Here is a 57,671-nt window from a genome sequence, read left to right as displayed (position 1 = left end):
CTTTTCCACATGATCATAAAATCGATCCACCACCTCATCCACAATAGATTGGAACAAACCCTGATGGAGATGCAATAAAGCCAAATCATCATCCGTGATTCCAATATATTGAATCTGTTTTAATCTACTTTCAGCTACATCAATCATAAGGTTCCTCCAAATAAATAGTTTACATCCATTTAACATTACCATATTTATCGGCGCATTTTTGGAAAATGTTATAAATTAGTGGATTCATTGTGACTTTTCACATATCCATGATGGACAAGCATCTGAAATAACTTCTTCATGATAAAAAAAGAATCCGGTAGCAAGTACTTGAAACTCCCAGTGCTTGCTACCGGATTCCTCATAGGTTACGCAGCCGATTGATATATCTGTTCAGCTACAACGCCGTCCATCACAACTCATTACTCCAGCCTATTGCTTTTGCTTACCTTAAGCTTACCGATTTTTATCGATTCAACAGACTTCCTACATACCTGAGCAAGTCGTTGGCACTGGCACCTGTATAACCGTGTTCCTCAATCAATCGCTTAATCACCTCATTCATGCGTTTGAGCTGATTAGCATCGGGTGTTTTGGTCGAGGTCGTAATTTTCACAATATCCTTCAAATCAGCGAACAGCTTTTTCTCAATCGCTTCTTTCAGCCGATCATGATGATGATATTCGAACTTGCGTCCCTTGCGTGAGTAAGCGGAAATCCGGATGAGAATTTCTTCGCGGAACGCCTTTTTCGCATTTTCCGATACCCCAATCTGCTCTTCGATCGAACGCATCAGCCGCTCATCCGGGTCGAGTTCCTCATCCGTAAGCGGGTCGCGGATTTTCACCCAATTGCAGAAAGCTTCGATGTTATCCAGATAGTTATCGAACAGCGTCTTGGCTGATTCCTCGAACGAGTACACAAAGGCTTTCTGGACTTCTTTTTTCGCCAGCTCGTCATACTCCTTACGGGCTACGGAAATGAAATTCAGATAACGCTCCCTTTCTTCCTTCGTAATAGAAGCATGCTGATCCAGACCATCCTTGATAGCTCGTAAAATATCCAGTGCATTGATGGATTCTACATTTTGCTTAATGAGCGCACTGGAAATGCGATTGATGACGTACCTTGGGTCTACCCCAGACATACCTTCCTCCAGAAACTCATTTTGCATTTCCTTCAGATCGGCTGTCTTGTAGCCTTCCACCTCTTCGCCATCATACATGCGCATCTTTTTGACCAGATCCATGCCCTGCTTCTTCGTCTCCTTCAGGCGGGTAAGCACGGAGAAAATAGCAGCCGTCCGCAGCGCATGAGGGGCGATGTGAATATGCTTCATGTCGCTTTGTCCAATGAGCTTGGCGTAAATTTTTTCTTCTTCCGAGACTTTAAGGTTGTAAGGAATTGGCATCACGATCATCCGCGATTGGAGGGCCTCGTTCTTTTTGTTCGAGATAAAGCTTTTATACTCCGACTCATTGGTATGGGCAACGATCAGCTCATCTGCACTGATTAACGCAAAACGTCCCGCTTTAAAATTCCCCTCCTGAGTCAGAGACAGCAAATTCCATAAAAACTTCTCATCGCATTTCAGCATCTCCTGAAACTCCATCAGTCCACGGTTGGCTTTGTTCAGTTCTCCGTCAAAACGATACGCGCGCGGATCGGATTCCGAGCCATACTCCGTAATCGTAGAAAAGTCGATGCTGCCCGTCAAATCAGCAATATCCTGTGACTTCGGATCCGAAGGACTGAACGTACCGATGCCGATCCGATTTTCTTCCGATATAAACACCCGCTCCACGCGGACCTTTTCAATATCTCCATCGAATTCTGTACGCAATCTCATCTGGCAGGCTGGGCACAGATTGCCTTCAATCCGCACCCCCAGCTCCTTCTCAAAATCCGGACGCAGCTCATGAGGAATGAGATGAAGCGGATCTTCGTGCATGGGGCAGCCTTCAATGGCGTATACCGCTCCCTGATCCGTCCTCGAAAATTTCTCCAGACCGCGTTTGAGCAAGGTGACCAGCGTGGATTTACCTCCACTGACGGGTCCCATCAAAAGTAGAATACGCTTGCGCACATCGAGCCGACGGGCTGAGGAATGGAAGTATTCCTCCACCAGCTTTTCAAGCGCACGGTCCAGCCCAAAAATCTCCTGCTCGAAAAATTTATATCGCTTATGTCCCCCAACCTCTTCTACACCAAAAGATTCAATCATCTTGTAAACCCGTGCATGAGCGGTCATCGCCGGCGTCGGGTCTTTCTTGAGTATCTCGATATACTCTCTAAAAGTGCCGCTCCAGGCCAGACGGTTGTTTTCCGCCCGGTACTCCGCAACGCGTTCAAAAATATTCATGCTCGGTTCCTCCCATGACTGCGTAATGACTATCCTCCACTCCGGATGGTTAATGGCTACACTCGTCCACGCCTTTCAGGATATGATGCAATCCTCTTAAAAAAAGTGTAATACATACCTATGCAGATTGATTTCAGAATTGACCTTTTTTTTGCGACAGGTTCCCTTGCTTTTTCGAAAAACAGAGAGATACACTGTGCTAAAATATACAACAACGACGCGGACCTGACGCATTATGGTACAATATAAACTCGGAATAATGGGATAAAGGAGCGGGAGAAGCATGGCGGTTCGGCATGAGACGGAGCTGTACGCTCCGATCAAAGCCTTTTTTGAGAGCTTGGGATACGAAATCAAGGGAGAAGTGCGTAACTGCGATTTGGTGGGTATAAAGCCAGAACAGCAGGAGCCACTGATTGTGGAGATTAAAAAGACGTTTAATCTGGCGCTTGTGCTGCAGGGCATGCAGCGTCTGAAGCTAAGCAGCAATGTGTATGTGGCGGTGGAACGAAACCGTGCGAAAAAAGGGGCTGTCAATCAGCGCTGGAACGAGCTGGTCGGACTGTGCCGCCAGTTGGGGCTGGGCTTGCTCACCGTCACCCATTATAAGACCAAGCCGCCGCTCGTAGAGGTACTTTGCAAGCCTGCGAGTACGAACGGTGGTGACCGCAAAACGGCGACAGCCCGCACCGGCTCGCGCAAGGAAAGGCTGCTGCGAGAGTTTCACGCACGCAGCGGCGACCACAACACTGGCGGCAGTACCCGACGCAAGCTGGTCACGGCCTACCGGGAAAAAGCGCTGCGCGTGGCCGCAGCCTTGCAGGGCCTGGGGGAAGCCGCACCGGCGCAGCTCGCCCGTACAGTAGCCGTCAGCGGGGCTGCAGCCGTTCTCCAGCGCAACTACTACGGCTGGTTCGAGCGCGTAGCCCGTGGCCGCTACAAGCTGACCCCGTTTGGCGAGGTTGCCCTGAGCGAATATGCGGCGGTACTGCAAGAGCAAGGCGCCGAAACGGCCGCTGGCAAGGCTGTAGAGCCTGATGACGGCGGCGGACAACAGCGAATCGCGGAAGCGCCAGCCGCGTACTCTGCCACTACGAATGCGGAGGATCTCTGAATATCCTGCCGCCTACTTCAGGCGCTCCGAATGCAGACGATCACTGAAAAGCCTACAGCTTACTTCTGACGCCGCGACTGCCGGAAGCTATGCCACAGCAAGCAGAGCATTCAGCCACAGCTAGCTTCGCGCAGTGAATTCACTGATCGTCTCACCGATCAAATTCATGCCCATGAGTAGCTGCTCGCGGCCCGGATGGCTGAAGTTCAGGCGGATATGGGACGCGCCTTCGCTGCCAACCGCGCACAACTCTCCTGGCATAAAGGCTACACCCTTGGGTAAGGCCGCCTTTAGCAGCAGTGCGCTGTCCAGCCCATCGGGCAACTGAACCCACACATACATGCCGCCGGACGGAATATGGTACGTCACATCTTTCCAAAATGGACGCTTGAGCAGCTCCAGAATTAATTGCAGACGTGTCGAGTACTCTTTGTTCAGCATGGCTAAATGCTCGTGCCATTGAAACCGCGAGCTGGTCAGCAACTGGAACAGGAGTCGCTGGTTCATCGTACTGGACTGCATATCGGCCAACTGCTTCAAAGCGTACATACCTTCGATCAACGGAGCGGGGCCTGCCGCCCATCCGGTTCTCAGTGCGGGCGCAACCGTTTTGTTGAATGAACCGATATATAGCACCTGACCACCCTGCCCCGCATGATCCAGCGCAAATAGCGAAGGATAGGCTTCTGCAAATTTCCGACTTTGCCCATGCTGGCTCTTGTCGCCGGATTCATTTTTTTGTTTAAAATGTAGCTCTCCGTAAGAATCGTCCTCCACGATCAGCACCTGATGGAGCCTGCACAGCTCCAAAATCTCCTGACGTCTTGCCGCGCTCCATAAGGAACCGGTCGGATTCGTAAACGTGGGTGTGGCGAAAAAAAGCTTGGGATGGTGGTGAATGATTAAGGCTTCAAGCTGATCGGGACGCACACCTTCTCCATCAGATTCAACGGGAACGATCTGCGCACCTTGCATTGAGAGCACTTGCAGACATCCGGGAGATGTCGGATTTTCGACTAACACAGGGTCGCGTTCATCCACCATCAGCCTTACAATCAGGTCAATGGCCTGCTGACTGCCTGTTGTCAGGAGAATCTGTCCTGGTGGCACTCTAACTCCTTTGCGCTGTTCCCACTCTCCTGCAAGCCACGCCCGCAAAGGAAAATAGCCCTCCGGTTCACCATACTGGAGGGCGTCAGGGCCAGAACCAAATACATCATGAGCCGCTTCTTCCAGCAGCTTCACTGGAAAGAGCTCTTGTGCAGGCAATTCTTCAGCCAAAGATATAAAGGAGTGTCTTCTCGCATTTTCCCGGATATGACGCACTGGAGAAGCCAACATTGCAGCGGTTCGTGAAGCAAAGGAATATTGCATGAACATCCTCCTTCTCCTGAAAAATAGGCTCACGACCTCCGGGTTGGCGCGTCAGGCATACAGCTGCTTCGCTTGACGCGCGTACAAGGCATAACGTTCAATCGCCTGCGCCCGGCTGGACACGCCCAATTTAGCATAAATTTTACGTAGATAATTATCAATGGAGCGCCGACTGACTTCGATCTCGATAGCAATTTTGTCATATGTAATTCCTTGCACAATACGTTCCATAATGAAAATTTCGGTCTGTGTCAATTCGTCGAAAGGTTCAGAAGCCATGAGCGGCATAAAAGGCCAATTTCCACAACGAATCCAATCCATCGGTAACGAAGCAAATCCTTCGCGCAAACCGTTGATCAGATGGATCAACTGGCTTGGTGACGCCTGTTTGGATAGCATTCCATTCGCTCCCAGCGAAATCAGCTGTTGGAACAGCGTAATATTATCCTCATCCGTCATAATAACAATATGGCTGTCTGGAGACAAGGCCCGTATTTGTGTTAGGAACGGTTCCGCCGTTCCCTCAGGCAACCTGTAATCCATTAAAATGATTTCCGGCCGAATGGAGCAAGCCAATTCCAGACCTTCCGTCCCGGAGGAGGACATCCCTCTGACAAGCAAATCCTGCTGGTCTTCCAAAATAAGCTTTGTTCCCAGCATACTTGTAGGATGGATGTCTATGATGACCACCTGCCATACTTTTCTCATATCTAAACCTCCTGATTTCACAAAAAATACATAAAAATACATAGTTAGCGAAAATGAATCTATAATTTGGGGTTGCATATGTAGAAATTGCGCAAATATGAACATATAAGAAGCGAAAATCGCTTAAGGAAATTGTATCCTAGGACTTCCTTCCGTTGCAATCTCTTTTTCCAAATAATTTTATGCATCTATTTCGCTTTTGCGAAATAAATAGGCCCATGATAGAATTGGAACTGCAAAATAAAGACTGGAAATTTGATTTTACACGGGAGTTGAAAAATCGCATGCAAGCTTCACCTGAACACCCTCCTGCCGAATCCCGGCGGGGCACTTCAAGAAAGGAGATGCCCGTAAAGGCTTTTCTGCTATTTTGGTTCCTGCTTATTATACTAGGTGCTCTCGCAACCTATCTGTACAGCAATCATTTGAAGCAGGAAATGTTGAACGAAATGCAAACCCATACGAACCAGCAGATTCAAGCGCTCAAAACCGACTATGAAAAACAGTTGGCTGCGCTTTCCAAGGAAGTTAACGGATTAGAGGGCAAAGTGCAGTCCTTCAATGAGCTGCTGACCTTTACCAAGGATAATGCAAACAATAAAACCGACAACAGCAATAAGCTTTACACCCAACTGAACGAAGTTAAGCAGCAGCTCAATACACTTCAGAAAAAAATGGACCTGCTGAAATGAATATGGATACAAAACAGGTAAATCGTTTCTTCATGTTGGCCCTTGCTCCTTTTATCGGTTTGTTGGGGTGTGTTTTGTTAATTCATCCCACATTTAGTTTTTCGGGGTCTACCGTCCCGAGTCTGCAAAAAGCCGAGGTCGTTCTACAAACGCAATCAGTAGGCAAGCAGCTTGATGAAGCCAAACAAACGGCAACATACACCTTGTCTACTATTCGCCGAACATCGGAACTGTACAAGCAAACAACCCAAACGATGAACCAGCTTGTCCAAACGGCCTCCACTCAATCCAAGCGTCCCGAAAAAATCTATAATCGACGCATCACCGCCAAGCTCGGGGTTCCCTATGAGCGGGTAGACAGCAACCGGATTACTATTGAATTGTTTAAGGTGAACCCGGGGATTTATCATGGCTATGCCATGAAGGTCAAGCTTAAAGATCCTGCCGCTATGAAAATGTCTCTGGGGAGCGACAAACTGGGCGGCTCCGAAACGACCATGCGTGCTGTCCTGAGACACGGAGCTGTCGCTGGTATTAATGCAGGCGGCTTTGCGGATGGAGACGGCAAACGCTATCCATTAAGCACTACCGTCATGAACGGCCATTACCTGACCGGTTTTCAGTCCAGTTTTAAGGATTTGTCCTTCGTCGGATTGAGCAACACCGGCAAGCTCATCGGTGGCAAGTTTTACAGTCAGGGCGCTCTGGACAGCCTAAAGCCTGCCTTTGGAGCTACCTTCGTTCCCGTACTGCTGCAAAGCGGCCAAAAGATGCCTATTCCGGATAAATGGAAGGTATCGCCCAAACGAGCGCCACGTACAGCCATCGGCAACTATAAAGATGATCAACTGCTCATTATTGTCGTAGACGGCTACAATGAAAGCGGGGGTTCAGGTGCAACACTGGAAGAAATACAGGGAAAAATGTACAATCTCGGCGTTCAGAATGCTTATAATCTGGACGGGGGAGGCTCCTCCTCACTCATCCTGAACGATCAGATCGTGAACAAGCCGTCGGATGGCAATCTGCGTCCGGTCCCTACTCATTTTTTGTTCTATAAATAGGAGTTTATCGTTTACAAGCATGTAAACTACGCTTGCTCCCTTATACTCTATAAGAAAAAAAGCATCACGAACAAATGTCGTGATGCTTTTGCCCCATTTTAGGAGTACTGTGTCATTTCCGTCAAGCATTGAGCACAAATATAACGATCTTTAAAATTGTTCACTTGCTCAACTGATCCGCAAAATACACATTTCGGACGATAACGCTCCAAAATAATATGGTCACCCTGAACCAAAATTTCGACAGGGTCTCCCTCATTCATTTGATATCTTTTGCGCAGTGATTTGGGCAACACTATTCTTCCCAGTTGATCAACTTTACGCACCACACCGGCAGGTTTCATCGTGATCGTACACCTCTCCTATTTCATTATGAATTGCAATTTTTTCCCTGCGAAAAACTAGGTACAAAGACACTATTCTTTATGTAGTATTCGCTGTCTTTTTGTCGAATCCTGCTGATCACAGGAAATTTTATTACATTTTTTCATAAAATCATGAACCATATCAAAGTATGGCACAGAATGTCTGTAATATTTTTATCGACCGAAATGTCCATTATCATTAGCTTTCTCTGAGGATTTTACAAATTACTGATTATAACCTTATTTTCAAGCCCTACGTCGGGTTTGTCTGAACAACAGAGGCGCGAGGCTTGATTAGCAACTAAGGTCCTGGTTCTTTATTCGCACTTATACCCACTCACTTGATATTATTCACGATAAACCTGGAAATTCCATTTGCCGCAGCGCTTCATATACGATAATTGCAGCGGAATTCGACAAATTTAGCGATCTTACTTTATCTGACATAGGCATCTTGATGCATGTATCCGGGTTGGCAGCCAGAAGCTCGGGAGGCAGCCCCTTCGTTTCTTTGCCAAATACCAGAAAGTCTCCATCCTGAAATGCAATATCACTATAACGCTGATTCGCTTTCGTGGTGGCATAAAAAAAGCGACCTTCCTGATACTTCTCCTGCACCTCAGCAAAAGATTCATGGTATTCAATGTGGACCGCATACCAGTAATCAAGTCCAGCACGTTTTAACGTGGCATCGTCGGTACGGAAGCCCAGCGGCTTTACCAGATGCAGATGTGTTCCTGTAGCAGCACACGTTCTAGCAATATTCCCTGTATTAGCCGGAATTTCCGGCTCAACAAGCACAATATGTAATGGCATCACGTTTCGTTCCCTTCATTTTTGAACTGAAAAAATTTACACATTCTATTATTTTAACAAAATCGGTGAGATATGAACATCAAACCAAAAAAATAATCGCTCCACACCACTAAAAGCCTTCCCCTATACACGTTCAGGGAAGGCTTTACTTCGTTTTTTCGATTTCCAACATTCGTGTATCGAAATATATGTCCGTTACAATCAGCTATGACGCTGCTTAAAGCTATCCATAAACTCGGCCAACGCTTGACAGTTCTCCAGTGGAACAGCATTGTAGATCGAAGCGCGGAGCCCTCCTACACTACGATGTCCCTTCAGACCGATGAAACCGGCCTGCTCAGACTCCTTAATAAATTGCTTTTCCAAGTCCTCATTTGCGAGGCGGAAGGTCACATTCATAATGGATCGGTCAGCGACGTCTACACAACCACGGTAGAAGCCTTCACTGCTGTCAATACGGTCGTAGAGCAAAGCAGCTTTCTGCTGGTTGATGCGTTCAATACCTTCCAGGCCGCCTTCTTCCTGAATCCATTTCAGTACCTCATTCACCATGTATATAGCAAAGGATGGAGGTGTATTGTAGAGAGAATTATTCTTTTCATAAGTGCTGTAACGCAGCATCGTAGGAACGTTGTCCGGTGAAGATGTCAACAGTTCTTCACGGGCGATCACGACCGTTACGCCGGAAGGTCCCAGATTTTTTTGTGCTCCAGCATAGATCAGTCCGAATTGAGTAGCATCAAACGGCTTGCAAAAAATATCACTGGACATGTCCACAATCAACGGCACAGAACCGGTATCCGGGAATTGCTTGAACTGTGTACCTTCAATCGTCTCGTTGGAGGTAATATGCACATAAGCAGTATTGTCAGGCAAGTCCAAAGAATCCACATTCGGAAGACGCATATACTTTTCATCAGCAGAGGATGCAGCAATGTGGGCTTTGCCCAAAAGCTTGGCTTCCTTATAAGCCTTGTCTGACCAGCTTCCTGTCATGATATAGCTTCCTGTCTGCCCTTCGCTCAAGAAATTTAAGGGCAGCATAGCAAATTGCGTACTAGCGCCTCCTTGCAGAAATAACACCTTGTAGCCTTCTGGATTGCCTAGCAGAGATAACAGACGTTCCTGCGCTTCATTATGAACAGATTCATACACAGCTCCACGGTGAGACATTTCCATAATGGACATACCTGTTCCCTGAAAATCTACGAATTCAGCTTGTACACGTTCCAGCACTTTGAGCGGCAATGCCGCTGGTCCTGCATTAAAATTATAGGCTCTCTTACTCAACAAATTCCCATCCCTTCTCTACTCTGGTGCGGATATTATCGCTATGATAGCAGTAATCATAGGAGCGTTCAAGACTTGTTAAAAAAAGTTGCCGATTTCATTTACGATGTGACAAAGATGTGAATGTAAGTATATTTAACATCTTAATTTTGTGGTATTTAATTTAATGTTAAAAGGTCCCCGGCTTAAAAACCGGAGACCTATCTTGAATACCAACCGTTACCCATAGGCAAATGGTTAGTATTCAAGGCAGCTATGCTGCTTGTTTTATTAACTAATGATTGTTATTTAAGAGCAACCATGCAGCTCATTTATTAACTGCTATTAGCAGTCGAAATACAGGCTGTATTCGTGCGGATGAACACGGATGTTAACCGATTTAGCTTCAGAACGTTTGAGCTCTACATAGTTATCAATAAAGTCCTTCGTAAATACGTCGCCTTCTGTCAAGAACTCGTAGTCAGCTTCCAGAGCATCCAAAGCCTCATCCAGCGAAGCAGGAACACTGCGGATTTTACCAATTTCAGCGTCAGACAGCTCATAGATGTTCGTATCAAGTGGACCATATCCCAATTCGATCGGGTTCAGTTTGCGCTTGATGCCATCCAGACCCGCCATCAGCATTGCAGAGAAGGCCAGGTAAGGGTTAGCTGTGGAGTCTGGTGTACGGAACTCGATCCGACAGCCTTTAGGCGTAACAGCCGCTACTGGAATACGGACAGCCGCAGAACGGTTACCTTTGGAGAATACCAGGTTAACTGGAGCTTCATAGCCTGGAACGAGACGCTTGAACGAGTTCGTACTTGGGTTCGTCAAAGCGATCAGCGCTGGTGCATGGTACAGGATACCGCCAATGTAATGAAGGGCCAGTTCGCTCAGGTTAGCGTAAGCACCTTTTTCGTAGAACAAAGGAGTGTCTCCATCGAAAATGGATTGGTGAACGTGCATACCGCTTCCGTTGTCTCCAAAGAGTGGTTTTGGCATAAATGTTGCCACTTTACCGTATTGACGAGCTGTGTTGTGTACAATGTATTTATAAACAAGCAGATTATCAGCTGTTTTCTTGAGTGTATCAAAACGGAAGTTAATTTCCGCCTGGCCTGCCGTAGCAACCTCATGGTGATGGCGCTCAATTCTCAGACCTGCTTCTTCAAGCAAACGGCACATTTCACTACGGATGTCTTGTTGGGTGTCTACTGGCGCTACAGGCACATATCCGCCCTTCACTCCCACTTTAAAGCCCAGATTGCCGCCCTCTTCCTTGCGATTCGTATTCCAAGCTGCTTCTTCGGAATCTACAAAGAAGGAGGAGCTGTTCATACTGCTTCCATAGCGCACTTCGTCAAAAATGAAAAATTCGGATTCAGGTGCAAAGTTAACTTTTGTACCTACACCAGCAGTTTTCAGGAATTCTTCTGCTTTTCTTGCAATGCCGCGAGGATCGCGGTCGTATTTTTCGCCGTCTGGCGTAGCAATGTCACACAGAATATTCAGTGTAGGATGCTGAGTGAAAGGGTCGATAAAAACCGCTTCCGCATCGGGCAGCATAACCATGTCGGATTCCTCGATGCCACGATAGCCGGGAATGGAAGAACCGTCGAAAGCAACACCGTTAACAAATGTTTCTTCATCTACTTCGGAAGCTGGCAACGAAATATGGTGAGCACGGCCGGACAAATCTACAAAGCGAAAATCTACCCACTCAATATTATTTTCCTGAATTGTTTTTAATACATTTTCAACGGACATGTCTTCTTCCTCCCAATTTTCCGAACATTAAGTCTTATACAACCCTGAAATGTTCATGATCGAATGTTTTTTTCTGTCGTCATTATAAATCTCAAACATGACACGGGTCAATAGCTATGTAAGGTATTTTTTAAACTAATGTTAGATATGCTTACGCTCTTGATAACATTTGAATAGCACAAAAAGCCCGAAACATCGGGCTTTTGGGGCGATTTTAATCAAATGACTGCGTTGCGGCAAAACTTTTATGCATTAATGTTAAGTATTGGTTTTAAGAAATGGTACTAGGCGTATGAAATGTTTTTCCTACAGCTGGAGCCAGCAATTCCAAATCTTTCAGCAAATCTGAAAATTGATCCGGGAACAGGGATTGTACACCATCACCCGTCATCGAATTGTCGGGGTCCGTGTGCATTTCAATAATTAACCCGTCTGCTCCGGCAGCCACCGAAGCCTTCGTCATAGGAACAACCAGCTCACGGCGCCCTGTGCCATGGCTCGGGTCGGAAATAACCGGCAAATGGCTCAGTTGTTGCAGAACAGGAATAGCTGACAGGTCCAGCGTATTTCTAGTGTAGGTTTCAAATGTCCGGATTCCGCGCTCACACAGCATAACATTCGGGTTACCGCCCGCCAAAATATACTCGGCAGCATTCAGGAACTCATCGTAAGTCGAACTGAAACCACGTTTGAGCAGCACTGGTTTGCCGCAGGTTCCCAGCTTGCGCAACAGATCAAAATTTTGCATGTTACGTGTACCTACTTGCAAAATATCCGCATACTCCGCACAGATATCCACGTATTCGGGTGTCATAACCTCTGTGATGGTCAGCAGGTCATGCTTCTTGCCCGCCTCGGCCATCATGATCAAACCTTCTACACCCGTTCCTTGGAAGCTGTAAGGACCCGTACGCGGCTTAAAAGCACCTCCACGGAGAACTTGTGCGCCCGCAGCTTTAACCAATGCAGCGATTTCGTCAATCTGCGCAGCAGACTCAACGGCGCATGGTCCACCCATAATAACAAGCTCGCCTCCGCCGATATTCACACCTTTGATAGAGATGACGGTATTTTCGGGATGAAAATCACGGCTCGCCAATTTGTAAGACTTCGATATTTTGACTACATTCTCTACGCCCTTCATTTGGCGCAGGTGTTCAGCCAACTTGGGCTCTACACTGCCGATCAGCCCGATAATCGTACGATCCGATCCATGGGAAACATGAGCCTGCAAACCTTCTTTTTCAATAACTGCAACAATAGCCTGGATATGTTCTTCAGGTGTTTGGACACCAGCGATAACGATCATATTTTTCTTCCTCTCTATTAAACATATTTAATGGACCATTTACAGATGACATTATATCACTTAAACGCTTGTTCGCTTTTAAGCTTTTATTCGTTAAAGTAAATATACCTGTTTTGCCTGTACTCGTCAAGACTTAATTATCCTGAATACTGGCCTGCAATTTCGATCCTCGTGATGCCGATTTAGTCCGGGTGGGTCTAGCGTCCAATTCAAAAAAAGCTGCTATCCGGGAGTCCCTTTCCGAATAGCAGCCATGATCTGTTACAAATTATTTAGTCGTTTTTGACTTTTCACGCACAGGGGGTAGCAGCTTCTTCATATCAATCGTCCGCTGAATCTCCCATGTATCCGGGTTAGCCGGATCATATTGCTCCAGGTACAAAATAACCTCTTTCGTAATCAACGTAGGCGTAGAAGCTCCAGAGGTCACTGCTACCTTGTGAACGCCCTCCAGCCATTCCCGCTTCAGCTCTGTTACATCGGAAATACGGTAAGCTGTTGTACCCGCAATTTCCTCAGACACCTGAGCCAATCGGTTTGAATTGTTACTGCGCGGATCGCCAACGACAATCACCAGATCCGCCTGTCCGGCTTGCTCCGCTACCGCTTCCTGACGCACTTGAGTGGCCAGACAGATTTCATTGTGTATTTCGGCACCCGGGAACTTCTCCAGCAGCTTTTTCATAATGTGCTTGATGTCCCACTGACTCATAGTCGTCTGATTCGTGATCAGGATTTTGCCCGCAGACAATGTAAGGCTGTCGATCTCCTCTTCCTTCTCGATCAGATGAACATGGTCGGGAGCAATGCCGATAGCTCCCTCCGGCTCGGGATGATTCTTTTTGCCGATATAAATAATCTGATATCCCTCGGCAGACTTCTCCCGAATCAGATCATGGGTCTTCGTGACGTCCGGGCAAGTTGCATCAACCGTAGTCAGCCCCTTATCGCGAGCCAGCTTGCGAACCTCAGGGGATACACCATGGGCGGTGAAAATAACGGTACCACTCTCCACCTGGCTTAAAATCTCCATACGGTTAGGGCCGTCCAGTGTAATAATTCCCTCATCCTCGAAGGAATTTGTGACATGACTGTTATGCACAATCATGCCTAGTATATAAATAGGCCGAGGTAAATCCAAGTTTCTGGCCGCCTGACGAGCCAATACCATGGCATCGACTACGCCGTAGCAGTAACCCCGGGGCGAAATTCTGAGCACTTCCAAAAATAGCACCCGCTTTCTTCGACACAGTATACAGCTCCAAAAACTGGGTAGCTGCGGCATCCAAGCCTTTACCGGCCAATTCTATGATGTAGTTGCCTTCCTATTATAGCCTATTCCAAAGGCGCGGAAAAGCTGACCGGAAGCCAGATGATAAATGTCGTCCCTTCCCCTTGGCGTGTAACCACTTCCACGGACCCGTGATGCTCATCTATAATCCACTTGGCAATGGACAAACCCAAGCCAATTCCCTCCGTCACCCCGCGCGACTCATCCGCCCGATAAAAGCGGTCAAAAATAAAGGGAACCTCACTCTTGTCCATCCCGATGCCTGTATCACTAATCCGCAGACCTACCTGTCCCTGATAGACGATAGCATCAAACCGGACCATACCTTCAGGTGTATATTTGAACGCATTATCTATGAAAATGAACAGCATTTGCTGCAAATAATCCTTACTGCCATCCATATAAACGCCATTCAGTATCGAAAAGTCACCCACATTCCATTCGGACGTCCGCTCCAAAAATTGAGCACGCCGGGCAACCTCACTTACGAGTGGTTCCAGCGCCACCGGGGCCTTCTCGAAGGTTTTCCCTGTATCTGCTCTGGCGAGCGACAGCATATCGCCAACCAGACGGCTCATCCGTTTTCCTTCATCCGCCATATCACTCAGGGCCTCCATAGAGAGTTCACGAATCATCGCTTCATCCATATCGGGTCGGTCTCCCGGCTCGGTAGTCCACATTTTAAGCAAAAAATCAACGTTGCCTCGGATTGTCGTAAGCGGCGTACGCAGTTCATGGGAAGCATCGGCTACAAAGCGGCGCTGGGCTCCATAAGCATCCTCCAACTCCTTATAAAAAACCTCCGTACGCCCCAGCATCTTGTTAACCGTCGCGATCAGTTGCCCAATTTCATCTGGCGGTCCATCATATTCAATGCGAACACTCAAATCATTACTGGACTGAATCTGATTAGCCCCTTCGATCACCTTGACCAGCGGCTTCATGGACTTGCGGGCTAAAAAGAGGCCTGAGGTCGCAGCGGCGAGTAAAGCAAATAACGAACCGTATACAAGCACACTTTGCAGCCTGTTCATAAGCCGATCCTGAGAGCCTGTAAATTGCCCCACCTGTAACAGTCCAACCACTAATCCCAGTTCCTCAGATTTGATCGGTTGCTGATAAATCATAAAGGAATCCCCATCCACACTTACACGTCGAATTCCCTCATTTTGAACCGCTCCTGCCGCTGTGGATGGAACCGGAAAGGTAATATCGAGATTTTTCATATTTTGCGTCGTCTTGGTGACACCGGATGTATAATTATAAATTTGTACATATAGCTGTGATTCATCAATTCCACGACCCTGCACCAAGCCCAAATCCAGATTGGGGACCTCAAACAGTCCTCCTTTGACGGTAAGCAGTAACTGCTTGTTAATACGTGGCGTCTGGTTCATAAGCTGACTTTTCACTTCATTATATGTGTAATAATATACCAGTCCGTAAATAGCCAGTCCAAACATAACAAGTACTATAGCCAAGATGCTGGAATACCAAGCTGTCAGTCGCCAACGAATAGGCATAATTACACATCACCTCTTAAAATATAACCCGCTCCCCGAATCGTACGAATGAGCCGTTTGCCGCCATCCTGCTCCGTTTTTTGTCGGAGCATGGCAATATACACTTCTAGCACGTTTGACTCTCCGCTGTAGTCATAACCCCAAATTTTGTCCATAATCAGATCACGAGACAGAACGCGCTTCGGGTTTTGCATAAACAAGTGGAGCAGTTCAAATTCCTTTGCCGTCAGCTCCAGCCGCTTGCCGCCGCGAACCACTTCACGCGATTCGTTATCCAGCTGTAAATCTTCGAAGGTCAGTCGATGTCCATTATGATCCTGCTGCTCGGTTTTACGGCGCAGAAGCGCCCGCACACGAGCCAGTAGCTCCTCCAGAGCAAACGGCTTGACGAGATAGTCGTCTGCACCCAGATCCAGTCCCTTGACCCGGTTCTCCACCTCGTCCTTGGCTGTAAGCATCAGAACGGGCACCGTACTTCCTCCCTCCCGCATGCGACGGCATACCTCAAAACCATCCAGTTGAGGCATCATCACATCCAGCACGACAACGTCTGGCTCAGCTGTAAGCATTTTATTCAATCCCTCTGCGCCGTTGACAGCCGTCATCACTTCATAGCCCTCGAAGGCCAGCCCTCTGCGCAGCATGGACACAATTTTTTCATCGTCATCAATAATCAGAACGGTAGAACGCATACACCATCGAGCTCCTTTATTATCTTCTTTTCACTCTATTGTAGCAGGAGTAGACGCGTGTAGCATCTTGCTGCCGCATACAGCAAGAAACGGAAGGTAGCTTCCTTCCGCTTCTTTTCACATTTTTCACTTTTAAGAATGATTGAATTACTGTTGAAGAGTCGAGCTAAAGTCGTTCTTGTTACCCACTTTTAACTGGACATCCTTTTTCTGTCCTGCCCGTTCAATGTTAAGCGTCAGTGCTGTACCCACTTTTTGCTTTTGAATGAAATCGATCAGCTCCTGTGATGTGCTGTAAGGAGTACCATTAGCTCCGATAATCACATCATAAGGACGCAGATCCGCCTGATAAGCTGGTGATTTGTAGATAATATCCCGCACCACTGAGCCTTCAGTCAGGGTTGTCCCCAATTCCTTGGCTACTTCGGGACTCAGATTCAACAGACTTGCGCCAATGAAAGGAACGGGTTCTTTCGGAATAGGCTGATTGTTTTTCAGCTTGTCGACGACTTCCAAAATCGTATTGGACGGAATCGCAAACCCGATTCCCTGTGCGTCAGCACTGACAGCTACGTTCATGCCGATAACCTGTCCTTGCAGGTTCAACAGAGGGCCACCAGAGTTCCCCGGGTTAATGGACGCATCGGTCTGAATTAAATGTTTATATTGAGTAGGTTTTCCCGTAGACTCACTGTTAATGGTAATCGTACGTTCCTTCGCACTCAACACCCCGGCTGTTACCGAATGCTCGAAGCCTTCAGGGTTACCGATGGCTACCATCCACTCACCGACTTTAGCATTTTCGGAGTTGCCTAACGTTACCGTCGGGAAGTTATCCTTGCCTTCAATTTTCAGCACAGCCAGATCCAGGTCTGCATTTTTGCCCAGCACTTTGGCTTCATAAGGCTTATTGGTTCCCTCTACCGTGACCTGGACCACATTCGCGCCTTCAACAACGTGATTGTTCGTCAGGATGTAGCCCGTTTTATCGAAAATAAAGCCGGAACCAATACCAAGCGGAGTCAGTTGTCCGCTGTTGCTGCCTTCATTTTCATTGCTGCTGCCGTTGTTTCCGCTATTACCACTGTCTCCATACTGATTACCGAAAAAATATTGATATAGCGGGTCATTATAATAAGGACTGCTTTGTCTGCCACTGCTACTAGATTGCTTAGCCAGTGTTTCAATTTTGACGACTGCCGGACCCGCTTTGGCCACAACGGATTGAACGTCTGCAGTGCCGGAAGGCATCACAGCCGGAACTGCGTTAGGTAACTGACTCGTCGTTCCCGAATTAGTCGTTTCTCCGCTTTCAGCTGCCGCCGAAGTCAACGCCGTCTCAGGAGTGAACATATTCGTGCGGTCGGCCGTGTACATCAGAACCGTAATAACCAGCATCCCGGCCAAAAAGGATAGGAAAATCGTCTTTACCTGGGACTTGGGTTTATTTTGTTTAAATTGCCAGTTACCACCGTTCCGACCCGAGCCGTCTTGTTGTTGTTCAGCCCCGGCACGATGGTAAGAGGAAGGAAGAGGCCTTACCGCCTGCGGTGGCGTAATCTCAACGTCCTTCTCTACAAGCTTCCCATCCTTGCGTTGTCCATCTGATTGAACCGAAGAAAAGGGACCGTACGAATAGTAATATGAGGAACCGTTTGAATCATTTTGCCGGGTTGTTTTATCGGATTCAACCTGATCGTTGTCATCCCGGCGTCCGGAATTATTATTTTTAAATTCGTCCATTGTATATCTCCTCCCAAACCCTATGCTTCAAGGTGGTGTTGTTTAGCTGACTTTATTTTGCACTTTAAACCTTAATTCCACCTTAAAAACAATTAAAAAGGAGATAAAACCTTTTACTCCATGATAGCTTACGCCTTGTTCAAACACAAAATGCCCCGGATATGAATCCGGAGCATTGTCAATCGTATATGCTTTTTATTTCGTGTTAAAGTTTTCGTCGAATTTTTCGTTCGGTGTTTGAGCATTGTTTTGAACTTTGCTGCGGCTGGAGTTTTGTACCTTTTGTGCGACAGAGCTTGTGCCGCCTTGATCTGCTGCGAATTCTTCGCTATATTTCTCATTTGGTGTCTGGTAGTTGTCCTGAATTTTATTTTGCTCGGACTTTTTCACCTTTTGAGAAACGACACCTACCGAGTTGTCTTGGGCAAATTCCGCTTTGTACTGACTTCCTGCGTTTGCCTTGTTACCTTGATTTGTGTACGAACTTCCGCCTTGATTTGCCATAATTCTCAACCTCCCAGTATGTTTTCGGGATAAGCTTATCCCGCAACATAGTATGTGAAGTCAGGAAGGACAATATACACGAATTATATGGAATCATCCAGCGTAGCGGCCGGAATGGATTTGTGCGTCTCGATCACCCTTTGGAGCGAATTCAGCATCTTCTCCGTACATTTTCCGCTTCCTTTTCTAATAATTTGCACATCCACTTCTTTCTTGCCCCACTCGGAATACACCTGCCGGGTAGTTTTGAAATACAGGTCGATTTTATTGCCTTTGATCGCTGATCCCGTATCTGCCACAATGCCGTAGCCGTAACCTGGAATGTACAAAATGCTGCCCAAAGGAAATGTTTTGGGATCGGCCGCAATCGTGGACAGTGTGTTTTTGTCACGACGCACTTTAACACCGGAATACGTAATACCGTAACCCGGATGACTTGGCCGCTTGCCAGTGGATTCATAGCCTGCTGTATATCCTGTTGCCGTGACCGTCATGGTCGTAATCACCGGCTCCTTCCGTGGAGCCAAAACAGGCGTTGACTGCCCTTTTTTATGCTGGACCGGCTCTTTGTGACCATAAACCTCATTGCCGGGCAATACCAGACAAGTGGTGGTTAACACGGTTCCCAAAATCCGTTTCCATACCAACATGGATCTCATAAAAAACCTCCCCTTGAGGCAAAGGCTTTCCAGAAATCCGTTGGTTTATACGAGCACTTGATTATTTTTGAACATCCTGCCCGGGATAGAGCCTGCTGAGCTTCATTTTATCTTCAAAAATATGCAGGAGCGTCCGCACAATAGGGGTGTGCTCGTCGTCTGTGTGTAATATAATGGAAGCAGGCGAAATCGAAATGAGTGTACTGACGATCCTGTCCTCAACCTCCATTTCCAGTTCAACCCCTGGCATTTCCACAATAATGTCATCTCCTTCAGGTGTCGGTATCGGCACCATGGAGCTATCGAGGATGGTAAAATCATGCCCACCCTGATGAAGCACATGCACTAGTGGAACTTTACTTTCCTGGAAAAACACAAAATATTTGAGCAATCCCATAAATTCTTCATACTGCCGATCCGCCCAAAACTCTTCCATGGCATAGTCGACGATTTCCTCAAGCTCTTTTTTGTATGTGTTCAACCTGAATTGAATAAGCCCTTCCAGATTAATCACGCGCAGCTCCATAAAATCCTTTTCCAGTAAGGCCGCCAGTTTGCCGTGACGCTTCATACGCCCTCTTGAGCCATCATCCTTTAACAAAGAACGCACCATGCTGCGAATCTGCTCCGTATCCTCTTCCTCCAGTAGCGAACAGGCTTTAGCGAGGATCAGATTGAGCATCCCCCATTCCTTCACTTCGATAATATAATCCGCTATTGCGGAAGCCATGATGCTGTATACACAGGGGAGAAAGCTTTCAAACGCTGGATTGCTCTCTGTACCCTTGCAGGTCCATGCCACTTTGTTTTCCAGTTGTCTGAAAGTGAATCGAAATCCGCGCCGTGACATATGTAGTCCTTTGTTTCTACTCTTGACCACCTGATAAAAACGGTCGCTTTCCTGATTCCCGTCTGTATGGGTCCACACTGTAAACAGTTCCATTGGCTCACTCCTTTCGATCACTGATTACAGTATATGGCGGGCTGCAAAGGGTTATACGAAGTGAACGACTGGAAACAGGATACAGCGTAAAATGAGAAAAATCAGGTTTCAAAGAGCAGGTTTTGGTGTTATAAAGAATGGCTGCAACTCAATACGTTTGAATATTTAGGGTTGCGTATGTTAAGGTTATAGTAATATGAATTTTTCACAAGAGGGAGGGGATTAGATGTCAACGATGCTGAACATGCTGCGTACACTCATGATTGTCATATTGAGCCTCGTTCAGATTTTGTCCCTTCCTGTGACGTTTCACGCGGAAGATACTACTCAATCCCTCCAGTTTACTGCGGGATCTTCTCTCATGCCGATTGTTGAAGCTTCTTCGTTGGAAACGGATTCCCATGGGCTGGAGCATCACTCCAAACCAGCCATCCGCAAATCCTCTCCGGTCCTTCATCTGGTGATTGCTGCGGCCAAATCACTTCCCTTTGTCATTTTGGTGGCGTTGGTGCTACTATTGAGTATTCCAAAACTACGTCTGCCTTTTATTCCAGTCATCTGCAAGCTGAAAAAGCAATTGTACTTGTTCCCCATCAAATTCACCTCCAGTTATGTGGCTTAACCCCTCTTGCATGCACACCATATTTGCATGTCTTTTTGTAAACCTTTCCTAATAGTTTAATAAGTAAGTCTGTTCTCTGTCTGTTTTTATGCCAATTAATGTAATTTTATAATGTGAGAAAAAGTTCCATGTCACACCTAATGTATGTGATTTATTTCCCATACCAATTTTAAACAAATGTACAATACAGGAGGCATTACAAATGGATATTCGAGAATCTATTTTGCCAGGAATCGGGATTAAATATCGAATAGATGCGGAAAATGGCGATCGCCTTGTCATTATTATTCATGATGACGGCAGACGTGAGTTGTATCATTTTGATTATGAGGATTTGGAACAAAGTATTTCTATGACGACCCTAAGTGATCAGGAAGCGCGATTGGTGGCCTCCATTATCGGTGGCATGACGTATAAGCCCAAGCAGCTTGAAAGCGTAGAAATGACGTTCGACGATTTTATTATTGAATGGTACAGAGTGGAACCTCACTATGCTAGTGTTGGCAAGTCCATCGGTGAGCTGGATGTACGCCAAAATTCAGGAGCTACGGTTATTGCCATTGTTGAGAAAAAAGGGAACAAGTATGTAAATCCCGGCCCGGAAGTGATTATTAGCGAGGATGCTACTGTGGTCGTGGTCGGGGAACGTGATCAGCAAAAACGCTTTAAACAAATTCTTATGAACGGAAGCGGGTGATTGGATGGATCATCTGGTATTTGAGGTTGGATTGGCTATTGCTCTGATCGCCGCAGCCGGACTTATCTCCACCAAACTCCGCTTATCGGTCATCCCTTTTTATATCCTGATTGGAATGGCCGTCGGACCGCATGCGATGGAGCTGTGGCATTTTGATTTTCGATTTATCGAAAGCGCGCCTTTTATTGATTTTATGGGAAGAATCGGGGTGCTGTTTCTTCTCTTCTACCTGGGACTGGAGTTCTCGGTAGGCCGTTTGATTAAATCAGGCCGTTCCATCGCGGTGGGCGGCACCATATATATCGGCATTAATTTTACATTAGGACTGGCGCTCGGCTTTCTAACTGGTTTTCCCATCGCAGAGACACTCGTCATTGCCGGGATCACCACGATTTCCTCCAGCGCCATTGCTGCCAAGGTGTTGGTCGATCTGAAGCGAACCGCTAATGCTGAAACTGAAATGATTTTAGGCATTATTATGTTTGAGGATGTTTTCCTCGCCGTCTACATTTCTATCCTCTCCGGATTGGTTCTCAGCGATTCATCCTCGCTCGGGGGTGTGCTGTTATCGGCGCTAATCGCGCTTGGTTTTATGCTCGCAGTTATTATTATCGGTCGGAAGGCCGTCCCTCTGTTAAATCGAATTCTTCGTATTCGCTCCAATGAGGTATTCGGACTTGTTATTTTTGGCTCCCTGTTTCTTGTGGCAGGTTTTTCGGAAACGATTCATGTGGCGGAAGCCATCGGAGCCTTATTAATCGGACTCGTGCTAGCCGAAACAGAACATGCCAAACGGATCGAGCATTTAATTGTTCCTTTCCGCGATTTCTTTGGCGCCTTGTTCTTCTTCAGCTTCGGACTATCTATTGATCCACTGTCTCTGGGCGGAAACGCGATCTGGCTTGCGCTGGCAGCAGTCATTCTTACGTTAATCGGTAACATTTGGGCCGGAATGCTGGCTGGACGCACTGTCTCTCTGTCACCCAAGGCGTCGGCAAATATCGGTTTGACGATTGTGGCCCGCGGTGAGTTCTCGATCATTATGGCTAATTTGGGAAAAGAGGGCGGTTTGCTGGATATTGTTCAGCCCTTTGCAGCTATCTATGTACTTATATTGGCGATTATGGCTCCCTTACTGGCAAAACAGTCAAAACCTATTTTTAATATGATGAATAAGGTTTTCAAATTCAAGGACCCCCGCCTTCGAAAGGAAGAGAGGAACTCGGTGTAACTGAAATGTAAAAGCTGGATACGACAATCCAATAGGAGGGAAGGCTATGCCGCACGCTGTAAAACATGCCGAAGCTCTATGAGGCGGCTTGTGAAGCCCGCTTCGGGAGATGCGAGCAGGTTCCCTGTCTTTTATACGGTGATTGGCGGAATTACGGCATCCGTCGGTCTGGAATTGTTTTTGCATCCGCATGATATGATCGCTGGTGGCGTCACAGGCATTTCCAGACTCATGTCGCTTTATACACAAGAACATTTTGGATTACTGCTGTTCATTTTGAACTTGCCGCTCATGCTGCTATATTCTCTGTCGACCCACAAGCCCATGCTACTTCGGGCGCTTCCAGGTCTGTTTGCCTTTTCAGGCTCAGCCATTATTCTGTCCCCTTTCCCGGCAGTAAGTGGTCACCCGGTAGTATGCGCTCTGGGCGGAGGGATCTGCATCGGACTTGGCGCAGGGCTGGCGGCCCGTCACGGAGGTTTGCTCGATTCTCTGGGGCTGAACGAATCTGACGATGGCCGTCCGTCCAGTCTGTTTCTGACACAGCGGAAGATTCCGTTGATACAAATTGTGATGCTTTGTAATGGTTTGCTGTTAATTACGGCTGGCTTCGTGCTAGGCTGGGAACCAGCTCTGTATTCAGCCCTATCCTGCCTTGCTGCCTATGAAACGACCCGACTGATGTTTACCGGTCTGACTCGGATGATTTGCGTCGTCAGCAAGGATCAGCAAACCGTCCAAGAAGCCTTATACCGCAGGCTCCGTATTTACAGTACGCCTGTGGGAAATCCTGCACAGATAGAGGGCAAAAATAGAGGTGAACGGGCAGAGGAAAAAGATGAACAGGTCATCGTCTACAGCGTTCATCTATTGGATTTGCAGCGCTTTAAGGCGGTCATCCAAATGGCAGATCCGCAGGCTGAGATTATGTATGTGAAGCGATGGGAAGTGTAGCAAGGCCAAGTATATTTACTTCTATATTAATGCGATTTGAGAAAAAAGAATAATCAATAATTATAAACACATTAAAAAACGCTTATCTACACTAATCCCTCTTCACGGATTAATGATAGATAAGCGTTTTGTCGTGATTACGATATATTAACGGTTGTATTCCTAATTTCGCATAATAAAGTCATGTTCATTTGCTTAGCAAAAATATGGATTGCTTGATTTTTATATTATGGATGTACTAACTCAATCCAATCACTGATATACTAACGAAAACAATCCAACATTATAGGAGTGGTTGAAAATGGATAAGGTTCGTTACAAGATAAGAGAAGTAACAGACAGTGGCAAAATTGATTCTTTCTTGAATAAAGCGAGGATTGGGCATCTGGGTATGGTTGATGGTAAGTTGCCATACGTTGTTCCGCTCAATTATGTTTGGTCAAACGGAAAGCTTTATTTTCATGGAGCTACTGGCGGGAGACGAAATCAGGTGATGAGTACAAATCCAGAGGTTTGTTTTACAGTTTGCGAAGAATATGGAACTATTACTGATCCAGTACCAGCTAAGACAGACACCGCGTATATGAGTGTTATGATTTTCGGCAAGGCTGAGCCTATTGTCGATCTGGACGAAGTTACACATATGTTGCAGGAAATGATTCGAAAATATGTGCCTGATTATTATAACCGCCCATTAGCCAAACAGCACGTTGACAAATATAGGTCCGCTGTATTCGGAGGTCCAGTTCAGGTATACCGAATTGACCCCTATCATATAACGGCGAAAGAAAATCCAATCGAAGAAGAAAAAATGTATAGACCAGCAAAAACAGTCTAATAGCCGTCTCTAGTGAAACACTTATTTTTGCCAATTTGCATGTGTCTTTCTTTGTGATCTCCATTCCTGAACCAATATAGAGGTTACTTACATCTATAAAATAGGGTTTGGGATGAAAGTTAAACCAGCCAGGTCGAGCAATGACCAAAAGCCATGGATCCTAATCATAAGGACTGTGGCTCTTTACTGATGTTAGAACCAAAAATTTTGATAAGAAGGCATCAGAAATGCGAAAAGCTAAAATACTTGAACAAAATACATGGGTGAGAAGCAGAAAGAGGGTAAAACGAACATGGGCCATTTAGTCGAAGAAAATCTTGAATCCGTACGACAACGGATGGAATTGGCTTGCCAAGCTTCAGGGCGCAAGAAAGAAGATGTGAAATTGTTGTTAGCGACAAAAACCGTACCCCTTGAAAAATTAAAAATTGCCATTCAAGCGGGCGAAACTTTATTTGGTGAAAACAAAGCTCAAGAACTTTTGGGGAAATTACCACTTATGCAGCAGTACAACCAGGTGGAATGGCATTTTATCGGACATCTGCAAACGAATAAAGTAAAAGACGTTGTAAAATATGTCAAGCTCATTCATTCTGTGGACCGTTTGAGATTGGGGCAGGCATTGCATCATCAGCTCTTGAAAGAGAACAAGACCATGGATATTTTGGTACAAATCAATACGTCCTACGAAGAAAGCAAATTTGGCGCTCCGCCAGAAGCAGCACTGGAGTTAGTTGAACAATTGTCTCAGTTCGAAACGTTAAACATTAAAGGCTTGATGACTATTGGAAAACTGAATGCCTCAAATGACGAAACCAGACATTGCTTCCGATTGTTAAAACAAATTCAGGCACAGATTATGGTGGGAAAATTTCCACGTGTAGAAATGGACACTCTTTCGATGGGCATGTCAGGGGATTTCAAGGTTGCCATCGAAGAAGGAGCTACAATCATACGCGTAGGGACAAGCGTATTTGGCCAACGTTATTTGCCAGACACGTATTACTGGAACGAAAACGCGCGTCAGAACGATTAGGAGAGAGGCAGGAGAGAGCTTATGAACACAACATCAACTTCACTCCGCGGCCGCGATTTAATTTTACCCACTATAGCTGCTTTAATATCTGTCATTGTCAATTATGGGGGTACATTTATTCTCGTATTTCAGGCAGCAAAAGTAGCAGGTCTAAGCTCTGAAATGACCACTTCATGGATATGGTCGATTTCTATTGGTGTGGGTGTAACTGGTATATGGCTAAGTTACCGATACCGTGAACCGATTATTACCGCTTGGTCAACACCAGGCGTAGCTTTTCTTGTTTCGGCGTTAGCTGTAACCCCCTATCCAGAAGTGATTGGCGCCTATATTATCTCTGCTTTAGGATTTATTATTTTGGGGTTATCGGGGATGTTCGAACGTTTCGTCCGGCTAATCCCTCCAGGCATTGCTTCAGGGCTGCTGGCAGGTATTTTACTGCAGTTTGGCATTTCAGCCTTTGGTGGCGCGAAAGTTAACCCTCTGCTTGTAGTTGTCCTGTTTTCTGCGTATGTAGTATTAAGAAGGTTTACATCCCGTTACGCTATCGTGGGTATTTTGGCAATCGGACTTATTTATTTAATTAGTGTGGGGAAAGTAGATTTCAGTAATATCAAATTGGCAATTGCATCGCCGGTATTTGTCGTTCCAGAGTTTTCGTTTCATGCTTTATTGGGTGTTGCATTACCGCTGTTTATTATTACCTTGACAGGACAATATATGCCTGGAATGCTAGTGTTACGAAATGACGGATTTAAAACGAGCGCGAATCCGATTTTGACTGTAACGGGTTTAGGCTCGCTCTTAACAGCGCCTTTTGGTTCACACGCCTTTAATGTAGCAGCAATTACAGCCGCGATTTGTACAGGGAAAGACGCGCACGAGGATTCAACAAAACGTTACATTGCAGGTATTGCCTGTGGCATTTTTTACATTGTTGTCGGCATTTTTGGTGTGACGCTGTCTGCTCTGTTTCTGATTCTTCCTGCTACCTTTATCGCCACCTTAGCAGGATTGGCACTCCTGGGTACAATTGGCGGTAGCCTTGCCAACGCATTAACAGATCCCAAGGGACGTGAGACAGCATTAATTACTTTTTTAGCAACAGCCGCAAATGTTACATTACTTGGAGTTGGAGGTGCATTTTGGGGACTTATTACAGGTTTGGCGGCACATATTTTGATTTATGGACAATTTCGAAAAAAGCAATATAGTACGAATGTAATACAACAAGCTGAGCAGAACCAATAGAAGGCTTGAAATCAGTACAGATACAGATAAGGTCACATGAGAAGCTGCTTGGCGGTAAGCAACGAGTATTCACCTTTGCTGCAAAAGTGGTAGCTACGCCATCTCATGAAGCTTTAATGATGCATCTCGGCGTAGACGGCGCCTTATAAAAGCATCTCCGCAAGGCGATAAATACCGACTTCAATTGCCTCCTCATCTACTTTAGCAAAACCAAGTACCCATCCTTTTCGGTCGCTATTTAGACAATAATTGCTTAGGGGATAAACACGTATTCCTTCTTTGAGCGCTTGGTTAGTCACAGCTTCTTCGTCAAACGATTCCTCAGCTTCGAGAAGCATGTGCAATCCTGTTTCTACCCCACTGAGTTTAAAACGCTTGTCTAGACCAGTAGCAGCTATGGCCTTTGTCATGGCTGCATGTCTACGCCGATATACATTTCTGACTCTTCTCATATGGCGCATGAAATGCCCGTGTTCAATAAAATGAGCAAGCGTCAATTGTTCCATAATTGGAAGATGACGATAAGTGAGTGCATGGACTTGAGCAAGCTGTTGGATGGCCCCTTTTGGCCCAACAATCGCCGATATTCGTATTCCAGGAGCAACCATTTTGGAAAAGCTCATCATATATAACGTATTTTGGGGTTGATGGCTGAATAACGTAGGAAGTGGGTCCCCACGATATCGAAATTCACTATCATAATCGTCCTCAACAATCCAAAATTGATGTTGTGAAGCCTTACGTAACAATTGTTGCCTCCGTGGTTCCGACATTATGACTCCAACTGCACACTGATGCGAAGGCGTGACAAAAGTTAGCTTGGATTGTGGATGAATGTGATCTACCTGTAATCCGTATTCGTCAACAGGAACGGGCACAACATTCATACTCCTATATTTCATGGTCATCCAAGCGGCAGGAAAACCGGGATCTTCAACATAAACCGTGTCTCCTTCAGTTAATAGCGCTTGGGCGATCAAATCAAGGCTATGCTGCGCTCCTGAGGTTAACATAATTTGATCGATATGCACATGGATTCCTCGTTCAAGTGACAAATACCGTTGTATCTGTTCGCGCAGTGATACAAAACCGTAGGCGTTACCATAAGCCCAATTCGCCAAGTCCATTTCTGTGGAGGCTTGTAAAAATGATTGTCTCCATTTTCTTTGAAAATGTTGGTCCAAATAAGGTTCGTGGGGACAGAAATCAATCTCCACATTTTGCTCTTCTTTGCCTCTAAGCCAGCCGTGTAGATGATTGACTGCAGCCTTTAATACAGGTAATTCAGGGGTGACTGGCCCTTGAGGCATAACATCTTCAAAAGAGCCTGTTATATAGCTCCACTCACTTACCCTTGTTCCACCGCGCCGAGATGTCACGGTGTATCCACGGCTGAATAATTCCTCATAAACAATCTGTATGGTTGAACGCGAGACACCGACTAATAAAGCGAGCTCACGAGATGGGAGTAGCAATTCCCCTGGTGGCCATTTTCCTGTTCTAATATTATGAATCGCTTGGTCTAGAAGTTGCTGCCATAGGGGACGTTGGTCGTTTCGGTTAACTTTGAGCATAAGATTCACCTTCATATGTATTTGAATTCAACATGTGGATTGCTTAAATCACTTATTAATGTATGATTATAACACTCCATTAATTAATATACTATCATGACGATAGCTGCCTTTCAATACGATAGTATTTAGAAAAAGAGGACAACTAGAGCGTTTCTCCAAACTTTAAGCAGCCAAATCATGATGGAAACCAACGTCAAAAAAACTTGTCTATCATTAATCCTTACATTTGGATTAATGATAGACAAGTTTTGTGTTACTATCGCAAAATAACAGGTTATATGCTCCATTATGTGTTAATTTAGTTATGGTGTGTTTGTCTTAATTTTGCATAATAAAGTCATGTTCAATACTGCTGGCACCGTCAAAGGTTCGAATAATATCATAGCGGGTATTGCGTTGTGCCGGAACATGACCCGTTTCGCGGATCAGCTGTAAAATGGATTCGATGTTGACTTTGTACGTTGCGCCTGCGGCGGAAACGACGTTTTCCTCAATCATGGTACTACCGAAGTCGTCACAACCGTAATACAGTGATTTTTTACCGATCTCTGGTCCCATCGTTACCCATGAAGACTGAATATGTTTGATGTTATCCAGTACAAGGCGGCTGATTGCGACAGTCTTCAAATATTCCTCTGGCGTCTGGCGTTCCTTTTTCAGGTTCGTATTATCCGGTTGGAAGGTCCATGGAATAAAGGCCAGGAAGCCTTCGGAATCATATTTGTTTTCAATGCATTCGTCCTGAGCATCACGAACACGCAATAAATGCAGTGCACGCTCCTCCATCAACTCGCCAAAGCCGATAACCATCGTGGCCGTCGTGTTCATACCCACCTTGTGAGCGGTCTGCATCACGTCCATCCAATCACGCCAAGAGCCTTTGAGACGGCTGATTTTGCGGCGTGTGCGGTCATCTAAAATTTCTCCGCCCCCGCCTGGCAGGGAATCCAATCCTGCTTCATGAATGGCTCGAATCGTATCTTCCATGGACAAGCCGGATTTTTCCTTCATCTTATGAATTTCAGCTGGCGAGAAGGAGTGCATCGTAATATCGGGAAAACGCTCCTTGATCGCTTTGAGCAAATCGGTATAGTAACTGAACGGCAGATTAGGATTCACACCGCCTTGCATCAGAATCTCAGTGCCGCCTACATCCTGGGTTTCCTTGATTTTCTGGAAAATCACTTCATCGGGCAGGACATAGCCTTCATCTGAACCCGGTCTGCGGTAAAAAGCGCAAAAGCGGCAATATACGTCACAGACGTTCGTATAGTTAATATTTCGTCCGATGACGAAGGTTTTGATCGGATCAGGATGCATACGGTTCATCACTTTGTTCGCCGCGTGACCGATTTTTTCTACTTCGTCTGACTCGAACAAAGCAACGGTGTCCTCTAAATTCAGGCGTTCGCCGCGTAGGGCTTTATCTAAAATATGGTCGATTACACTCATGGTGTATCCTCCTTCGCTTTCACAGGGGGACGAAATGAAAGACAGGACTTATGAACGAGAATGATTTCACAAACCTGCGTTCGAACCCTGTCGTATTATATGTGTTCATGACTGGCTTTGTATTTGTCTGTGCTATATAGCATAGTAAAACCTAATGATAATACTAACATATCTTTAGGTAAGGAACCATACTTATTCCCGTTTCTTTCTGCTTTCTACCCAGGGGATGATGCGACGAACAAGCTATAATTCTACGGTACATTATCCCATGGAAAGGGAAGATGGGGTTGTGCAACAGCGTTCATATTGCCCTCCGCCATGTCGCGCCTACACAAAGCAGCAAGCTTCCCACTACACAGAAGCTTGCTGCTTTTTTAGATTTTATGTTTATTATGCCGTGTTTTTGTTTTAGCGAAGAGCCTCATTCAGATCATTGATCAGATCGTCAATATCTTCCAGGCCTACGGAGAAACGCAGCAGACCGTCCGTGATTCCCCGCTCCAGACGTACACTATGCGGCATTGCAGCATGTGACATCATTGCCGGATACGACAAAATACTTTCTACAGCTCCCAGGCTCACCGCCACAATCGGAATTTGTACGCGATTGAGTACCTCTTTTGCACGCTCACCGGAACCTACATCAAACGAGATAACCGCACCGTATCCACTGGATTGGCTTTCATGTACGGCACGCCCCGGATGATTTTCCAGACCCGGATAGTATACCGCCTCAATGTCACTTCGCTCGTTCAGCCAATTGGCCAGCTTCGCTGCACTCTTTTCGCTGTGAGCCATACGTGCTTCCAGTGTCTTCATCCCGCGCATAAGCAACCACGACTCCTGTGGGGCCAATACGGTTCCAAGTCCGTTTTGAAGCTGCTTGATTTGTCTGCCCAACGACTCCGTACGTGCTACCGCAAGACCTGCCAATACATCGCTGTGGCCGCCGAGAAATTTGGTTGCGCTGTGCAACACAATATCGACACCCTGCTCAATTGGACGTTGATAATATGGCGTCATAAAGGTGTTATCCAGCAGTGTCAGCAGCCCTTTATCCTGTGCCCAAGCTGTTATCCCTGCCACATCGGTGATTTTGAGCGTTGGATTGGAGGGCGTCTCCATGTACACTGCCTTCGTATTTTCCTGCAATGCTTCTTTCACAAGGTTGATGTCTGTCATATCGACGAAGGTGGTTTCGATATTCATCCGTTTTAAAATAGAAGTCAGCAGGCGGTAGGTCCCTCCATATACATCTTCCGAAACAATGACATGGTCCCCAGCGGACAACAGCATAAACGTACTGGATATAGCCGCCATGCCCGATGCAAAGGCAAAACCTCTCGCTCCACCTTCCAGTAAGGCGATGTAGTCCTCCAAAGCTTGCCGTGTCGGGTTGCCGGAACGGCTGTAGTCATGCAGCGGAGGATTGAAAATATCGTGATGGTGAAAGGTGGACGCCTGATAAATCGGTACGCTCGACGCACCCGTAACACTATCGATTTCAGAGCCAAAATGTAGCAGCTTGGTAGCAAATTTCCGTTCTTTTTCCGACTCTTGCCCGATTTTCCGCACGTCCTCAATCATTGCTGTTGTCCTCCTTCGATTTCCTGACGTGCCGCCTCCAACGCTGAACGCAAATCTTCAATTAAATCATCCGTATGTTCAATGCCGACGGAGAAGCGCAGCAACCGATCATCTACTCCCACTGCATCCCGAATCTCAGCCGGTATATCGGCATGTGTCTGCACAGCAGGATAAGTCATTAACGATTCCACACCGCCCAGACTTTCTGCAAAAGCAATAAGCTTAATGTTTCGAAGCAATGGCTCCACATAACGGGCATCTTTTACTTTAAAAGAGAAAATACCTGTGTTGCCGCTGGATTGTTTATTTTGAATTTCACGACCAGGATGACCCTCAAGCCCCGGATAAAACACCTCAGCCACCGCCGGATGCGTCAGCAGATAATTGGCCAGCACCGTCGCATTGTGCTCATGCCGATCCATACGCAGCGCCAATGTTTTCATGCCCTTCATCAACTGGTAGCTATCGCTCGGAGAAAGTACAGCACCAATGGAATTATGAAGGAAGGAAATTTCGGCTGACAGCTCCTTACCCTTGGTTACAATCAAGCCTGCCAGCACATCGTTGTGTCCGCCCAGATACTTGGTTGCGCTATGTACCACAATATCGGCACCCAGTTCCAAAGGACGCTGGAAATACGGTGTTAACAGCGTATTATCTACAATGGTAAGCAACTGACGTTGTGATGCCCATTCGGCTACAGCGCGAATATCCGTAATCATCATTAATGGATTCGTAGGCGTTTCAATGAATACCGCTTTGGTATTCGGTCGACATGACTGCTCGATGGCTTCAAGATCGTTCGTATCCACATAGCTCGCCGTCACGCCGAATCTGGATAAAATACGTTCCAGCAAACGATACGTGCCTCCATATAGATCCAGCGATACAATCAGATGATCTCCTTGTCCAAACAGGGCAAATACCGTTTGCAGCGCCGCCATACCTGAACTGCATGCAAAGCCTGCATCACCGGATTCCAGTGTAGCGGACGCCTCTTCCAGCACCTTACGTGTCGGATTGATCGTTCGAATGTAATCAAATCCTGTGCTTTGACCCAAACGGGGATGGCGAAACGCCGTAGATTGATAAATCGGAAAATTCACTGCTCCGGTTACCGGCTCTTCGATTGAACCAATTTGTGCTAATCTGCTTTCGATTTTCCACTGTTTCTCACTCATATGAATCCTCCTGTTCATTTCCACAATAGGTGCTGTAACATATGCTGCAAAATTGGATTATCACATCTATACTGCTGCGCTGCTGCAAGGTGGTACTGCGTAGATATAAACGTTAAGCCCCTTTTTTAAATCTGGGGCCCGATATCGAAAGGGGTTTCTTGGTATACATAATAGTTGAGCCAATTTGAAAATAATAAATTGGCATGCGCACGCCAGGTTGAGGGCGGTGTACGCTCAGGGTCATTGTTGGGAAAATAATTTTTCGGTACTTCAATATCCATCCCTTTGGCGACATCACGATCATATTCCCATTTCAGGGAAAGTGGATCGTATTCGGAATGCCCAGTCACAAAGATTTGTTTGCCATCACGCGTAGCTACCAGATACACTCCGGCTTCCTCAGATTCGGATAAAAGCTCCAGTTCGGCAATATGCTCAATATCTTCGCGCCGAACCTCTGTATGCCGGGAATGAGGTGCATAAAACAATTCATCAAAACCGCGTAGCAATTTCACTTTAGGTTTAATAACGCTATGTGAAAACACGCCAAAACATTTGTAATCAAGTCCGTATTTAGGAACATCGAAATGATGGTACAGACCCGCCTGTGAAGCCCAACAGATATGCATGGTCGAAGTTACATTCGTTTTCGTCCATTCAAAAATTTGCCGGATTTCCTCCCAGTAGTTCACATCTTCAAACTCAAGCTGTTCAACGGGTGCTCCCGTAATAACCATACCGTCAAAACGGCTGTTTCTGATCTCGTCAAAGGTTTTATAAAACATGTTCAAATATTCCTGCGATGTATTTTTAGATACATGCGACTTCATGTGCACCAGCGTAACGTCCACTTGAAGCGGGGTATTGCCGACCAGACGCAACAGTTGGGTTTCCGTTGTCTCTTTGGTAGGCATCAAATTCAAAATGGCGATGCGCAACGGACGAATATCCTGATGATAGGCCAGGCTTTCATCCATTACGAAAATATTTTCGCCCTCCAGCACTTCCTTGGCAGGTAGTGTATCCGGAATTTTAATCGGCATGTAAATTCACTCCTTGTTCGGTGAAGTTTTTTGCGAAAATCGTCATGTTGAGATGCCGGGCATATAATAAAAAGACCTTCCTCGGTTACGAGAAAGGTCATATTTGTATCCATATGCGCCTCTCTCATCTGTCAGGGCATCGCTCTTTGTAAAAAGCGCGCGTCCTGCAAGAATTAGCACCGTGCGATTAAAATCGCCGGTTGCCGGGTATCATCGGGCTAGTCCCTCCACCTGCTCTTGATAAGATTTCGCTATATTCATTTTGGGTTCATAAAAAGTTCTTGTTGTTCACTTTAATGCATCCGCTGGGCTTCGTCAAGATGGGACTTGTAATTTTCCACCCCTGCATTCACATTTCGTCTTACATTTCCATATGTTAAATCATACATTACCCCATCGCCGAAGCTCTTGTCACTCCTGTTGATTTAGCCCATGATTTTGCGCTTGAAAGGCTGTAGGCCGAGCGTTATACTATACAAGTGCTATAGGCGAAAATATAAAGCAGTGGTGCAGATTTAGAGTGCTTTCTGCGATACTGTGGCAACCTAAAAAGAACATTTGTGAGGTGAATCCGGAATGGAAGGCGACCCGAGTCCGAATAGGCGGCGATCCCTGAACAACAGCATAGGAATGACTTCAGCTTGCCGAAAGACGGGACGCCAGGCTCTGCATGCTCCAAAAGCCTCTGGCTTTTGATGGGATGCCGCTTACCCGATCCGGCTAACTGGCTAACTGAGTCCATTCCTTATGCTTGAGATACACGTATTTTCCGTTACGACGGAGCATAAGGAGTGACATATATGAAAATCCGTTTGGTAAACAATGGGGTTTTTACCCCTGTCGAAGAAATTGAAATGGCGCTTACTCCGCCAGCAGAAGGCTTTTATTGGATTGATGCCGATGTTGATGATCTGGCAGTGCTCCAGCCTTTGTTCTCCATGCATGATCTCGCGGTAGAGGACTGTTTGAGTGAAGAAGAGCAGCGTCCAAAGATTGAAATTTACGAGAGCCATTATTTTATCGTTGTAAACAGTATTCGTTTTGATGATGAAGAAATATTTTTACGTGCTTTGAACATTTTCCTAGGCCGCCATTTTATCATTACGGTGACGAAGCAGAAAATCAATGAGCTACGTACCCTCAAGCCTATGCTATGGGAGCAGGAGGTTAGCCAGCCTGACCGTTTTATGTATCTGTTGATCGATTTGATTGTTGACAACTATTTTCTGGTTGGTGACCGGATTGAGGTTCGCATTGAAAAGCTGGAAGAAGACATTCTGATGCATACGAAAAAATCGCATTTGAATGAAATTATCGGCTTACGCAGTGAGATCCTGTGGCTGAAAAAAGTGCTTGGTCCACAAAAAGAAGTCATCAATACGTTGAACAAACGGGATTTACGGCTGATTGACGATCAATTGCAAAAATATTTCAGCGACATTTATGAAAATGCCGTGAAAATTTCGGAGACTTTCGAAACTTACCGCGATCTAATGGGTAACCTTCGAGAGGCTTATCAATCCAGTATCGCTAACCGTGCGAATGAAATCATGCGCGTGTTTACAGCGATTACAACCGTGTTTATGCCGTTGACTGTTATTACCGGAATTTATGGTATGAACTTTGATAATATGCCTGAGCTTCATACACGTTATGGTTATTTTGTCGTCATTGGTATTATGGTGGCGCTGGGTGTAAGCATGTTTTGTATTTTCCGCAAGAAGGACTGGGTTTGAAAAGAATCAGCGGCAGCCGTATCCTCACAGGATATAGCTGCTGCTTTTTTTGTGTGGTTATTTTTATATTTGCGCTATGTTATCCCGCATGTCGTTCTGATGCTACCTGATGACGAAAACGGATACGAATCAGACGCAGCCGCTCATAAACTTGATCCAATCCCTTTTCCGCAGCCTGTTCCTCACCATATACCCGCAGCATGACGGGCTTGAGCAGCGTATCCCCCAGTTCTTCAAACGCAGACCAGATCGCCATCTGCTCTTCTTCAGATACGTTCACCAATTCCTGACGGATCAGTTTTTCCATATCGATTCCATCTCTATCCAAATGCTCTACTGCTTCAATCATTTCTCTACGATGTAACCCCGCCTTCAGTCCGATATGCTCCAATGTAAGACCGTCTGAAATACCTTCAATAATGGTTTTTGTCAGACTGAATTTATTCAGTTCCTGCTTATACTGGGTCTCTTTTTGCTTGTACAGCCATGATAAGAAAACTTCCTCATCCAGCGTCTCTGTTACCCAATTTAGCGGAAATGGCGTAGTCCGGTCATTTTGTGTCGTTATAGCCAGTAGCTCTGGCCCATATTGAGATATTTTACCTTGCCCCATCCCTGGTAGCTCCAGCAACTCCTCCTCGGTATGGGGAAGATAGACGCTAATCAACCGGAGCAGACGATTGGTAGCGATAAAATAAGGTGCCTTTCGCTCGGCAGCCGCCTTTTGCCGCCTCCACATCGTCAATTGCTCATACACATCATCACGCGGAAACAAATCACTATAGCAATACAGCTTTTGTAATGTTTGTCCACGTCCTGCTGCCCCTGCCCCTTCCTGCTCATGAAAAACACCATGGATTAAGGGTCTGTAGCCCTCTGCCATCTTCAGCGCCAGCTCATGGCGGTATACATGCAGCAACTCCTGCCACAAGCTGCCCTCATACCAAAGATCATCTGTACTTTCATCCAAGCTGTGTTGTGTGCTCCATCCTGCACTCCATACCCCATCATGTTGACCAATCCATACCTGGGCAAATAGCTCATGGCCCTGTTCATTCCGTTTGGACAAGCGGTTTAAAAATACAATTTCCATGCTTTTTTCCTCCATGCTTATAATTGGGTTACAGTCCGGTACAACGCCAAACGCAAAAAAAGCACCTATCCCGCGTATTCGCAAGAAAGGTGCTTCCCTTTTTGAGCCGTACTATACTGTTGCCTATATGATAACCGTACCTCGGATCGCCGTCAACCCAAAATTATCATTTGTTCAGCTTTTCCTTTGCCAAGGCAAGAGCACCGCACAATCCGGCATTGTCTCCCAAGCCTGGGGCCACGATATATTGATCAATTTCTGTAGTCAGACTCCGATGCTGTACGTATCCGTTCAACAGTTTTTGAAGCTCGGCGCGAACGAGTGGGAACAGTTGCTCCTGCTTCATCACTCCGCCGCCCATAATAATTTTTTGCGGTGAAAGAATCAATACATAGCTCATCAAAGCCTGTGCCAAATAATAAGCTTCCATCTCCCATGCCGGGTGATCCACAGAAAGCTCATGGCCTTTGACCTTCCATCTTTTTTCAAGTGCAGGACCCGCAGCCAGCCCTTCCAGACAATCTCCGTGATAAGGACATGTCCCTTCATAGGTATCTTCCGGATGACGACGCACCAGAATATGGCCCATTTCAGGATGGGACAGTCCATGAATCAGCTTTCCACCGACCTGAGCACCCGCTCCGATACCTGTACCTATCGTAATATAGAGACAGCTATCCAGTCCCTTAGCCGCCCCCCAGATGGATTCGCCCAATGCTGCACCGTTCACATCCGTGTCAAATCCCATAGGTACGTCAAAATGCTCTTTCAGTTTGCCGATCAGGTTATAATTGCCCCAATGCGGCTTTGGCGTTGTTGTAATATAGCCATATGTATCACTGCCTTCGATAGGATCAATCGGCCCAAACGACCCTACACCCAGCGCTTCAATGCCCTTCCCTTCAAAAAATGCAACGACATTCGCCATCGTTTCTGCTGGCGTGGCTGTCGGAAAGCTCGCGCGTTCCAGCACCTCTCCCTGTTCGTTGCCAATTCCACATACAAATTTGGTACCGCCTGCCTCAATTGCTCCCAATACTGTCATAGCTGCTGTTGTCCCCTCTCAGTCATGATCCGATTCTCTCTACCCTATATTCTCCTGAAACGTATCCAAGGTCAATCCCCTTAAAAGGACACTAACGCACAAAGCGCCAGCATCCTCATATGTGTAATGAGAGCTCCGGGTTGTACTTGTGAAGCCAAGCTGGCTTCGTTATGATCCAGTTGCCACACCCATTAACGTACACAAGCTTTTCATTTCAAGCTCCTCAAACTTGTCTACAATTTGCACATGATCCAGTGTCAGCAGACAGCTGTCCAGTTCGCATGCTACAGGTACACCACAGTGAATTTCAGCCAACTTACGTGACAAATGCAGCATATCCAGATCACTCTCGATCTTTTTGCGCACCGCCGGCGTCAATTGATCCAGATTCTCCAGAATACCTTCAATGGAGTCATATTCCTGTACCAGCTTGAGTGCCGTCTTCTCACCAATGCCCCGTACTCCCGGATAATTGTCACTTGCATCCCCCATTAGTCCCTTGAGGTCCACGACTTGGCGAGGTTTGAGTCCTTTTTCGGACAGCAGCGTTTCCGGGGTATACACCATATAATTGCCGTGGCCTTTTTTCATAATAATGACCCGTGTCCGCTCATCCACCAATTGGAGTAAATCGTGATCTCCGGAGAGAATCATTACATCCATGTCCTCAGTCTGCGTATAAAGGCGTGCCAGCGTACCGATACAATCATCCGCTTCAAAGCCTGCCGCTCCAATGTTAGGAATGCCGAGGCTGTCCGTCACTTCACGGATCAATGTAAATTGGGGAATCAAATCATCTGGCGCGTCAGCCCGATTCCCCTTGTACGCAGCAAAATGCTCCCCGCGAAACGTCGTTCCTCCCATATCCCAGCAGCATACGACATGCGTTGGATTATATGTTTGTACCGCATCCCAAAAATATCGAATAAAACCATATATGGCGTTCGTTGGCACTCCGGCCTTTGTACGCCTTATATAACCGTTTGCAGCAGTTGCATAATAAGCGCGGAATAACAGAGCCATGCCGTCAACCAGCATTATGGATTGTTCTTTACGTTGTGTCACAGATTGTATTGCTCCCATTCATGATATTATTATTTAACCCCAACAGTATAACATATCACGGAGCCGAATTGGACGTTATTGAGCGCCCCATGCTTCCTCAAATGTTTCCTCTTTGAAGCCTACCGTTACTTTGTTCCCGTCTGTTACAATCGGGCGCTTGATCAATCTTCCATTCGAGGATAAAAGCGAGATTTGTTCTTCACGGCTCATGTCTGCCAACTTGTCCTTTAGCTTTAGATCCTTATAAGCCTCACCGCTCGTATTGAAAAACTTTTTCAGCTCCAGTCCACTTTTGCTGATTAAATCAGCTAATTCCTCCGGGCTGGGAGGTTGTTCAAAAATAGGAACCAATTCCGTTTCATGTTCCTTGCTTTGCAGCCATTTCACTGCATTGCGGCAAGTGCTGCATTTAGAGTACTGGTATACTTTCAACTGGCTCATTGTTATGCTAACCCTCCATTTTGATTTCTTAACACCTCTTGCAACTTGGCCATATCGTCCGGCAAAGGAGCGCAAAACGTCAGCTGCTCTCCGGTCACAGGATGCACCAAGGACAGCTCTGAGGCATGCAATGCCTGTCGGGGCATCTGGGCATCCAACTGATCATAGCGCTCACGTTGTGCAGCGTCATCAGGCGTATTTCGGTACATTTTATCTCCAATCAACGGACATCCGATAGAAGTCATGTGTACCCGGATTTGGTGCGTACGCCCGGATTCCAGCTTAATCCCGATGCGGCTCCCCTCATTCCAGGCTTCCTCCAGCTTATACAGTGTAAGGGCCGGATAACCATCAGGGGTCACCATGCGCAAATGTGGATCATCCGGATTACGGTCAATCGGCCCATCCACCCTGCCTGTCTGTGGATCAGGGCAACCGTGCACCAGGGCAGTGTAACGCTTATCCACCGTTCCCATAATCATTTGCTCTGAAATATGCTGGTGTACATATGGATTTTTAGCCACCACAAGAACGCCAGTCGTCTCCTGATCCAGACGATGAACGGGGCGAAACCGGAACAGCTCACCTTTGGCCTGCCAATAATGCACAATCCCATTAGCCAGTGTTCCCGTGTAATGACCGTGAGTAGGATGGACAATCATACCCGCCGCCTTGTTGACAACCAATAAATGCTCATCCTCAAACAAAATGTCAAAAGGAATCGGTTCAGGCAAAATATCATCAGAACGCTCTCGCTCCATACGAATTTCCACCCGATCCCCGGACTGTACCTTTACACTGATATACACTCGTGTTCCGTTCAGCATAATGCCTTGTTCCGTCAGCTTGAGTTTGGATATCAGCTTGCGTGAAACATTCATACGTTTTTGCAAAATGGTCTTCAACAGCATTCCCTCCTCCTCAGGAGGGATCGTATACACGATAGGTTCATAGTACAAGCTCATCACAAATTCCCGGTTGCCTCCTTATTTGCGGAACACTTTTTTGCTGCGCACATATTCGACATCCGGCACCCCTTGACGTACATTCGCGGTGCGGGCCACGACGAAGAAATAATCGGACAGACGGTTCAAATACCGACGTACCGCAGGATTGATTTCCGTATGCTTGCCCAGTGTGACAGCACGACGTTCCGCTCGGCGGCAAACCGTACGACAAACATGAAGCGCTGAGGACAACGTGCTGCCTCCCGGAATAATAAAACGCTCGACCTTCGGATTTTCCTCCTGACATGCATCAATCCAGCCTTCCAGCCGCTCTGCCAGCTCATCCTTCACCTTGTATTTGCTTTCGTTGATTTTGACAAACGCCAAATCCGAACCGCAATCAAACAGTTCCTGCTGTACTTCCTCCAATTGGGTCCGAATATCTGCAAACTTTTCCCCTTCGGCAAAGCTGATCGCTTGACCTACAAAGCTGTTCAGTTCGTCAATCGTACCGTATGCCTCCACACGGTCATCATCCTTGGCCACCCGACCGCCGATCACCGAGGTTTGTCCCTCATCACCTGTTCTTGTATAAATCCCCATGGTATCTCATCCCCTCTATCATTCCGTCAGTGCTTTTAATACCTTAATGGCTTCTTCCTTATTACTCGTACGCGGTGGCACGGTAGCAAATAATGTTTTGGAGTTATATTTTACATCCTTGAACATCTTCATCTGCTCCACCGGAATCCCGAACAAATGAGTTTCCTTGATCATATCTGTTCCTTTTTCCCCCTGCTCCTTCTCCTTAAATACGCCGCCCTCGAACACACCCCGAGCATACGTTTTCTTGTCAAAAGCATCGTCTAAAGGCAAATTCGAACCATTCTGTCCATACAACTTCATATCCTCTTCCGGCAAAATAAACAGGTCGTTTTCCCCGGCCGCATATTCAACGACCAGTTTCTGCTGGTTATACAATGGGCTAACTGCAAGCTCGATGGTTGGAGCCTGTTCGCCCAGTTTATCCTTAAGCTTTTGCGCCAGCTCATCACGAATAATTGAAGCATCCCCTTGCTTATCCATGATAAAAATGGTGAAACTGTCCTTGTCCCGCCCCCCGCATCCCGCCAACAGCACGAGTGCCAGCATTCCGATAATCCATGGCGACAGCCTTTTCAGCCCTGCTCTCATATGTACGCCCCCTCTTCCATGCCACTAATATATCATAAGTTGTGAACGCAAAAAAAGAAGGCCCTGCGGCCTTCTCTATACGTACGGCTTGGCTTCACACGGTTACACCTTGCATTCCGTACCGTACAGCTTCATGTATTCGTTAATTTTCAAATCGAGCTTGCAACTGATCTCAATGACAAGATCAGAGGTGAAGGACTTCTCTTCCTGAAACGTCCGCATCATCTCATTGCGCAGGAACAAAATTTCATCTTCCAGGGAAATGTCGTATCCTATTGAACCCGATGAATTATATCCAACATATGACATGATCATTCCTCCTGCAATTGAAAAATTGAACTTCCTGCTTTCGATTTTACATTATAGCATATAAATTTAGAAATAAAATACTTTTTTCTATGAATTACCCATAAAAAAATAATTTTAACCTTCTTTTCTTACTTTTTCTACAAAATGACCAATACGATCCAATGCTTCTGTCAGTTGAGACACAGAGGTCGCATATGAGCAACGAAGGTATCCTTCGCCCCCCAAACCGAATACGTTCCCCGGCACCGCCGCAACCTTGGCCTCTGCCAAAAGACGCTGCGCAAACTCATCCGAGCTCAGCCCTGTGCTTTGAATACTTGGGAAAACATAAAAAGCCCCTCTCGGTTCGTGGCATTCCAGACCAATTTCCCGGAACCCCTCAACCATCAGACGGCGACGCTGATTGTAAGCTTCCACCATGCGATCCTTCTCGCCCAAACCATTGCGTAGACCCTCAAGAGCCGCAACCTGACCCATCGAAGGCGCACACATCACGGTATACTGGTGGATTTTAAGCATAGCGGCAATTAAATCAGGGTGCCCGCATGTATATCCAATACGCCAGCCCGTCATGGCGAAGGCTTTGGAAAAACCGCTGACGAGAATGGTACGATCCATCATGCCTGGCATAGCCGCGAAGCTAACATGCTTCTCACCATAGTTCAACTCTGCATAAATTTCATCAGAAATGACGATCAAATCATGCTTTTCTACAACTTTCGCAATCGGAAGCCAATCCTCATAGGTCATGGTCGCCCCGGTTGGATTGCTCGGATAGCATAATATCAGCACTTTGGATTTAGGTGTGATTTTAGCCTCCAGCGCCTCTGCTGTCAGCTTGAATTCATCCTTGGCGAAGGTTTCAATCCCTACGGGAATACCGCCGCCAATCGAAGTGATCGGAGAATACGAAATGTAGCATGGCTCAGGAACCAGAATTTCGTCGCCAGGTACAATTAACGCACGCAAAGCCAGGTCAATCGCTTCGCTGCCGCCCACCGTCACGATGATTTCACTTTTTGGATCATAGCGGACTGCAAATTGCTCATCCAGATATTCACTAATCGCCTCACGCAGTTCAGGCGTCCCCGCGTTGGAAGTATAGCTGGTAAAACCCCGCTCCAATGAGTAGACGCAGGCTTCCCGCATATGCCAAGGGGTTGTAAAATCCGGTTCGCCTACCCCCAGAGTAATAATATCCTTGTTGCCGCCCACCAGATCAAAAAACTTACGAATGCCCGAGGATGGAATCTCGCGCACCAATGGAGACAAATACGAGCTCATGGCTTTGTTACTGTCAGTCAATGCTTCAGGTTTGATATTCATCATGATCTTCCTTTACGGCGAAATCATCAGACGATTATCTTCCTGATGATCTTCGAAGATAATTCCGTCCTGTTTGTATTTTTTGAGCGTAAAATTGGTCTTGGTAGACAGGACCGAATCAATAGGCGACAGCTTTTCCGACACAAAGTTCGCTACCTCGCGAAGATTGCGTCCTTCTACTTCCACTAACAAGTCGTATGCACCAGACATGAGATATACCGATTTAACTTGTGGATACAAATAAATCCGTTCAGCGATGCCTTCAAATCCTCTTCCCCGCTCCGGTGTAATTTGCACCTCAATTAAAGCAGTAACCTTTTCGTCGTCAACTTTATCCCAATTAACCACAGCGGCGTATTTGACGATCACATGCTGGTCTTCAAGCTCTTTAATCGCGGTACATACATCCTGTTCGGCAACTCCCAGCAAGGTAGCAAGCAGAGTCGGCGTCCTTCTTGCATCTTCTTTTAACAATTCCAGCACTTTTAATTTCAAATCATTCAGTTCTGTCATTCTACATAAGGCCTCCATCAAAAGAGATTACTATACATCATACAATACGTGCTTTAAACCTGCAAAGAAAAACCGCCCGCCCCGGTGAACCCGGCAGACGGACGGCTTGTTATGAGAAAAAGCTTCAAAAGCGGAGTGCCCCGTTTACATATAGTAAGGGTTGTTTTGGTGAGAAGGCTGGCCCTGTTGATGCATAGGCTGGCTATACACTCCCGCGGAGGACGATTTTTGCTGAATGAACTGCTGGCATTCCTGTTGGGTTTTTCGGGCTTCCTGAATCTGTTTGTCCAAATCGGTGCGCAACGCTTTGGTCGTGGTGGAGTACATGTTGTTCTGACTCATCAAACGGTACAAATCACCTTGCAGACGCAGTGTATCGCTCGTAAGGTCGGTGAAAAGCTGGCGCACAGACGGACAATTGGATTCAGTTGTCGCCGTTGTATATTCTCCCACAGTGCGTTTCATATCGGCAAGAATGGTATAGAGCAAATCTTCTTCGGGCATAAATGACGTATTGTTCTGTGAAAACATCGTGATATTACCTCCTTTGTTGGTTAATCCATAGTTACTGCTGCGGTTGCATAGGGGCAATCTGCTGGTGCTGTTGAAGGGCATTTGAAAGCAGATTCAGGTGGTGCTCATGAGTTCTCGCGAATTGCAGACAAGCTTGCTGAATGGCAGGATGCTGAACGGATGCTGCCGTTGCCGCACATTGCTTGAGCAGCAGTTCTTCATTGGAAATGGAGTCCACGATGTACTCCAGTTCTTTGCCAGTCAAAGGTTGCATGTTCGTAGATTGCATGGTCTGTGCCTCCTTAAATGTTTTGTTGCACGCTGGTTAGCTTGTCCGTTTGGCGGAATTATATGTATATGTGAAGAGGAGCGGAGTTTATCGAAATTTGACGATTTAGTGAAGTACGGTTCCTGAGGAGGACGCTACGCGATCCATTTGATCTTACGATCGCTGTTGCCTCGGGATTCTTTGGATTTTATAAAATATTTAGAGGTAAGAATTCCATGGCAAAGGCGAACGCTGTCGCTTCTTCAGATTCAAATGAATCGCTTCGCTGCTTTTGGCGGAAACGCCCACCACTAAGGCGCGCCAAAGATTTCGATAAGACTCCCCTTTGGGGTGGGAAGTGAAGGGTATTAAAATATGAGAAGCCTGATGGCTTCTCGGAACTACTTTAAATAACTACACACACATTGGATATTGCTTATAGGGAGTGTTTTGTTATGGATTTGATTAGTGGGAATACGTATTGGCCTAGCACCCTGGAGCACAAACTGGATTTTCCTTCTTTAACAGAAGATTTGACTTGTGATGTGCTTATCGTCGGGGGTGGGATGGGTGGGTCAATCTGTGCCCGACTGCTGGGAGAACGACAGGTGGATACAGTGGTCATTGACAAGCGTAAGCTGGCGCACGGAAGTTCTTCGGCCAATACCGGATTGCTGCAATATAGCAATGATAAGACGCTGACTTCTTTTATCAACACTTTTGGCGAAGCTAATGGGGTGCTGTTTTATCGGATGTGCAAGGATGCTCTGGATCAGTTGGAAAAGCTGGCCAGCACAGTGGACATCGACCCGTCCTTTATCCGGCGCAGCAGCCTATATTATGCGAGTACGCCGGAGGATGTGTCGGTGCTCCAAAACGAGTTCGAACAGCTAATCCGCTTTGGATTCCCAGTGGAATATTGGGATGAGCAACAGGTGGCTGCACGTTTTCCTTTTCGAAAACCGGCTGCGCTGTATACACATGAAGATGCAGAGGTAAATCCGTTTCGTTTTGCACAGGGACTCCTGCAATCTGCCAGCCGTCTTGGTGTACACTTATATGAGCATACCGAAGCGAAGCATTTTGAATTTGGTGACAATGAGGTCGTTTGTCATACCAGCGGTGGAACCATTCGGGCGAAAAAGGTTATTTTTGCGGCAGGCTATGAAACGCAGGAAATTAAAAAGGATCGTGGAGCCATACTGGAAAGCTCTTATGCGATTGCTACCCAGCCGGTTGGAGATTCAGCCATGTGGCATGAGCAATGTCTAATCTGGGAAACCGCCCGTCCTTATCTGTATATACGCTCCACTACGGATGGACGCGTGATTATCGGGGGGCTGGATGAGCCTGTACTCGACCCGAGACAGCGTGAAGTCAGGCTGCTGCACCAACAGAAAAAGCTGCTGCAAGCATTACAGAAGCATTTTCCCGATATACCCTTCAAGATTGATTACGCGTGGGCAGCCGTCTTTGGCTCCTCCCATGATGGCTTACCGTATATTGGCCCGCACCCGCGCTTTCCGAACTGCTACTTTTTGGAGGGCTACGGGGGAAACGGCACAGTCACCAGCATGATGGCTGCACAGCTGTTGGCTGATGAACTGACGGGCACACACCGACCTGAGATAGAGTTTTTTTCACTAACACGTACCACCAAGCCTTCACCCGAAATAACGGAGCCGCTGGCTTAATAAATACGAAACACGAAAGAGCCTCCCATTCCCATTTTCGTGGGTTTGGAGGCTCTTTTTGAATATATATTTTAAGCTACTCGGTTTGCCTGTGCCAGCGTCGTGCCTTGGAATGAGACTTGTTCTGCTTCGTTGTTTGCTCCTTCTTTAGCACATTGCGCATAAATACCCATCCCGCCACGGGCATTAACGCAAGCCCAATCAACAGCCAGATCATGGCTATAGGTGCCTTGCTCATACTCAACACACCCAGAAAGATAAGCATTCCGGTCAATCGACCTACCATCAAACACAACTCGCGCAGTACGACCAGTTCCACCCTCTGATTAACATCCTCTTCGCTCACGCCCATCAGGTCAAAGCTCGCAGAAATCATCGGGATTAAATATAACGGCAAAAACAAGGCGGTCCCGATGCCCATAATCAACAGCATGCTATACTCCATACGCCACAGTAACGGCAAAAGTACAATCACCAGCAGCACGGCCCCCAACAGCATGCCAACCGAGCGATATTGTGGTTTGAGCCATTTGCCGACAGCCCAAAAGCTGAAAAATGAAACTGCGGATGTAATAAGTGAAAACTGCGCCAGCTTCCACTCCTGCTGAGTAGCGACATACACAAGCAGCGTAATCAGAAATGCAAAAACTCCTTCACGAATACCCTGTGTAACAAGCGACAACGACAATGGCCGCCACATACTTCCTTTTTGCGACAAACGTTGCTTGGACTCCTGCCAATTGTAACTTCCTGTCGTCTTACGCTTGTGAAGAAAGAAACTCAGCACTACCCCTACCACATAAAGTGCCAGAGAGATACTAAATATCACGCGATATCCCGCATCATCCTCCATACGGGCAATAATCCAGCCGGACAGCAAGGGACCGACAATACCTGAAAACGAACCCAGCAGACCGACCCAGCCATTAAAATGATCCCGGCTTCCCTGATCTGTGACTTCGAAAAAAATCACATTAAAAGCCAGCCAAAACAAACCCAACGCTGCACCCAATAGCATCCCTAAAGGCCATATGTAGTTTACAGCCTGCGATCCCGTATATAAAACCACCAGATAAAATAACCCGGACAATGCGGTCCCTACGCGCAGAGCATTCATTTTGTTATGCTCCTTGACCCATTTTCCAGCTACCCAAACCATGATTCCCAGCGCAATTTGCTGGCTGACATTAAACCAGCCAATCATCGCGTAATCCTGCCTGCTTTTCCACAGATATACGTTAAGAAAAGTACCTGACAGAGCTGCCGCAAACACAAACAATCCATTCAGGCTTAGCAGCAGAATGGATTGTCCGTTCAGGTTTGATTTCAATGTAGTTCCCCCTAACCGAAAATCACCATTCAGCTCCTTTTATCTCAGCTTGCTTCAGAGCTTCTTCGGTTTAAGATGCCCGAGTTCAACTTGGGCTTATCCGGGGGAATATAATTTAATTGTTGGAAATACCACTCAGCTTCTCTAACAAGCGCAATCGGTCATCCTCTGACAACGTCTGCTGAACATGGAAGCAGCTTGGACATACATATACATTTAAGACAAACGGCAAATCCAGAACAGGTCTGCCAAGCGCAGGAGACATCGACGGTACAAAGCCTTCTCCGGTCACGGTTTGCGAACCTGCATGCAGCATGTATTCACCGCATTGGGAACATTCGAGAACCTCATCTTGTCTGTCGAGTATTTGTTCAGCGCCTTGTTCATAAGCCATCAGATCCGCACCGCTTTCTTCGAATTTTTGCAGGGTATGCAGCACAGGCAGCTTGTGAAGCTCGTTGTCCTGTAACAGTGGAGCGTCAGCCGGCTTTTCAACTACGGCTTCATCCTCTGCTTCATATAAAATATCCTGCTCATCATCATCCCCAAGCTGAATGCTTAACGTACGATAGCCCTTTAGGTCTTCCTTCACAGGGGAAAGCGCTGCTTGACCCACAGAGGTCGCATCATCATGGCTATGGTCGTGGTCATGTGCAAGAGTATGCATGTGTTCACTTTCTCCATGTCGGTGCTCATCCGTATGCCCATCAACATGTGCAGAATCAGACTCCGTTTCATCTTCATCATCGGTGATATCCGAATACCCTTTCAGGTCATTATGGCAATAAGGGCACTCTTCTTCAGGTCCCAATTCTTCATCCCAAATAATTTCCATGTTACACCATGGACAAATAGTCATTTCCAAGCTTCATCATCCTTCCGTTCCAAGCGTATACCAAGCTCTAGTATACAGGATGTGTCAAGTTACACTGGCACCAATCACATAAGATAACGATATCGAGATAATCATGGAGAACAAGCCGACAGCGCGGTTGTCCTCCTTAATTTCCTGATCGATTGAAAATACCGGTGTCAGAAACTCAAACAGAAAGTACGCCGCAAGCAGTAGTAAAAAGCCAACGAACGACCAAATCATCGTATCGTACACGCTGGATTTGGCCTCCATCGCAAAGCGGAGCACGTTGCAAATGCCAAACATTTTCCCGCCCGTAGCCATCGCTACCGAAATATTGCCGCGTTTGATCTCTTCCCAGCATTTATACCGGGTTACCAGCTCAAAGCAAGACAAAAATACAATCAGCTCCAGCACCGCCACCGAGAAATAGCCCAGCATCATTCCTAACGGATGTGACAGCAATTCATCAATCGCCATCTTCACTTTGTCCCTCCCGTTCTACAAAGCGTTCCCGGCCGGAGCCAGTAACCCGTAGCTCATTCCAATTCAGCAACCGTCACGCCTGTGCCGCCTTCATTGTAATTTCCGATACGGTAGCTTTTCACATGCTTATGCTTGCGAAGGTACTCCTGAATACCGGTCCGAAGAACCCCTGTACCTTTGCCATGAATAATGTGTACCTGCCCCAGATTGGCCAGAAATGCTTCATCCATGAAGCGATCTACCTCCATCAGTGCTTCCTCTACGTTCGCACCACGCAGATCAAGCTCGTTTCGCACATTATCATCCCGTGTTCGCTTAATGCCGGTTACCGGTTTCTGGGCTCTAGGTGTAGTTGTTTGGGCGGGTTGCAGCAGCTGCAGATCGTCCAGACTGACCTTCATTTTCATGATGCCCAACTGCACCACGGCTTCCTTGCTGCCAGACAGTTCCACCACATGACCTTTTTTATTCAGGCTGTGAACGGATACCTCATCACCCGCTACGATAGAGCGAGTACGTGTAGCCGCCGGGCGCTTGACTGCGCTTTTCATACGCTGTTTCGGTTCCGCTTCATCCAGCTCTTTGCGGGCTGCAATCAGCCTATGTTCCTTAACAGAAGCTCCTTCTTCCTGAGCCAACTTACGCAGATCAGCAATGATTATCTCCGCTTCACTGCGAGCTTTGTCCACGAGACTTCTCGCTTCGTCCGCAGCTTTCTCCAGCAAACGCTCCCGCTGTGCTTCCAGCTTTTCCAGTTCATTCTGGTGACGGGTGCGCAGTTCTTCCATTTCACCTCGCAATTGTTCCGCCTTTTCCCGCTCTTGCTCGGCTGTCAAACGGTTCTGTTCCAGTGACGCAATCATGTGCTCTACGCGCTGATCTTCTTCCGTCACCTCACCACGTGCATAATCCAAAATACGGCCCGGCAATCCCAAGCGCTCAGCAATGGCAAAAGCGTTACTTCGACCGGGTACACCTACAAGAAGACGGTATGTCGGGCTTAATGTAGCAACATCGAACTCCATGCTCGCATTAATGATTCCTTTGCGCTCATAGGCATAGGCCTTCAATTCACTGTAGTGAGTCGTCGCAACCATACGGCAACCCAAAGCATGCATATGCTCCAGAATGGATACAGCCAAAGCCGAGCCTTCCGCAGGATCGGTTCCTGCACCTACCTCATCAAGCAACACAAGGCTTTTCGGCGTCATATTTTTCAGAATGCTGATAATATTGGTCATATGACTGGAAAAAGTACTCAAGTTTTGCTCAATACTTTGCTCGTCACCAATATCTGCATAGATGGCATCAAATACGCACAATTGGCTTTCGTCCTCTACAGGCACAAAAAGTCCAGACATCGCCATCAGACTAAGCAAGCCGATGGTTTTCAGCGTTACGGTTTTCCCCCCAGTATTCGGTCCGGTTACGATAATGGAAGTGTACGAATTGCCCAGCTCCACATCAATCGGAACGACCTGCTCCAACGGAATAAGAGGGTGTCTGCCTTTTTTCAGCTTCAAGTAACCACGATCATTCATCAATGGCAAGGTTGCCTTCATCTCACGAGCAAGACGCGCTTTGGCAAAAATAAAATCAAGCGTCCCCAAAACATCTACATCATATAGCAGCATATCCGCTTGTTCTGCGACAAGTGCAGTCAGCTTTTGTAAAATCACTTCTATTTCGCGTTCTTCTCTCAACCGTGTTTCCCGCAGCTTGTTGTTCATGGCCACGATGGATTCAGGCTCGATAAACAGCGTTGCCCCGGACCCGGATTGATCATGCACAATTCCGCCAAAATAAGAACGATACTCGGCTTTAACCGGAATTACAAAACGGTCTCCACGGATCGTAATCAACTGATCCTGAAGCATTTTGGATACGGTGGAGGAACGAATCATGGAATCCAGCTTTTCCCGAATACGCACTTCACCCGAGCGCAGCTCTCTGCGGATCTGTGAAAGCTCTGTACTGGCAGAATCCAGCACCTCTGCATTTTCGTCGATACAGCCTTTAATCGAGTTTTCCAGACCTCTCTGTTCTGAAAGCTGTTCACTCCAATACAGCAGTGTTTCCACTGGATTTTCCTCATGCAAGCTTGCCACGTACACCTGTACACGGCGTGCTGCCTGGACTGTTGTCCGAATGCCAAGCAGCTCTTGCGGACTCAGTGTTCCGCCGATACGTGCGCGCTTGACCGCTGGAGTAATATCCACAACTCCGTTAAAAGAGGGTACTCCTTTAAGTCGATCGGCAGCATAGGCCTCATCCGTGCCTTTCAGCAATTTCTTGATATGTTCCAAATCATCGCTGGGCTGTAGCCGCTGGGCTGTCTGCTGACCAATCGCCGTTTGAGCATAGTGACTTAGTTTATTTAAAATTTTTTGATATTCTAGGGTTTTGAAAATTTTAGAGTCCAACTTCACTACTCCTTTCACTTATATCTATATTATAACGAAGTCCGCGCACTTACGCTATTTGCCAACTCCGTTTTACACATAAGAAAGCCCTTCATGCCACACAATAACCTTTGTATAACCCTGTACATTCAAAAAACAAAGGAGGTTATTCCGTGAGCATTCTCGGGCACATTGTGCGTTTCATCGTCGCCGCTTTGGTTCTGATGGTCGTAAGCTGGATCGTTCCCGGCTTTAGTGTAGGCGGCTTTTGGAGCGCGCTGATCCTTGCCATTGTCATTGCCTTGATCGGTTACATCATTGAGGCTATGTTTGGCCGACGCGTTTCACCATTCGGACGCGGTATCGTAGGCTTCCTGGTGAGCGCTCTGGTTATCTGGATCGCTCAATATATCGTAACCAGTGTCAGTGTTTCCTTTTTGGGCGCATTGCTCGCTGCATTGGTTATCGGGATTATCGACCTGTTCATTCCGGTATCTACACCGTTTGAAGCTGGCCGCAAGAGCGAGAAATAATTTGGGGTCACATTCCCGACAAGGCTGTTCCACAGCAGATTTCTTCTGCCGCTGGACAGCCTTTTGTCATCCAAGAACCGAATAGGATACAGCATACAAATAATCCCCGGCGATAAGCAGCCGGGGATTGCATTACATTGCATTTATAATCCGTATCTACTGATCCTGTTCAATTAATTCAATCCACTCATTGTACTCGGATTGAAGCTTGGTATATTCTTCTTGCAATTGACGTAATTCCGTCGATATCTTCTCCGTATTTTCCCGATCCACATCCTGTTGAACCTGTAAAAGACGAAGCTGATGAGCCGCCAGCTCATACTTCTGACCGACTTCCTCCAGCTCGGACTGTAAAGCCATCCGTTCCTGATCTACAGATTGCTGTTCAGCCTTCGCCGCCTCGGCAGCTTCAACGGCCAGACGAATTTCCTCTTGAAGCTGTTCCTTTTGTTCAACAGTTACGGCTATTTCTCGTTCCCACGAGGCGAATTCTTTCTTACGGGCAGCATCTTCGGCTTCCAAACGTTCCGCTTCGGCCTTCAACTGCTCATATTTAAGCTGCCATTCCAGTGATTCTTCTTCGGCGCGCTCCAGTTCCCTCCGCCGTTCGCTATCTTCACGCTGGAGCTGCTTGATATTCTGTCCCAGTTGCTCTGCCCGGCTCTTCATGCTTCCATACTGCTCCTGAAGCGTTTTGTAAGCCTTTGTTCCCTCTTGCTCACGCAGGATTGCCTTCTCCAGCTCATCCTGAGCGCGAATCAGCTCAGGTGAAAGTTCCTTGATTCTCGCTTCCAACTGCAACAGACGTTGCTGCTGTGCAGCAAATTTATGGTTTACAGCTTCAACCTCAGCCACGGCATGCTGTAATTGCTCCTGTACAGTATCCTTCTGTTCACGTACTTCCAATATCGAAAGCTCCAGCTCATCTACTGCGAGCTGGCGTTCCTCTGCAAGCTTCTTCCAAGATTTCTCGCTTTCGCCCAGTGTGGCCAACTCACTTTGCAGTTTGCGGGAGGACACATGCGCCTGCTCCAGCAACTTCTGCATCCGGCGCTGTTCTTCCTCCAGCTTGGCCGCTTGCTGCTGCGTTGCCTTGGCTTCCGCTGCCAATTCATCGTAACGGCTTTGCAGCTCTTCACGCGCAAGCGTATCCGCCTGCTCGCGTTCTGTCGCAGCCTGTCGCTGCGTTTCTAGCATAGACTCCAGCTCGGACTGCTGTTGCTTCAATGCTGCAACCTGCTCTTGCGCCTCTCCCAGACGGGAAGACAGCTCTGTACTACCTGCTTGTACCTGCTCCAATTGCTCTTGAAGCTCCTCGATCCGAATTTCCTGCTCCAGTGCAGCTTCCTCGGCCCGTTTCTCCGCTTCCTGATGCTGGAGCTTTTCTTCATTCAACGCCAGTTCCGCCTGTTTACGCTCCTGCTCCAACTGCTCCTTTAGCCCGGACCACTTGCCCTGCCATTCGGTGACCTTCCGGCTATGCTCCTGCTGCAAAGCAGAACGCAGCTTGTCCAGCTCTGTACGCTGACGCTCCTGATGAGCCTTTTCCGCAGCCGACAGCTTGGCTTCCGCCTGCTTGACCGCTTCGGCCAGCTCCTTCTTGGTTTGCTCCTCCATCTGGCGGATACGGGCATTTGCCGCCTCCTGCTGCTCTTTCAGCTTACGGGAAGCTTCCTGACGGGACTCCTCCAATTGACGTTCAGCCTGCTTTTGTCCATTTTCGAGTTCTGCCGCTTTTTTCTCCTGCTGTTCCAGCTTCGCCTTTAATTCGGCAATTTCCCTGGCTGATGTGGATTCGGTCTCCTTCCATTTTTTCAGAACCGTTTCCTTCTCTTCCTTCAATTGGGCAAAAGACTGCTGCATATCCGTATTTTTTTGCTGCTGTTCTCCAAGAGCCGTCTGGAGTTGAGCCAGTTCGCCCCGAAGCTCCGCCCGCTCCCCGGCCAACCGGTTCATATGGCTCTGAATTTCCTGAATTTGTACAGCTTCTTCTGCCATATGAACCGCAGCCAGTACGGCAATTCGGGGCATATCAAGACGCGAATGAGCCTGAGAAATGCTATGCATGCGCTCATCCACGTAATTGGCAACCTGCTTCATATAATCGGTATTACTGCCGACGAGTTTATAAGAAGTACCGTAGATCTCTACAGTGACGCGAGTACGATCTGGTGTAGTCACAATTAAGCCCTCCTTCAATACTACTGTATGTTGATTCTAAGTTGTGTCCGGTACTATGGTAACCCGCCCTTCGTGAAGCGTTCAACCCCATTAGTCCGGCTTCCCCGCAGCGGGTGAATATCAGAGTAGAGAGCTTCAATGATGATAGGCCAAAAAGCCGTATCGAACCTCTGTCACTAAGATTCGATACGGCTCCCCGCATTTCCTGCTACTTTCTCAATTCCGCTCCAAAAGTTTGTTCCAGAGACGTAACGACAGGAATATGTGCCGCATTAATCTCTTCATCCGTCAACGTATGCTCCCAGTGACGGTAGGTCAGGGAGATAGCTACGCTCTTCTTGTCTTCGCCAAGCTTGCTGCCTGTAAATACATCAAACACCCGTGCATCCTGCAATAGCTCTCCGCCAGCCGCATGAATCACACGCAGCAGTTCGCCTGCTTCTACGTCCTTATCCACCACGAGGGCAATGTCGCGTTCCACGGACGGGAAGCGAGCCAGCTCTCTGAACTGAATGTGACTGTTGGCGTGTTCGATCACCTGTTGCAACGCAATTTCCGCTACATACGTATCATTCAGCCCATAAGACTGTTGCAGCTCCGGATGGATCTGCCCGATGGTGCCGATTCGTTGGGAGGTTCCATTCACATCCAGCCATACGGAGGCAGAACGTCCCGGATGATAGCTTTGCGGCTGGTCAGCCACATAACGGATGCTTGCACCCAATCCGAAATAGTCAAATACCGTTTCCAGCGCGCCTTTAATATCAAAGAAATCAACCTTCTCAGCACCGATATTCCATTGTTTTTCACGGCGTACGCCAGTCAGCAGCAGACTGAGCACTTGAATTTCCTGCGGCTGGCGGGTCAACGTTTGTTCCCCGGTATAAAATACAGTTCCTATTTCGAAAATCGCCAGATTTTCCTGCTTCCGGTTCATGTTATACACTGCTGTATCCAGCATTTGCGGAATAATACTCGTACGCAGCACACTGCGGTCTTCGCTCATAGGCATCGCCAAACGTACAGGATGGCTTCCCTCTGTCAGCGCATTAAACAAACCTGCACTTTCCGGATGCACAAACGAGTAACTGATCGTCTCTTGCCAGCCGCCATGGGCCAGCAATTTACGCAGCGAACGGCGCAGTGATTGCGATGCCGTCAAAGCACCTGGCGTCGTTGGTCCTTCAATCGGCGTCGTCGGAATATTGTCATAGCCATACAGACGGGCCACCTCTTCAATCAAATCCACATCCATGGAAATATCTCCGCGCCGTGTAGGCACTTCCACTTCCAACACACCTTGCTCCACGTCACCGCATCCGAAATGAAGCTTGCCGAAAATCGTCTTCACCTCAAGCAGCGACAATTCTGTTCCCAAATACCGGTTCACTTTATCCAGCGACAACTTGATAATCCGGCTTTCGGCCTTCGCAGAAACAGCTTCCACGATGCCTTGATGCACAGTGCCTCCTGCATAACGCTGAATCAGCGCAGCCGCACGGTTCACCGCAGGTACAACAGCACCCGGATCAACCTCTTTTTCAAAACGCAGGCTTGCTTCGGAACGAAGTCCAAGCTGACGGGACGTTTTGCGAACCGTACCGCCGTCAAACTTCGCGGATTCCAGCGCAATGCTGACCGTCGTATCCGTAACTTCGGAATTCGCTCCGCCCATCACCCCTGCCAACGCAATTGGCTTTACGCCGTCTGTAATCAGCAGCATATGCGGCTCCAGCTTCCGCTCCTGATCGTCCAGCGTAACCAATGCTTCGCCTGCACGAGCGAGACGCACTTCAATGTTGCCACTTTCCAGCTTATCCGCATCAAAAGCATGCAACGGCTGACCGTATTCCAGCATGACATAGTTCGTAATATCCACGATGTTGTTGATCGGACGAACTCCCGCCGCCATCAGGCGGTTTTGAATCCACAGTGGAGAGGCCCCCACTTTCACACCCGTGATATAGCGAGCCGCATAGTGCGTACACAGTTCAGGTATATCCACCTTTACCGACAGATGATCTGCCGCCACATCGCTGATTTCCACCAAATCCTTAGCCGGGTCAGCCAGCGAAATGTCACGCCCCAGAATCGCGCTCACTTCATAAGCCGCTCCATGCATACTCAAGCAATCCGAACGGTTTGGTGTCAGATCAAAATCCAGCACCTGATCATCCAGCGCCAGCAGCTTCGTAATCGGCGTACCGATTTCAGCATCCTCAGGCAGCACCAGAATACCTTCCTGCAACTCTTTGGGCAACAGCTTGTCATTCATACCCAGTTCCTTAGCCGAGCAGATCATGCCCATGGATACGACACCGCGCAGCTTGGCCTTTTTAATCTGAAAATCTCCCGGCAGCTTCGCGCCCACGACGGCAACAGGAACCTTTTGCCCTGCATCCACATTTTTGGCGCCACACACGATTTGCAGATCTTCCTCTTGTCCCGCATCGACGATACACACATTCAGCTTATCCGCATCAGGGTGCTTTTCCTTGCTTTTGACATAGCCGACCACGACGCCAGTAATCCCTTTGTTGCGATGTTCGACCTCATCAATTTCAATGCCCGAACGGGTGATTTTCTCTGCCAGATCCTCCGCGCTCACCTGATCCAGCGATACATACTCGGATAGCCAATCGAATGATACTTTCATATGGGTTCACTTCCCTTCATATAGTTGTTTATTGACGCGCAAACTGCTTCAAGAATGACAGGTCGCTGTTATAAAAATGACGAATATCGTCAATTCCGTATTTCAAAATGGCAATCCGTTCTACACCCATACCGAATGCAAAGCCGCTATATACCTCGGGATCAAAACCGCCCATTTCCAGCACTTTCGGATGCACCATGCCACAGCCCAAAATTTCGATCCATACGCGCTCGCCATTTTTCTTTACAAAAGTCACGTCCACCTCGGCACTCGGCTCTGTAAACGGAAAGAAGCTTGGACGCAGACGGATTTCGGTCGATTCCCCGAACATTTCGCGTGCGAATTGCAGCAAGGTTCCTTTCAGATCACTCATGCGAATGTCTTTTCCAATCACAAGCCCTTCAATTTGGTGGAATTGGAAAGAATGCGTAGCATCGTCATCATCACGTCGGAAAACCGTACCCGGACAAATGACCTTAATCGGCGTTTCGCCCTTCATCGCCTCCATTGCGCGAATCTGAACGGGTGACGTATGGGTACGCATCAACAGATCCTCGGTCAGATAAAACGAATCCTGCATATCCCGCGCCGGGTGATTTTTAGGCAGGTTCAACGCTTCAAAGTTATAATAATCCGTCTCAGCCTGTGGACCTTCTGCAACCCGGTAGCCCATACCTGTAAAAATATCCTCGATCTGCTCAATTACTTTGTTGAGTGGATGCAATCCACCTTGCGGCATTGTGCGTCCAGGTAGTGTAACGTCGATCTTTTCCGCTTGCAGACGCTCATTCGTCTCCGCTTTCGTGAACTCATCCTGTTTACGGTTGACGACTTCTTCAATCGCCTCGCGCACTTCATTGGCTACTTGTCCGACAACTGGACGTTCTTCCGCGCTCAGCTTGCCCATACCGCGCAAAATTTCAGTCAGCGCACCCTTTTTACCCGAATATTTGACCCGCAGATCAGCTAGCTCTTTGGGCGTTGCCACCTTCTCCAATACTTCCAATGCTTCTTCCTTCAAGGCCAGCAAATGTTCCTTCATTTGGATGGTTTCGCTCATCGCCTGTTCAGTCCCCTTTCTTCATATCCAGTTTTTCAGACAACAAAAAAAGGTCCTTTCTCCCGGTAAGGGACGAAAAGACCGTGGTACCACCCTCGTTAGACAATCCTGCTCAGCCCACCCCGCGCTTTGCCTTTCAACAATATCTGCCTCTCGGCAACACAGGTGTTTATCCATGCTATGCAATCATGATCTCGCTCTGCACGTTGTAACGGTCGTGAACCGGTATCCCCTACTTGCCCACTTGCCATCTACAGATGGCATACGAGGTTCAAGGAACTGCTCCGGAGCGAACTTCAACAGCCCTGTTCTGCAGAAACGCTCTCAATCCTACGGCGCTTCCTCCCTGTTCAATCGGACACTGCCTACTC

The 57,671-nt window shown here is 47.1% G+C and carries 54 protein-coding genes and 1 riboswitch (1 of these 55 running past the window's edge); of the genes, 14 read left to right on the top strand and 40 right to left on the bottom strand.

What is annotated here, in order from left to right; genetic code table 11:
* A protein-coding gene (locus tag ABIA61_RS13500; RefSeq protein WP_404520048.1) for a protoglobin domain-containing protein crosses the window boundary here: on the bottom strand, positions 1-147 show its 5' portion. It extends 870 nt beyond the left edge of the window; only the first 147 of its 1,017 coding nucleotides appear in the window; it begins with the start codon at positions 145-147; the stop codon falls past the left edge of the window.
* A gap of 307 nt (positions 148-454) precedes the next feature.
* Complete coding sequence (locus ABIA61_RS13495) at positions 455-2,350, bottom strand: PrkA family serine protein kinase (protein WP_404580834.1); 1,896 nt, start codon at positions 2,348-2,350, stop codon at positions 455-457.
* Between the two features lie 283 nt (positions 2,351-2,633).
* Between ABIA61_RS13495 and ABIA61_RS13490 the strand changes: the two genes are divergently transcribed.
* Positions 2,634-3,464, top strand: a complete 831-nt coding sequence (locus ABIA61_RS13490; RefSeq protein ID WP_404580833.1) for a DUF2161 domain-containing phosphodiesterase — start codon at positions 2,634-2,636, stop codon at positions 3,462-3,464.
* A gap of 120 nt (positions 3,465-3,584) precedes the next feature.
* Here ABIA61_RS13490 and ABIA61_RS13485 read toward each other — a convergent pair whose 3' ends face one another.
* Together ABIA61_RS13485 and ABIA61_RS13480 are read right to left on the bottom strand one after the other, a co-directional pair.
* Positions 3,585-4,838 carry an aminotransferase-like domain-containing protein gene (locus tag ABIA61_RS13485; RefSeq protein WP_404580832.1) on the bottom strand — a complete coding sequence of 418 codons (1,254 nt, stop codon included), beginning with the start codon at positions 4,836-4,838 and terminating at the stop codon, positions 3,585-3,587.
* A 51-nt stretch (positions 4,839-4,889) separates the two neighbouring features.
* A complete protein-coding gene (locus ABIA61_RS13480) occupies positions 4,890-5,546 on the bottom strand; it encodes a response regulator transcription factor (protein ID WP_044647442.1) in 657 nt (218 codons plus the stop codon).
* Between the two features lie 284 nt (positions 5,547-5,830).
* Between ABIA61_RS13480 and ABIA61_RS13475 the strand changes: the two genes are divergently transcribed.
* Entirely contained in the window at positions 5,831-6,238 is a 408-nt protein-coding gene (locus tag ABIA61_RS13475) for a hypothetical protein (RefSeq protein ID WP_404520044.1), read from the top strand.
* Positions 6,235-7,302, top strand: a complete 1,068-nt coding sequence (locus ABIA61_RS13470; protein WP_404520042.1) for a phosphodiester glycosidase family protein — start codon at positions 6,235-6,237, stop codon at positions 7,300-7,302. The genes ABIA61_RS13475 and ABIA61_RS13470 overlap by 4 nt, the downstream gene beginning before the upstream one ends.
* A 98-nt stretch (positions 7,303-7,400) precedes the next feature.
* Here the strand turns inward: ABIA61_RS13470 and ABIA61_RS13465 are convergent, their stop codons facing one another.
* The 12 genes from ABIA61_RS13465 to ABIA61_RS13410 form a co-directional block, all read right to left on the bottom strand.
* Entirely contained in the window at positions 7,401-7,646 is a 246-nt protein-coding gene (locus ABIA61_RS13465; RefSeq protein ID WP_014280616.1) for an AbrB/MazE/SpoVT family DNA-binding domain-containing protein, read from the bottom strand.
* 372 nt (positions 7,647-8,018) lie between these two features.
* Complete coding sequence (gene trmL, locus ABIA61_RS13460) at positions 8,019-8,483, bottom strand: tRNA (uridine(34)/cytosine(34)/5-carboxymethylaminomethyluridine(34)-2'-O)-methyltransferase TrmL (protein ID WP_283655253.1); 465 nt, start codon at positions 8,481-8,483, stop codon at positions 8,019-8,021.
* A gap of 201 nt (positions 8,484-8,684) precedes the next feature.
* Positions 8,685-9,776, bottom strand: a complete 1,092-nt coding sequence (gene serC, locus ABIA61_RS13455; protein ID WP_283655252.1) for a 3-phosphoserine/phosphohydroxythreonine transaminase — start codon at positions 9,774-9,776, stop codon at positions 8,685-8,687.
* Between the two features lie 321 nt (positions 9,777-10,097).
* Positions 10,098-11,522 (bottom strand): type I glutamate--ammonia ligase, encoded by a 1,425-nt coding sequence (glnA, locus tag ABIA61_RS13450; protein WP_044647439.1) that lies wholly within the window; start codon positions 11,520-11,522, stop codon positions 10,098-10,100.
* A 271-nt stretch (positions 11,523-11,793) separates the two neighbouring features.
* The gene (gene aroF, locus ABIA61_RS13445) at positions 11,794-12,831 is read right to left on the bottom strand and encodes a 3-deoxy-7-phosphoheptulonate synthase (RefSeq protein ID WP_025682268.1); all 1,038 of its coding nucleotides are present in this window, start codon (positions 12,829-12,831) and stop codon (positions 11,794-11,796) included.
* Between the two features lie 268 nt (positions 12,832-13,099).
* A complete protein-coding gene (locus tag ABIA61_RS13440) occupies positions 13,100-14,056 on the bottom strand; it encodes a 4-hydroxy-3-methylbut-2-enyl diphosphate reductase (RefSeq protein WP_044647438.1) in 957 nt (318 codons plus the stop codon).
* Positions 14,057-14,166: 110 nt separating this feature from the next.
* Complete coding sequence (locus ABIA61_RS13435) at positions 14,167-15,645, bottom strand: sensor histidine kinase (RefSeq protein ID WP_283655251.1); 1,479 nt, start codon at positions 15,643-15,645, stop codon at positions 14,167-14,169.
* A 2-nt stretch (positions 15,646-15,647) separates the two neighbouring features.
* Positions 15,648-16,337: a response regulator transcription factor gene (locus tag ABIA61_RS13430; protein ID WP_404580831.1), complete on the bottom strand. Its 690-nt coding sequence runs from the start codon at positions 16,335-16,337 to the stop codon at positions 15,648-15,650.
* Positions 16,338-16,484: 147 nt separating this feature from the next.
* Positions 16,485-18,080, bottom strand: a complete 1,596-nt coding sequence (locus ABIA61_RS13425; protein WP_283655249.1) for a S1C family serine protease — start codon at positions 18,078-18,080, stop codon at positions 16,485-16,487.
* Positions 18,081-18,275: 195 nt separating this feature from the next.
* A complete protein-coding gene (locus ABIA61_RS13420) occupies positions 18,276-18,584 on the bottom strand; it encodes a hypothetical protein (protein WP_283655248.1) in 309 nt (102 codons plus the stop codon).
* 83 nt (positions 18,585-18,667) lie between these two features.
* Positions 18,668-19,243 (bottom strand): 3D domain-containing protein, encoded by a 576-nt coding sequence (locus ABIA61_RS13415; protein ID WP_283655247.1) that lies wholly within the window; start codon positions 19,241-19,243, stop codon positions 18,668-18,670.
* Between the two features lie 61 nt (positions 19,244-19,304).
* Positions 19,305-20,186, bottom strand: coding sequence for a putative sporulation protein YtxC (locus tag ABIA61_RS13410; protein ID WP_044647432.1), 882 nt, complete (start codon positions 20,184-20,186; stop codon positions 19,305-19,307).
* Between the two features lie 226 nt (positions 20,187-20,412).
* On the opposite strand from ABIA61_RS13410, the gene ABIA61_RS13405 reads away from it, so the two are divergent.
* From ABIA61_RS13405 to ABIA61_RS13370, 8 genes are all read left to right on the top strand, one after another.
* Positions 20,413-20,808, top strand: a complete 396-nt coding sequence (locus tag ABIA61_RS13405) for a hypothetical protein (protein WP_283655246.1) — start codon at positions 20,413-20,415, stop codon at positions 20,806-20,808.
* A 202-nt stretch (positions 20,809-21,010) separates the two neighbouring features.
* Complete coding sequence (locus ABIA61_RS13400; RefSeq protein ID WP_134910545.1) at positions 21,011-21,505, top strand: cation:proton antiporter regulatory subunit; 495 nt, start codon at positions 21,011-21,013, stop codon at positions 21,503-21,505.
* A 4-nt stretch (positions 21,506-21,509) separates the two neighbouring features.
* A complete protein-coding gene (locus ABIA61_RS13395) occupies positions 21,510-22,736 on the top strand; it encodes a cation:proton antiporter (RefSeq protein WP_044647429.1) in 1,227 nt (408 codons plus the stop codon).
* 90 nt (positions 22,737-22,826) lie between these two features.
* Entirely contained in the window at positions 22,827-23,690 is an 864-nt protein-coding gene (locus tag ABIA61_RS13390; protein ID WP_283655244.1) for a YitT family protein, read from the top strand.
* Between the two features lie 301 nt (positions 23,691-23,991).
* Positions 23,992-24,528: a pyridoxamine 5'-phosphate oxidase family protein gene (locus ABIA61_RS13385; protein WP_283655243.1), complete on the top strand. Its 537-nt coding sequence runs from the start codon at positions 23,992-23,994 to the stop codon at positions 24,526-24,528.
* 292 nt (positions 24,529-24,820) lie between these two features.
* On the top strand, positions 24,821-25,564 hold the full coding sequence (locus tag ABIA61_RS13380) for a YggS family pyridoxal phosphate-dependent enzyme (RefSeq protein WP_283655242.1): 744 nt from the start codon (positions 24,821-24,823) through the stop codon (positions 25,562-25,564).
* A gap of 21 nt (positions 25,565-25,585) precedes the next feature.
* Positions 25,586-26,815 carry a benzoate/H(+) symporter BenE family transporter gene (locus ABIA61_RS13375; protein WP_404580830.1) on the top strand — a complete coding sequence of 410 codons (1,230 nt, stop codon included), beginning with the start codon at positions 25,586-25,588 and terminating at the stop codon, positions 26,813-26,815.
* Positions 26,816-26,820: 5 nt separating this feature from the next.
* A complete protein-coding gene (locus ABIA61_RS13370; protein ID WP_283657752.1) occupies positions 26,821-26,964 on the top strand; it encodes a hypothetical protein in 144 nt (47 codons plus the stop codon).
* On the opposite strand, the gene pdxR is transcribed toward ABIA61_RS13370, so the two are convergent.
* The 5 genes from pdxR to metA all read right to left on the bottom strand — a co-directional run bounded on the left by pdxR (position 26,959) and on the right by metA (position 33,655).
* Positions 26,959-28,389: a MocR-like pyridoxine biosynthesis transcription factor PdxR gene (pdxR, locus tag ABIA61_RS13365; RefSeq protein WP_404580829.1), complete on the bottom strand. Its 1,431-nt coding sequence runs from the start codon at positions 28,387-28,389 to the stop codon at positions 26,959-26,961. The two genes, ABIA61_RS13370 and pdxR, sit on opposite strands and share 6 nt — an antisense overlap.
* A 321-nt stretch (positions 28,390-28,710) precedes the next feature.
* Positions 28,711-29,844, bottom strand: a complete 1,134-nt coding sequence (gene mqnC / locus ABIA61_RS13360) for a cyclic dehypoxanthinyl futalosine synthase (RefSeq protein WP_283655239.1) — start codon at positions 29,842-29,844, stop codon at positions 28,711-28,713.
* A gap of 408 nt (positions 29,845-30,252) precedes the next feature.
* Complete coding sequence (locus tag ABIA61_RS13355) at positions 30,253-31,431, bottom strand: trans-sulfuration enzyme family protein (RefSeq protein ID WP_283657751.1); 1,179 nt, start codon at positions 31,429-31,431, stop codon at positions 30,253-30,255.
* Positions 31,428-32,612 carry a PLP-dependent transferase gene (locus ABIA61_RS13350; RefSeq protein WP_283657750.1) on the bottom strand — a complete coding sequence of 395 codons (1,185 nt, stop codon included), beginning with the start codon at positions 32,610-32,612 and terminating at the stop codon, positions 31,428-31,430. Before ABIA61_RS13350 ends, ABIA61_RS13355 begins: the two co-directional genes overlap by 4 nt.
* Positions 32,613-32,737: 125 nt before the next feature.
* Entirely contained in the window at positions 32,738-33,655 is a 918-nt protein-coding gene (gene metA / locus ABIA61_RS13345; protein ID WP_283655238.1) for a homoserine O-acetyltransferase MetA, read from the bottom strand.
* Between the two features lie 121 nt (positions 33,656-33,776).
* Positions 33,777-33,902: riboswitch (SAM riboswitch) on the bottom strand.
* Between the two features lie 553 nt (positions 33,903-34,455).
* Between metA and corA the strand changes: the two genes are divergently transcribed.
* A complete protein-coding gene (gene corA / locus ABIA61_RS13340) occupies positions 34,456-35,391 on the top strand; it encodes a magnesium/cobalt transporter CorA (protein WP_014280596.1) in 936 nt (311 codons plus the stop codon).
* A gap of 79 nt (positions 35,392-35,470) precedes the next feature.
* Here the strand turns inward: corA and ABIA61_RS13335 are convergent, their stop codons facing one another.
* The 12 genes from ABIA61_RS13335 to ABIA61_RS13280 form a co-directional block, all read right to left on the bottom strand.
* Positions 35,471-36,484 carry an HRDC domain-containing protein gene (locus tag ABIA61_RS13335; RefSeq protein ID WP_404580828.1) on the bottom strand — a complete coding sequence of 338 codons (1,014 nt, stop codon included), beginning with the start codon at positions 36,482-36,484 and terminating at the stop codon, positions 35,471-35,473.
* Positions 36,485-36,650: 166 nt separating this feature from the next.
* Positions 36,651-37,529, bottom strand: coding sequence for an ROK family protein (locus ABIA61_RS13330; protein WP_283655236.1), 879 nt, complete (start codon positions 37,527-37,529; stop codon positions 36,651-36,653).
* A gap of 168 nt (positions 37,530-37,697) precedes the next feature.
* Complete coding sequence (locus ABIA61_RS13325) at positions 37,698-38,594, bottom strand: 5'-3' exonuclease (RefSeq protein ID WP_283655235.1); 897 nt, start codon at positions 38,592-38,594, stop codon at positions 37,698-37,700.
* Between the two features lie 75 nt (positions 38,595-38,669).
* Positions 38,670-39,035 (bottom strand): arsenate reductase family protein, encoded by a 366-nt coding sequence (locus ABIA61_RS13320; RefSeq protein ID WP_283655234.1) that lies wholly within the window; start codon positions 39,033-39,035, stop codon positions 38,670-38,672.
* 2 nt (positions 39,036-39,037) lie between these two features.
* Positions 39,038-40,000 carry an RluA family pseudouridine synthase gene (locus ABIA61_RS13315; protein WP_404580854.1) on the bottom strand — a complete coding sequence of 321 codons (963 nt, stop codon included), beginning with the start codon at positions 39,998-40,000 and terminating at the stop codon, positions 39,038-39,040.
* Positions 40,001-40,021: 21 nt separating this feature from the next.
* Complete coding sequence (locus tag ABIA61_RS13310) at positions 40,022-40,585, bottom strand: cob(I)yrinic acid a,c-diamide adenosyltransferase (RefSeq protein WP_283655233.1); 564 nt, start codon at positions 40,583-40,585, stop codon at positions 40,022-40,024.
* 18 nt (positions 40,586-40,603) lie between these two features.
* Positions 40,604-41,176: a hypothetical protein gene (locus tag ABIA61_RS13305; protein ID WP_283655232.1), complete on the bottom strand. Its 573-nt coding sequence runs from the start codon at positions 41,174-41,176 to the stop codon at positions 40,604-40,606.
* A gap of 102 nt (positions 41,177-41,278) precedes the next feature.
* Positions 41,279-41,485 (bottom strand): aspartyl-phosphate phosphatase Spo0E family protein, encoded by a 207-nt coding sequence (locus ABIA61_RS13300; protein WP_044646649.1) that lies wholly within the window; start codon positions 41,483-41,485, stop codon positions 41,279-41,281.
* A gap of 114 nt (positions 41,486-41,599) precedes the next feature.
* On the bottom strand, positions 41,600-42,811 hold the full coding sequence (locus ABIA61_RS13295) for an aminotransferase class I/II-fold pyridoxal phosphate-dependent enzyme (protein WP_283656226.1): 1,212 nt from the start codon (positions 42,809-42,811) through the stop codon (positions 41,600-41,602).
* 12 nt (positions 42,812-42,823) lie between these two features.
* The gene (locus tag ABIA61_RS13290; RefSeq protein ID WP_014280586.1) at positions 42,824-43,324 is read right to left on the bottom strand and encodes an Lrp/AsnC family transcriptional regulator; all 501 of its coding nucleotides are present in this window, start codon (positions 43,322-43,324) and stop codon (positions 42,824-42,826) included.
* Between the two features lie 144 nt (positions 43,325-43,468).
* Entirely contained in the window at positions 43,469-43,855 is a 387-nt protein-coding gene (locus ABIA61_RS13285) for a spore coat protein (RefSeq protein WP_014280585.1), read from the bottom strand.
* Between the two features lie 34 nt (positions 43,856-43,889).
* The gene (locus ABIA61_RS13280) at positions 43,890-44,126 is read right to left on the bottom strand and encodes a hypothetical protein (protein WP_044646651.1); all 237 of its coding nucleotides are present in this window, start codon (positions 44,124-44,126) and stop codon (positions 43,890-43,892) included.
* Between the two features lie 434 nt (positions 44,127-44,560).
* Here ABIA61_RS13280 and ABIA61_RS13275 point away from each other — a divergent pair, with 434 nt between their 5' ends.
* The gene (locus ABIA61_RS13275) at positions 44,561-45,799 is read left to right on the top strand and encodes an NAD(P)/FAD-dependent oxidoreductase (protein WP_283655231.1); all 1,239 of its coding nucleotides are present in this window, start codon (positions 44,561-44,563) and stop codon (positions 45,797-45,799) included.
* A gap of 76 nt (positions 45,800-45,875) precedes the next feature.
* Here the strand turns inward: ABIA61_RS13275 and ABIA61_RS13270 are convergent, their stop codons facing one another.
* The 4 genes from ABIA61_RS13270 to ABIA61_RS13255 form a co-directional block, all read right to left on the bottom strand.
* Positions 45,876-47,129 (bottom strand): MFS transporter, encoded by a 1,254-nt coding sequence (locus ABIA61_RS13270; protein ID WP_283655230.1) that lies wholly within the window; start codon positions 47,127-47,129, stop codon positions 45,876-45,878.
* 115 nt (positions 47,130-47,244) lie between these two features.
* Positions 47,245-47,994, bottom strand: a complete 750-nt coding sequence (locus ABIA61_RS13265) for a hypothetical protein (RefSeq protein WP_283655229.1) — start codon at positions 47,992-47,994, stop codon at positions 47,245-47,247.
* 54 nt (positions 47,995-48,048) lie between these two features.
* Positions 48,049-48,462 carry a DUF350 domain-containing protein gene (locus ABIA61_RS13260; protein WP_007429540.1) on the bottom strand — a complete coding sequence of 138 codons (414 nt, stop codon included), beginning with the start codon at positions 48,460-48,462 and terminating at the stop codon, positions 48,049-48,051.
* A gap of 59 nt (positions 48,463-48,521) precedes the next feature.
* Positions 48,522-50,891 carry an endonuclease MutS2 gene (locus ABIA61_RS13255; protein ID WP_404520017.1) on the bottom strand — a complete coding sequence of 790 codons (2,370 nt, stop codon included), beginning with the start codon at positions 50,889-50,891 and terminating at the stop codon, positions 48,522-48,524.
* A 152-nt stretch (positions 50,892-51,043) separates the two neighbouring features.
* Here ABIA61_RS13255 and ABIA61_RS13250 point away from each other — a divergent pair, with 152 nt between their 5' ends.
* The gene (locus ABIA61_RS13250; RefSeq protein WP_044646656.1) at positions 51,044-51,403 is read left to right on the top strand and encodes a phage holin family protein; all 360 of its coding nucleotides are present in this window, start codon (positions 51,044-51,046) and stop codon (positions 51,401-51,403) included.
* A gap of 156 nt (positions 51,404-51,559) precedes the next feature.
* Here the strand turns inward: ABIA61_RS13250 and ABIA61_RS13245 are convergent, their stop codons facing one another.
* From ABIA61_RS13245 to pheS, 3 genes are all read right to left on the bottom strand, one after another.
* The gene (locus tag ABIA61_RS13245; protein ID WP_283655227.1) at positions 51,560-53,584 is read right to left on the bottom strand and encodes a cell division protein ZapA; all 2,025 of its coding nucleotides are present in this window, start codon (positions 53,582-53,584) and stop codon (positions 51,560-51,562) included.
* Positions 53,585-53,792: 208 nt separating this feature from the next.
* Positions 53,793-56,240, bottom strand: coding sequence for a phenylalanine--tRNA ligase subunit beta (gene pheT / locus ABIA61_RS13240; RefSeq protein ID WP_283655226.1), 2,448 nt, complete (start codon positions 56,238-56,240; stop codon positions 53,793-53,795).
* Between the two features lie 28 nt (positions 56,241-56,268).
* The gene (pheS, locus tag ABIA61_RS13235) at positions 56,269-57,300 is read right to left on the bottom strand and encodes a phenylalanine--tRNA ligase subunit alpha (protein ID WP_404520014.1); all 1,032 of its coding nucleotides are present in this window, start codon (positions 57,298-57,300) and stop codon (positions 56,269-56,271) included.
* Positions 57,301-57,671: the final 371 nt, after the last annotated feature.

Source organism: Paenibacillus sp. RC21, assembly GCF_044907935.1.
Taxonomy (GTDB): Bacteria; Bacillota; Bacilli; order Paenibacillales; family Paenibacillaceae; genus Paenibacillus; species Paenibacillus terrae_A.
Note: the sequence above shows the minus strand (reverse complement) of the source record. Positions and strands in the feature narration are given on the sequence as shown.

Coding starts and splice junctions, on each gene's coding strand:
- ABIA61_RS13385 (WP_283655243.1), top strand. CDS start 23,992: ATGGATAAGGTTCGTTACAAGATAAGAGAAGTAACAGACAGTGGCAAA.
- ABIA61_RS13395 (WP_044647429.1), top strand. CDS start 21,510: ATGGATCATCTGGTATTTGAGGTTGGATTGGCTATTGCTCTGATCGCC.
- corA (WP_014280596.1), top strand. CDS start 34,456: ATGAAAATCCGTTTGGTAAACAATGGGGTTTTTACCCCTGTCGAAGAA.
- ABIA61_RS13300 (WP_044646649.1), bottom strand. CDS start 41,485: ATGTCATATGTTGGATATAATTCATCGGGTTCAATAGGATACGACATT.
- ABIA61_RS13310 (WP_283655233.1), bottom strand. CDS start 40,585: ATGGGGATTTATACAAGAACAGGTGATGAGGGACAAACCTCGGTGATC.
- ABIA61_RS13485 (WP_404580832.1), bottom strand. CDS start 4,838: ATGCAATATTCCTTTGCTTCACGAACCGCTGCAATGTTGGCTTCTCCA.
- ABIA61_RS13415 (WP_283655247.1), bottom strand. CDS start 19,243: ATGAGATCCATGTTGGTATGGAAACGGATTTTGGGAACCGTGTTAACC.
- ABIA61_RS13435 (WP_283655251.1), bottom strand. CDS start 15,645: ATGCCTATTCGTTGGCGACTGACAGCTTGGTATTCCAGCATCTTGGCT.
- ABIA61_RS13490 (WP_404580833.1), top strand. CDS start 2,634: ATGGCGGTTCGGCATGAGACGGAGCTGTACGCTCCGATCAAAGCCTTT.
- ABIA61_RS13430 (WP_404580831.1), bottom strand. CDS start 16,337: ATGCGTTCTACCGTTCTGATTATTGATGACGATGAAAAAATTGTGTCC.
- ABIA61_RS13410 (WP_044647432.1), bottom strand. CDS start 20,186: ATGGAACTGTTTACAGTGTGGACCCATACAGACGGGAATCAGGAAAGC.
- ABIA61_RS13280 (WP_044646651.1), bottom strand. CDS start 44,126: ATGCAATCTACGAACATGCAACCTTTGACTGGCAAAGAACTGGAGTAC.
- ABIA61_RS13420 (WP_283655248.1), bottom strand. CDS start 18,584: ATGGCAAATCAAGGCGGAAGTTCGTACACAAATCAAGGTAACAAGGCA.
- ABIA61_RS13330 (WP_283655236.1), bottom strand. CDS start 37,529: ATGACAGTATTGGGAGCAATTGAGGCAGGCGGTACCAAATTTGTATGT.
- trmL (WP_283655253.1), bottom strand. CDS start 8,483: ATGCCATTACATATTGTGCTTGTTGAGCCGGAAATTCCGGCTAATACA.
- ABIA61_RS13320 (WP_283655234.1), bottom strand. CDS start 39,035: ATGAGCCAGTTGAAAGTATACCAGTACTCTAAATGCAGCACTTGCCGC.
- aroF (WP_025682268.1), bottom strand. CDS start 12,831: ATGATCGTTATCGCTGGTGTCCAAACACCTGAAGAACATATCCAGGCT.
- ABIA61_RS13475 (WP_404520044.1), top strand. CDS start 5,831: ATGCAAGCTTCACCTGAACACCCTCCTGCCGAATCCCGGCGGGGCACT.
- glnA (WP_044647439.1), bottom strand. CDS start 11,522: ATGTCCGTTGAAAATGTATTAAAAACAATTCAGGAAAATAATATTGAG.
- ABIA61_RS13295 (WP_283656226.1), bottom strand. CDS start 42,811: ATGAATATCAAACCTGAAGCATTGACTGACAGTAACAAAGCCATGAGC.
- ABIA61_RS13315 (WP_404580854.1), bottom strand. CDS start 40,000: ATGAGCTTGTACTATGAACCTATCGTGTATACGATCCCTCCTGAGGAG.
- pheS (WP_404520014.1), bottom strand. CDS start 57,300: ATGAGCGAAACCATCCAAATGAAGGAACATTTGCTGGCCTTGAAGGAA.
- ABIA61_RS13260 (WP_007429540.1), bottom strand. CDS start 48,462: ATGGCGATTGATGAATTGCTGTCACATCCGTTAGGAATGATGCTGGGC.
- ABIA61_RS13355 (WP_283657751.1), bottom strand. CDS start 31,431: ATGATTGAGGACGTGCGGAAAATCGGGCAAGAGTCGGAAAAAGAACGG.
- pdxR (WP_404580829.1), bottom strand. CDS start 28,389: ATGCTCAAAGTTAACCGAAACGACCAACGTCCCCTATGGCAGCAACTT.
- ABIA61_RS13305 (WP_283655232.1), bottom strand. CDS start 41,176: ATGAGAGCAGGGCTGAAAAGGCTGTCGCCATGGATTATCGGAATGCTG.
- ABIA61_RS13285 (WP_014280585.1), bottom strand. CDS start 43,855: ATGTTTTCACAGAACAATACGTCATTTATGCCCGAAGAAGATTTGCTC.
- ABIA61_RS13380 (WP_283655242.1), top strand. CDS start 24,821: ATGGGCCATTTAGTCGAAGAAAATCTTGAATCCGTACGACAACGGATG.
- ABIA61_RS13425 (WP_283655249.1), bottom strand. CDS start 18,080: ATGGACGAATTTAAAAATAATAATTCCGGACGCCGGGATGACAACGAT.
- ABIA61_RS13480 (WP_044647442.1), bottom strand. CDS start 5,546: ATGAGAAAAGTATGGCAGGTGGTCATCATAGACATCCATCCTACAAGT.
- ABIA61_RS13465 (WP_014280616.1), bottom strand. CDS start 7,646: ATGAAACCTGCCGGTGTGGTGCGTAAAGTTGATCAACTGGGAAGAATA.
- metA (WP_283655238.1), bottom strand. CDS start 33,655: ATGCCGATTAAAATTCCGGATACACTACCTGCCAAGGAAGTGCTGGAG.
- ABIA61_RS13335 (WP_404580828.1), bottom strand. CDS start 36,484: ATGGAAATTGTATTTTTAAACCGCTTGTCCAAACGGAATGAACAGGGC.
- pheT (WP_283655226.1), bottom strand. CDS start 56,240: ATGAAAGTATCATTCGATTGGCTATCCGAGTATGTATCGCTGGATCAG.
- ABIA61_RS13405 (WP_283655246.1), top strand. CDS start 20,413: ATGTCAACGATGCTGAACATGCTGCGTACACTCATGATTGTCATATTG.
- ABIA61_RS13290 (WP_014280586.1), bottom strand. CDS start 43,324: ATGACAGAACTGAATGATTTGAAATTAAAAGTGCTGGAATTGTTAAAA.
- ABIA61_RS13375 (WP_404580830.1), top strand. CDS start 25,586: ATGAACACAACATCAACTTCACTCCGCGGCCGCGATTTAATTTTACCC.
- ABIA61_RS13400 (WP_134910545.1), top strand. CDS start 21,011: ATGGATATTCGAGAATCTATTTTGCCAGGAATCGGGATTAAATATCGA.
- ABIA61_RS13470 (WP_404520042.1), top strand. CDS start 6,235: ATGAATATGGATACAAAACAGGTAAATCGTTTCTTCATGTTGGCCCTT.
- mqnC (WP_283655239.1), bottom strand. CDS start 29,844: ATGAGTGTAATCGACCATATTTTAGATAAAGCCCTACGCGGCGAACGC.
- ABIA61_RS13275 (WP_283655231.1), top strand. CDS start 44,561: ATGGATTTGATTAGTGGGAATACGTATTGGCCTAGCACCCTGGAGCAC.
- ABIA61_RS13350 (WP_283657750.1), bottom strand. CDS start 32,612: ATGAGTGAGAAACAGTGGAAAATCGAAAGCAGATTAGCACAAATTGGT.
- ABIA61_RS13495 (WP_404580834.1), bottom strand. CDS start 2,350: ATGAATATTTTTGAACGCGTTGCGGAGTACCGGGCGGAAAACAACCGT.